We start from the raw sequence: 52081 nt of genomic DNA, 5'->3' as shown, positions 1-52081 counted from the left end.
CAACTATGATTGTGGGAAGTAATAACTTTAATAGTTCTCCGTAACTCTCTTGCATCTGTTCAATTAGTAAAATGCAAAGGTCTAAATTATTTTATCACCCCACAACTTTTAGGTTTGATCCGTTAATCGCAAATCTAATGTTTTTTTCGAATCACTCAATATACTAAGTAGAAATTAGAGAAATATTTTTGTTGTACCTATGTTGTACCAAACAAAAAAGGCAGTTTCGTTTTTACACGTAACTGCCTGATTATCAGTGTAGCGGGGAGCAGGATCGAACTGCCGACCTTAGGGTTATGAATCCTACGCTCTAACCATCTGAGCTACCCCGCCTTATCTTATAAAATAATATAAAAAATAACAGCACTATGTCCGCCTCCTTAATATTATGTTGCGAAATTAGAGAAAGTTTTCATACATTGCAAAAAATAAAATTCATACTCATGAATTTTAAGAAAAATTTATATAAATTCTTGGAAAAATCATTCATTCATACTAAATAGAATCGGGTATGAATGATTAACAAATTTTTGATATGGGAAAATTTAAGTTTACACGGGAGTACGAATTTAGGGCATCACCTAAAGTCTTATATCAATATATCAGCACTCCATCAGGATTGCAACAATGGTTTGCATCTAAAGTTAAATATGTAAACGATGGAAATTTTGATTTTGTATGGGATAACGAAAGCCACTTGGCGCGTCTTACATCTCAGAGAATGAACAAAGCCACTAAGTTTGATTTTCTGAATGATGAATATAAAGGAAATTATGTTGAGTTCAAATTAGAACAGAGTGAATTGACAAATGCAACTTTTTTTAAGATAATAGATTATTCTGATGTAAGTGACACCTCTGAATTGGAAGATTTGTGGGACGGAATGATTGATAAATTACGAGAGATAGTTGGTGGATAATTTGTTAAATATGCTTAATTGTGTTGTACAAACAAAATTCATTTAAGAATTTTGCATTGCCACGTGTTTATGTATTAAATGAAGAAAATTGATTTTTTAATCATAAAGTCTTTTATAGGACCATTTATATTAACTACCTGTGTGGTAGTTTTTATTTTTTTAATGCGATTCCTAATGCTTTACTTTAACGATTTTGTAGGTAAAGACTTAGGTTATGATGTATTTGCGAAACTCTTTGTTTATTTTTCTTTAATTACAGTTCCTATTTCTCTTCCATTAGCAACTTTGCTGGCTTCATTGATGTGCTTCGGGAATTTAGGTGAACATTCAGAGCTCACTGCCATTAAAGCTTCTGGTATCCCGATTTCAAGAGTTCTTTTACCCACGCTCATTTTTGCGTTTGGCGTAAGTATTTTTTCTTTCTGGTTTAACAATAAAGTTAGTCCTTGGGCCAATCTGAAAGGTTATAGCTTGCTTTATGACGTAAAAACAACTAAAGTTACGCTTAATATAAAAGAAGGAATATTTTACGGAGAATTACCCGGGTATAAAATAAAGGTACAAAAAAAATATCCTGATGGAAAAACCTTAAAGGGTGTTACTATTTATAATCACACAACAAATGAAGGCAATATTAATGTGACATTAGCTGATTCAGGGAAAATGTACACAATGATGGATAATAATTACCTTGTATTTGAGCTTTATAACGGTATCAATTATATGGATTATAAAAATTCCTCAGGTGGCAACTACAATGAAACTCAATTTGTAAAAAACTCTTTTAAAAAGAACCGATTAGTATTTGCATTAGAATCATTTGGTATGAAAAGAACCGATGAGTCACAATTCAAATATCACGAGTATATGAAAGATGTCCCGGCACTTGCACATCAGGTTGATTCGATTCACAAGGAAATTGCTTTGTCAAAAAAAGTTCAGCTGGGCTCTATGGATCAATTTTATACTCATCACTTAAAGAGAATTATCAAAGACACACTAAGCAAGAGAGTTATTCTACCCGGAAAGTGGATCGATGAAAGGATGAAACCTTTACATGAAGAGTCTAAAATGATGGAATCTTTTGAAACCGCTTTTACACAAGCCAAGAGTGTTCAAGACCACTACAAAACAAATGTTGAAATTCAAAAAAGTAAAATAAAGGACGCAAACCGAGCAGATGTCGAACGATGGCACAAGTTTACAATGGCTTTTGCTTGTTTTGTTATGTTCCTGATTGGCTCTTCTTTAGGATCAATTATAAAAAAAGGGGGGTTTGGTATGCCTGTTTTACTCTCTATCACTTTCTTTATATTGATGTATGTATTAATGCAATTAGGAGATAAATATGCCAAGGAAAGTATATGGTATGTGATAGTGGGTGTTTGGATGCCAGATGCAGTTTTATTAGCATTTGGTATCTATTTTTTATATAAAGCGACAAATGATGCCCGTTTATTTGACAGTGATATTTATGATGTTTATTTTGATAAATTAAAAATTTACTGGAATACGAAAATCAGAAAAAAGGGTCAATTCGAACCTACCTAAAGGATATAAGTTTGTTCAATAATTATTAATCACTAACTATAGTGGGTTTATCTCTAATTGAGTTCCGACATTAATATTTTTGTCTATTAACTCCACTATACTTTGAAAATCTTTTTCGTTTTCAGCGTAGTCAAGCTCATTGACATCTATTATCAGAAGTTTTCCGTGTGTATATAGGTTTACAAAGTCTTCATATAAGTTATTCAGGTTTACCAAGTAATCCGGGTCAATATTCCTTTCAAAATCACGGTTTCGTTTATTAATCTGTCTTTGTAATTTTGGCAAATCCGCTCTTAAATAAATCATTAAGTCAGGGTGTGAAATTGCCTGAGTAATTGTGTTAAACATACTTCGGTATGTCTGGTAATCTATTTCATTAAACTTACCCGTTTCATAGAGATTGCGTGCAAAAATATAAGCATCTTCATAAATTGAGCGATCCTGAATAATCGTTCTGTCTTCTGCCAGTTTTTTAATTTTGAGTACCTGCTCGAAACGGCTGTTCAGAAAATATATCTGAAGGTGGAATGCCCATTTTTCCATATCTTCATAGAAAGGAGGTAAATAAGGATTACCCTCTACAGCCTCGAATAATACTTCCCAACCATAATGCTCTGCTAATTTTGATGCTAATGTAGTTTTGCCTGCGCCTATATTCCCGGTAATCGCAATATGCATTTAATAATTATTTTTATTTGTAGATATTTTTCAAAATAAATGCTAAAATGACTAAAATCATAGAACATCAAAAATAACTTTTGTAATTTTGCGACATTCAAATCAAGTCTGCGCCTTGAAATATTGGATTTTATTATGAAAACAGAAGAAATAAAAACAAAAAACAACACTTCAAATCTATCATCACCGCAAAAAAGCGAATACTCTGTACTGCTTTATTATATATACTCACCTATCGAAAATGTAGTTGAGTATCGTGATGTTCATCATCAGTATTGTATTGATAATAATTTATTAGGAAGGATCATCATTGCACCAGAAGGGCTTAATGGGACAGTTTCAGGGTTAGTTGAAGACTGTAAAAAATATATGGATTGGGTGAAATCAGATCCAAGATTTTCAACTGTCGATTTCAAAATCGAAAATCACCAAACCCACACTTTTACCAAGTTATATGTACGAATAAAAAAGGAAATTGTGCATTCTGAGCTGCCGGTAAACCCATTAGAAAGAACGGGAAAGCATCTTGAACCTAAAGATTTCAAAGAAATTATTGAGAATGACCCTGATGTTGTATTGGTAGATATGCGGTCTAATTATGAACATTCTGTCGGGAAATTCAAGGGAGCTATAACTTTTGATATGGAAAATCTACGTGAATTACCTGATCACATGAAGGAGATTGAGCATTTGAAAGATAAAAAGGTTATTACTTATTGTACAGGGGGCATTAAATGTGAAAAAGCAAGTGCTTATTTACTTGCACAAGGATTTACAGATGTTTATCAGTTACATGGTGGAATTATTAAATATGGCCTGGAAGAAGGCGGTGAAAATTTCGACGGTAAATGCTATGTCTTTGATAATCGACTCACAACAGAAGTAAATAAGATAAATCCGGTAGTTATTTCTAAATGCCATGTTTGTGGAACAACCTGCGATAGAATGGTAAATTGTGCTAATCCTGATTGTAATGAGCATGTACCAATCTGTGAAAAGTGTGGCCAAGAATTAGAAGGAGCTTGCTCAGTTATGTGCAAAGAAAACCCAAGAAAACGCTTCTATGATGGAACTGGCTATTATGCCAAAACAACCGAGGGTTATAAACCTGAAATAGCATTCAGAACAAGAAAAAATACAAAAAATTTGCACATTATAGAGGATTTAGGTTTGTAAAATAAACTCATCCTTATTTACCTCAAATCAATTTAGATATTAGATTGATTTGAGGTATTTTTGTAAACTATTTTTTATTTAATACACAAATTTTATGAAAGCCAGGTTTTTCCCTCACCAATCTGATTTCCGTAAATGGTTAGAAGAAAATTATGCTATAGAAAAAGAATTAGTGGTTGGTTTTTATAAAGTAAATTCTGGTAAACCAAGTCTTACGTGGTCAGAATCGGTTGATCAGGCTCTATGTTTTGGCTGGATAGATGGAATCAGGAAATCAATTGACAATGAAAGTTATTGCATACGTTTTACACCTCGAAAACCCACAAGTATCTGGAGTACGGTTAATATAAATAAAATGGAGGAGATGATTCCTAAAGGGTTGGTTCAGGAAGCAGGACTATTAGCCTATGAGAAGAGGAAAGATGACAAATCCAGAATTTATACTTACGAACAAGTTGAAATTGAGCTTTCATCGATAATTGAGGAGAAATTTAAAGATGATCAAACCGCATGGGAATTTTTTCAAAAACAACCCCCATATTATCGTAAATTAATGACTGGTTGGATAGTAAGAGCCAAGCAAGAGAAAACTCGCTTTTCGAGATTAGAGAAATTAATAAATGCGTCCAGAGATGGAAAACGTTTATAATTTCTTACGCATTGCATAATCATTCATAAAATAATTGCCTATTGGTATGTCTTCCTCAGCAATTACTTCAAAACCCATTCTTTCATAAAAAAGCTTTGCTTTATTATACCGATTTACATTCAAATCAAGCCACTCCCCTCCTAAATTTCTAATCTGCCTTTCAATTTCGATTAAAAGTTTTTTTCCTAAACCTCCTCCTTGAAGGTCCGGATTTAAATAGAGTTTATTCAATTTGTAAATTTTCTCACTTTCGGTTTTTAAAGAATATGAAGCAAAAGCTATTTGTATTTCTTTCATTTCAGAATCTATACCCGATTGAAGCACAAATACCTGTCCTGCATTCATCTGTTCTTCCAATCCCTCCTCGCTATAAATTAAATCAAACATATACTGAGGCTGATGTGTTCCCAATATGGGTTCGTAAGTCGCAAACCAGGTTTTCCTGGCAATTTCCCGAATAACACTAATATCAGTAATTGTGGCGTATCGATATATCAAGTTCATTCAATAAAGAATTTTCTTCGCAAATATAAACTCTGCTAACATAACATTTTGTTAATTTGCATAAAAATTCTAATCATCCCTATTGTGTATTTTTATACAGACGTGAGTATGACATTTACTAAAAAATAAATATGAAAACACTTATCTTAGTAACAAATGACGATGGTATAACCTCAAAAGGAATTTCTGTTTTAATTGATATTGTGAGCAAATTAGGCGATGTTTTTGTTGTTGCCCCTGACAGCCCGAATTCAGGTATGGGGCACGCCATTACAGTTGATAGTACTATCCATATTAAAAAATCCAAGATTTTTAAGGATATTGAGGCATTTGAATGCTCAGGAACACCAGCAGATTGTGTAAAATTAGCAAAACATCATTTTTTAAAAGGCAGAAAAATTGACCTTGTTGTGAGCGGGATTAATCATGGGATGAATGCTTCTGTATCAGTGCTTTATTCGGGAACAATGTCAGCCGCAGTTGAAGCAGCTATTGAAGGGATTCCAGCTATTGGTTTTTCATTGAATGACTTCCGGTATGATGCTGATTTCAAGCATACAAAACGTTTTTTGAAGAAAATTATCGAAAAATCATTAAAAAATGGTATTCCCCCTCACACAGCGTTAAACGTAAATTTTCCTTCAAAAACTGATGAGCCAATCAAAGGGATAAAAATCTGTAGACAAACTAATGGTTACTGGAGAGAAGAATTTGATGCAAGAACCGACTTATATGGCCGACCTTACTTCTGGATGGGTGGTGATTTTGTCAATCGTGAACCCGAAAGCGAGGATACTGATATTTGGGCTATGGATAATAATTATGTAGCTATAGTTCCCGTGCAGATTGATAGAACGGCGTATCCAGAAATTAAAACATTAAAAAAGTGGAAACTATAAATTAAAAAAGTAGGATTTATCTGCTTTATTTAGCAATTTTAGTTGGTAGTCTTTCTATTTAAACTAAAACTATTTACACTTCACCTACTTAATATTTATCAGAATATGGCAGTTTTAGGAAGCTTATTAAAAGGAAGCATAAAGTTTACAAGCACAATTCAGAAGATAAGAAAAGTTAAACCATTAAAATGGCAAAAAAAGGCTTTTACAAAATTAATTGCGAAAGCCAGATACACCCAGTTTGGAGAAAAATACCAGTTTGACGAAATATTGAGTACAGCTATTTTTGAAAAAGGTACTGAGTTTTATACAAAATTTAAAGAATTGGTCCCTATTTATGATTATAATAAAATCTATGATGAATGGTGGTATAAAGCCCGCAATGGAGAAAAAAATGTTTGCTGGCCCGGGAAAATAAAATACTTTGCACTAAGTTCTGGGACTTCCGATGCGGCTTCAAAGGCGATTCCGGTTACGAAAGATATGATTAAGGCTATTCAAAGAACCAGTATCAATCAGATTATTTCTTTAGGTCATTACAATAGGTTGCCTTCAAATATTTATGAGACCGGTTATCTTATGTTGGGAGGAAGTACGGCTCTCAATGAAGTAGATTCTCACTATGAAGGAGATTTGAGTGGTATTACAACAGGTACTCTTCCATTCTGGTTTCAGAATTTTTATAAGCCAGGTCAAAAAATTGCAGCCGAACGTAATTGGGGAAATAAATTAGAAGAAATTACTGAAAATGCCAAAAACTGGGATATTGGCTTCCTTGCGGGAGTACCTGCGTGGCATACCATTCTGCTCGAAAAGATTATCAAACGATATAACTTGAAAAATATTCATGAGCTATGGCCAAATCTTACAGCTTTTGCTTGGGGCGGAGTTTCATTAGAACCTTACAAACACGGCCTGGAAAAATTATTTGGTAAACCTGTTATATATATTGAAACTTATATGGCTTCCGAAGGCTTTCTGGCCTATCAGGATAGGCCAGATGGGAATTTAAGATTGGTGCTTAATCAAGGACTCTTTTTTGAATTTATTCCATTCAACGAAAATAACTTTGATGAAGACGGAAATCTGGTTGAAAAACCGCAAGCCTTAATGGTTCATCAAGTGCAGGAAGATGTTGATTATGCCTTGTTGATTTCGACTTGCGCTGGAGCATGGCGTTATTTGATTGGTGATACGGTAAAATTTACTAATAAAATCAGAGCCGAGATAAAAATAACCGGAAGAACAAAGCATTTCTTAAGTTTATGTGGTGAACATTTATCTGTAGATAATATGAATAATGCTATAGAACTGGTTTCAAAAGATTTAGGGATTGATATAAGAGAATTTACTGTAAGCGGGATCAAACACCCTCCTTTATTTGCTCATCAATGGTATGTGGCAACGGATGACAAAGTAGATGAAAAGCTTCTATGTGAATTATTAGATAAAAAACTTTTTGAACTGAATGATGATTATGCTGTTGAAAGAGGGCACGCCTTGAAAAACGTATTTCTGAGGGTTCTGCCAACAACTGCATTTTACGATTGGATGAAATTAAAAGGAAAAGAAGGTGGACAACATAAATTTCCGAGAGTTTTAAAAGGAAAATTGGTTGATGAATGGGAAGATTTTATTAAGAAAAATTATGAAAAGGTTGGGGTTTAAACCCTCAACCTTTATTTTTTCTTATATACATCATCGCTGCTTTCATTTGGTTTTGCTTTCAAAAAATCAGCGATCTGTTGTTCGGTCATACCTAAATCAATTTTAACTCCAGGCAAACTTTTTTTCAGTTGTTCTGCACCAACAGTGGTGACATTAGTTTTCCATAAGTAAAGCTTTTTCAGATTTTTCAATGATGATAAATTATTGATGCCCTTATCCGAAATTGTAGTCCCTATAAGATTCAAATATTCCAAGTTTTTTAATGTACTCAATTCTTTTAATCCACTATCTGTAATTTTGGTTTGTTCTAAATGTAATCTTGTCAGATTTGTTAGTTTAGCTACTTCTATTAGAGTTTTATCGGTAATCTGAGTATCGTTTAATTTTAACCACAAGGTTTGTTCTGGTGCATTAGCAATGATATTAGCTTGGTTATCAGAAAATTTAGAATTATTAATATAACTGATTTCGATAAAATTATTATTTTGTGCAAACGGTAAAACCAAGGCGCCTGACTTTTTTAATTCAGCTAATATCTTTTGATCTATAGCTGAAACCGTAGTGGCAAGCAATTTTTCTTCTACTACAAATTTATCTTGAGGTATGCCATTAGCTGGTAAGTTGCTATCTGGACCCTCCCCTCCTAAACTGGCTAAAATCGGTTTTACTGATTCTGAGATTTGTATCTGAGATACTTTTTTATCAAAGGGCGCCCCTTGCTCAATCCACCATTTCATTAATGCCAGGTCATTTTCAGAAATTTGAATTTTACCTTTGGGTGGCATATGGTCATCATCAGACTCTGGTAAAAGAATTCTCTTGATAAATTCACTTTCATCAACTTTGTTTGCTACAAAAATCGCCCCATGCTTTCCCCCCTTTTTAAACAATTCTACCTCATCAATTCTCAGATCACCTTTCATTTTATTAGCATTATGGCATTGCTCGCATTTTTGTTTAAAAATGGGTCTGATTATATCCTGATAAATCATTGCTTCATTTATATTCTGAATCTTAGGTTTTTCTAACGAATTCTCAGAATCCTTCGTAGTTTTTTCAGACATCCCAAGCCAGGTCCTGAAAGGTTGTGGTGTATTTTCAGTTAAGTAGGTTTCTCCATGAGTTAAATTTCCACCATTGTGTCCTGCCAACATCAATAATATCAGAGATAAAACTAAAGAAGGGGCATAAAGTAACTTATTAATCCCGATTCTATCACTGAGCCAGGTATTTTTTGCCAGCAAAGCCATCCAGCAAAAAACTACCAGCCAGATTCCCTGCATCTTATGTTTCTCAAGCACATCATCGTTATAACCTCCTTCTAATGAAAGGAAATATCCGGCAATACAGGCTAAAGTAGCACTAATGGCCGAAATAATTAAAATAACTTTAATAATCTCCTGACTTATCGCTACTCGACCTGAGATTTTTAAAATCTCAAACACACCTGCAATAATCAGGAAGCCAATTGGCAGATGAACGAAGAGCGGATGAAAACGGCCAAAAAAAGATGTCCACTCCGAAATGGCAAGAATAGGCATTAAAATAGTTTAAGTTAATAGTTAAGGTTGATTTTTTTCAAAGATACTAACATTCAGAGGAAAATAAAATAGCCAAAGTCGATGACCTTGGCTATTTTAAAACTATTTAGATGATTTATTAGTAACCTGGGTTTTGTACTAAAACAGGCTTTCCATCTTTTTGACTATTCAGGATTTCGTCTTGTGGAAGCGGAAAATAGTTGTTTTTAGAAGCAAATACTTTACCAGCCATGTACCCACGTTTTGCGAAAGTTCTTCCTGAAGGTTCTTTACCTGCGACTGCTTCCTCAGCAGCATATTTATTTAGCACTTTCTCTGCAATTCCCCAACGCACTAAATCAAAGAAGCGATGGCCTTCCATGGCGAACTCTAACCTTGATTCCATGCGAACTGCATTTCTTGCGAAATCTGCTCCTTTCGAAGCAAATGTACCTGCAGGATAAGGCTCAACTTTATATGATACTGTTGCATCTTGCACAGAGCCGTTTTTTGCACGATTACGAATCATATTTATTAAATCTTCAGCAGTCGCCAGATTGCCTAATTCAACTTCGCACTCAGCCAGCCATAGAATCACACTTGAAAGTTTTAGCAGTCTGTAATTATTATTTACGTTACGTCTGCTGGTTGAATGCGTGGTGCTGTTTTCTTCAGCCAAATAATACATCCATTTTTTACCAGTAAACGGTCCTGCATAAACTTGGTCACGAATCCATGTTGAACCTGGCATTGGGCCCCAATCAAGAAAATTGACACCTCTTCGGCCAACGGTCCAGTCTAATCTTGGATCTACCGGGATTGATTTATCTAAAGTAAATGCAGTACCTGCACTTATACCTTGGTCATTTGGTAAATCTACCTGATTGTATGTATCTAAAGTTCCATCTGCTGCATTACCTATCATAGGCAAACCGCTAGCATCGGTCTTAAATGCATTAACCAAATTATGTGATGGTTGGTAGAAACCGCAACATCCTCTACCGGGTGCGGTTGATGAATAAGGCCAGTTAAGGTTATCTCCAGCATTCCCATTATTACCATTAGTACCATCGTTTACTGAAAACTGAACTTCAAAAATCGACTCTGAATTATTATTTCCTCCAGTTCTATAGTTGTCATGATAATTTGCAACTAATTTTTTACCTGAGTTTTTCAAGATGTCATCTAACAAAGCTTTTGCAGGCGCCCATTTTTTCTGAAAAACGTATGCTTTTGCCAGATAAGCTTTAGCCGCCCATTGTGTAGCTCTACCTTTTTGTGATTGAACTGCTGGTAGATTTTTGGCTGCAAAATCAAAGTCTGCCTCAATTTTTGACCAGATATCGTCACTATTTGGAATTTTGGTAGAATTGGGGTCAGCGGCTACATATGTTTTATCATCTATATATGGAACTTTATTCCACATTTTTTTTGCTTCGAAGTGGTAATGTCCTCTCAAAAATCTCGCTTCAGCTATTACCTGAGTTTTCTCAGCATCAGTCATATCCTTTACATCTGGACTTCCGACAATTTGGATAACTTCATTGGCACGGGCAACACCATCATAAGAATGCCACCATTTTCCAAGAAAATAGGTATTATCCGCTAACCAGTTGTATTGTTCAATAAACGACTGTTCAGGCTGGTCACCTGCGTCAGTACCTTTTACGGCATCGTCTGATGAAATTCCTCCGAATACATAGTTAGAAATTGTTGATTGACGACCGGTATTTCCTGCGCCAACGCCATCAAGTAGTGAATAGGCCCCGATTAATAGTGCTGAAACACCGTTCTTATTGGTTAATTGAGCCTGTGAAGCACGTCCCTGCGGTTTTAAATCAAAGAATTCATCTGAGCAGGCAAAGTTTGTTGCAACTAAGAGTGCTATTATAATTATTTTTTTCATTCTCTTTTAATGTTTTTAATATAAAATTAGAATCCTAAACGCAGACCAACCAGGTATGATTTTGCAACAGGGTAAGCACCTTCGTCAATACCCATATGGATATCCTGGTTATCATTACCTGATCTTCTTAAATTAATATCCGGATCCAGACCTGTATATTTGGTAAGCGTAAACATATTTTGGCCTTGTACGTAAACCTGTGCAGAGCCTAAACCAACTTTCTTAATCCAGCCTGATGGGATTGAGTAGGTCAACTGAATATTTTTCAAACGTAGGTAAGAACCATCTTCAATGAAATAAGTAGAGATTTGCTGACTTGTTGCATCACCAGAATTCAGACGAGGAAGTTTAGCTACATCTCCAGATTTTTTCCATGAATTATAAAGCATATCTTTTGATCTGTTACCTTGGAAAGTATTGAAGTCAGTCCAGTATCTAACATAATTGAAAATTTCGTTTCCTTGTGAACCTTGTGCAAACAATGTTAAATCCCAGTTTTTATAACCCAGGTTAACGTTGATACCATAAGTAAAATCTGGATGAGGATTACCAATAATTGTTCTGTCGGCTGCGGTGATTATACCATCTCCATTAACATCTCTGAATTTGAACGTTCCTGCTCTTGTATATGATCCGAATTTAGGTGCAGCAGCAGCCTCAGCATCATCTTTAATTACACCATCAACAATATAACCATAGTAGCTTGCAATTGGCAAACCTGCTTTTGTAGCAGAAATAGCAGGAAGACGGGTAGTGAAACCAAAAATAGTTGCATTAGGATCGTTGTTAAGCTTAATAACTTTGTTTTTGTAATGTGCAAAGTTCACACCTACCTGATAACGGAAGTTACCAATCTTGTCTCTGTAATTCAAGCCTACATCAATACCTTTATTTTGAACTTCTCCAATGTTAGTGTAAGGAATAGTTCCAGTACCTGCTGTTCTTGGAATTGCAATCTGAGTTAACATATCTGAAGTAACACGATTGTATAAGTCAACAACAACCTCTAATTTACTATTGAATAATACCGCATCTAAACCAATATTTGTAGAGGTAGTAGTCTCCCATTTACCGTTAGGGTTACCAAACTGAACAAGGTCAAAACCACCAACAATTGACGACCCAGTACCATTAATGTCATAGGCATTGTTTAACGGATCAGAAGCATATAAAGTATAGGCATTATAAACGTTTGGTATTAACTGGTTACCAGTTTTACCCCATCCAAAGCGAATTTTCATATCGTTTACAAATTTCAGGTCTTTCATGAATGCAAATTCAGACATCCGGACACCAACTGAAAATGCAGGAAATACCCCATATCTGTTGGCTGCAGAAAAACGAGAAGAACCATCGCGACGAAGAGTGAAGTCGGCTAAGTAAAGATCTTTGTAAGAGTAATTGACTTTACCAAATTGAGAAAACAATGCACTAATGGTTGCACCACCACCTGAGTTATTCAAACCAGAGGCAGAACCTGCATCAAGATAACGATACTCTAAATCATCAAAGGCAAAACCACTTCTGTTAGCTATAAAACCTACCGCATAGGTTGTTACGGCCTCTGTACCCACTAAAACGTTTAAGTTATGAGCACCAAACTCCTTGTTGTAATTCAAAGTGTTAAACCAGGTAACTGATCTATCATAGTTATTAATTACGTTCAAGCTATTTGAATTTCTTGCCTCAGCGGCTTCAATATCACGATGAAAATACTCAGATCTATTGTATTGGTTATATTCCAGACCTAAACTTGTTCTTGCTTTCAAACCCTGAATGATGTCTAATTCAGCAAAAACGTTTCCGAATATGTGAGTACCTTTTGTGATATTATCTTTTTCACGATACAATCTTGCTAATGGGTTAGGTGCATTACCAAGGTTTACACCCTTACTACCCGCAAAACCATTATACGGAGAACTATTTGTCCCCCCTAATTCAGCCGGACCACCTGTGATGTCAAATACTGGTATAATAGGATGGACACGAATAGCAAACATGATTGGATTTGACTCATCATTGTTAGTAATCCCTTGTCTTTCATCATAAGAAACTGTTAAGTTTTCGCCTAAGGTAAATTTACCCTTTTTAAACTCAGTATTTGCTCTTACAGAATATCTGTTATATTTAGTATATCTTAGAATACCATCTTGTTTGAAATAGTTAGCCGAAATAGCATATTTGGCATTTGCTGAACCACCAGTCGCTCCGATCTGATAATTTGAAATCGGCGCAGGATCAAAAATAACATCTTGCCAATCTGTACCTTCTTTGTTTGCCTTTGTAATATTAAATGCTGTTTTACCCAAATTAGGGTCAGCTATATCATTAGTGTAGGTATAATTGGAAGGCAATGTACCATACACGTTTGGATAGATATAATCTGCAATAGTTTGCTCGCCATTTGGTCCGAACTTATATTGAACTGAAGGAGATGTTACTGAAGGATTTTTTCCGGCACCAAGGTCCGCTTGATAAAGATACTCTCCTAATTCTTTTGTGTTTAGCAAATCAAGCATTTTACCAGGTCTTTGAGTTCCTGTGTAAAAATCAAATGAGAAACTTGGCTCACCTGGTTTACCTTTTTTTGTCGTAATGATTACAACGCCATTAGCAGCACGTGCACCATAAATAGAAGCTGCAGAAGCATCTTTCAATACCTGCATTGATTCAATATCATTCGGGTTAAGCTGGTTTAGTGTTCCTTGCGTCGGAACACCATCTATCACATATAGCGGACTGTTATTGTTAACAGAACCAAACCCACGGATACGCACCATTGTACCGCCACCTGGAGAGTTGTCATTTCCTACAACCACACCTGAGGCTCTACCTTGTAGCATCTGCGTAACACTGGCAGTCGGTGTTGCTGTCAATTCTTTTGCACCTACTACCGTTACAGCACCTGTAATGTCTTTTTTACGTTGTGAAGCATAACCTGTTACAACAACTTCGTTAAGTGCTTTGGTATCCGCATTCATCGAAATGTTAATTTCAGAGCGATTTCCAATAGCCTCTTCTCTTGTTTCATAACCAATTGATGAGAAAACAATTGTACCTCCATTCTGAGGCACATCTAATGAATAATTTCCGTTAGCATCTGTTGAGGTACCTTTAGTACCTCCTTTAATAAGGACGGTAACTCCCGGAAGGCCGATTTGAGCATCAGCATCAACAACTTTACCTGTTACTTTTCTTTGAGCGAAGGCTGTAGTCCCGAGAATAAAGAATAGCAGAATCAGAGCTCTCGCCCTAATTGGAATAGAGTAGGATTGTTTCATTGAAAAATATAAAATTAGGTTAATAAAAACAGTGAAATAATATTAAGATTCAAATGTTATGCTTTACTTTCTCTATTTCTACTTAATCTGGAGAGAAAAAACAGGGTAGTGCCAATCCTTAAAAACGCGAAATAGAATCGATTAAATCAATAAAGTTTGAGCCAAATATTAAAAACAATACAATAGTATTATATTAAGAGTAAATATAAAAATAGGTACATCGAGAAAAGTGCTCAAAAATCTATGCAAACGTTTTAAATTGATAAAAAGTAACAAAAAAATTATACATAATAAGTATCTTTTTTTACCTTGGAAATGCATGATAAGGAATTACCCTTTTATATAGTTCAGAATAAAATTTATTTCTTAAGTTTTTCTTAATTTGTGGAATCTTTCGCTTAATTTTTAACCTTGGGCAAAATATTATAATTTCGCAAAATGAATGAAAATAATAACCCTTGGAAAGTCCTCGACTCAGAGGTAAAATACGAGAATAATTGGATAAAAGTTTACCATCAGAATGTCCTGAATCCTAATGGAGGCAAAGGAATTTACGGTTCTGTCCATTTCAAAAATATTGCAATTGGAATAGTCCCTATTGACAAAGATGGTAATACCTGGTTAGTTGGTCAATATCGATTTCCACTCGAGGAATATTCCTGGGAAATACCTGAGGGAGGAAGTCCAGAAGGTGAAGATACATTGCAAAGTGCAAAGAGAGAGCTTTTAGAAGAAACCGGTTTGATTGCGCAAAAATGGACAATACTCTCCAAGCTTCACACATCAAATTCTGTTTGCAAAGAAGTGGCTTATATCTATTTGGCCGAAGACCTAACTCAAACGCAAAGCCAGCCTGAAGAAACCGAGCAATTACAAATCAGAAAAATACCAATTAAGGAGGCTTATCAAATGGTATTATCAGATAAGATTACAGATTCAATAAGTGTTGCCGGAATATTAAAAACCATGATATTAAGGTTCCAAAATCTTTTGTAATATTTAAAAACATTTCACACCAATATGCTTGAAGCGATTTCCTTAGGATTTTTTACAGGAGTGGTATTAAGTTTCGGATTTGGAAGTGTATTCTTTGCATTAATTCAGAATAGTATTGACTACGGCTATCTGGCTGGAGTAAAAATATCTCTGGGTGTTATCTTCGGAGATATTATAATGATAGTTATTGCTTATGTAGGCACTTCATTCTTACCAGATATTCCACATTTTGCTACTTACTCTCGTGTTTTCGGATCCTTATTATTAGTAGGCTTAGGTATAGCTCAATTCAGCAATACAAAGCCACCTACAACAATTCAGGATTTTAAACTTGCCCGTTTTTTTTATTTTTTTGGGAAAGGTTTTTTACTTAATGTTATTAACCCTGTCAACTTTATATCATGGATGGTAGTTTCTGCCACTTTAAAAGGATATAAATATGATATTTATGACGAAACTGCCTTTTTCACTACCTGTATAATTATGATATTTGTTATGGAATCAGCATTTGCGGTTTTTGCTGACAAAATAAAAAACAGGATGAACAATTTAACCATTCAACGAGTAAAATATATTTCGGGTATTGTATTTATTGGAATAGGCATGAAATTGATTTACGATATTTTCTAAAAATGGGTTAAACCCATTTTTAGAAAATATCGTAAATCATTATTTTTTTGATATAGTTTTAGCATTTGAATCAACTTGCTGCATTGCCATCATTTGCTTCATTGTTCTTTCCATTCCATCTACAGAGCCATCCAGGAAAATAACGTTGCCTTTACCCTCCTCAGCAAAATGTTTCAATGATTCCGTCCAAAGAGAAAACAGGATTAGTGAAGAATCTAAATTTGCTTTTTCCATTTCTTTTGCTGCAACAGCCATCCCTTTTGCTACCTCTTCTCTAAACTGAGCAAGACCTTGACCTCTCAGCCTTGATGCTTCACGTTCTGCTTCCGCTTGGATACGGATATAGTTACCTTCAGCTTCAGCGGCCTTGGTCTTAGTAATTAATAACGCCTGACCTTCATTTTCAGCTGCCGCTCTTGAATTACTGGAAGCAACAACTTTTGCCATTGAACGAATGATTTCCTCATCAAAAGTTATATCATTAATTTGCAAATCAATCAAATGGTAACCCCACCCCAAAAGAATATGGTCAAGATTTTCTTTTACATCCAGTACAATTTCTGTTCGTAAGCTTAAAATTTCGGCTTGTCTTTTTGTTGCTACAAAACTACGGATTGATCCTTCGATTGAACGTACCAAAGCTTGCATAAAATTTGCCTGGTCAATAAACTTAAAGGCAACATTTTTGATTGATTCTTCCTGTTGGTCAGTTACTGTATAAAGCAACATGGCTTTAAAGTACACATTAGCCTGATCATTTGTGATGGCTTGAAATTGTAATTCGGCAGAGCGGTTTTGAATTGAAATTGTACGAAAAACATATTCGATAAATGGAATTTTGAAATTAAGACCTGGTGTCATGATACGTTGGTATTTACCGAATACAGTAATAACAGCCACGTTTCCTTGCTGAACAATTACCACTGAGAGATAAAGAACAACTATTACTACAACAAGAATAATTATAGCATTCATAGGATTTGAAGGTTTAGTTAAAATAATGAACCAAATGTAGTTTGCTTGCCGAAACCTACGAACTTTTTTATGGATAAATGGTAATTCTGTAGGAAATATTTGTAGAAATTTTATTTGACATAAGTTAAAATTGAAATTAATCTTACATACTAATATAATAAATAAACTGGCCTTAAGAAGTTCAAAAAACTTCTCCAAGCCCAACCCAGATTTGTAAACATTAATACATAATTTTAAGAAACTGTTTGAGTTAATCTTATTAAATGAAAAAAGTCGATTTTTGTTCAATAAGATTAACTCAAACAGTTTTTAAGTCTTTAATAAATGCATCTCTTAAATACCCTTCTTCAAACAGAACATTTTATTTCAAACTTAAAATCTCTACTGGTTTATAAACAAACTTCTCAATTGGGTTTTTAATTGGTTTTACAGTTTTTAAATATTCATAGATTGAACCTAAATCGTTTTCAGTCATTCCGGCATACATCATCCAGGGCATAATGGTGTTAAACTCCCCTTTTCCAACTTTGTGTGCTTGATAAGTACTATCGGCATAAGTCTTAAATCTGGTAATAAATGCTTCTTTGCTATAATTGCCAATACCAGTCTGTTTATCGGGAGTTATGTTTGCGGAAGTTACAGTTTTGCCGTCACCTATATTAAACGACCAGCCACCCGCAAAATCCATTCCCTCTATTTTCTTTCCTTTATCGTCAGGTTTAGTATGACACTCAAAACACCCTGCACTAAATACCAGATATTTACCATATTCCACTTCGTTTTTCGTATCTGGGATTTTCCCATGATTCGCTTCTACCGGAATAGTATTCAAAATAAAATTCATTGGAAAATCTGCCTTTGGTTCTTCTGTTATATTTTCTATTGGCCTCAAAGTCCGCAAAAATGCAATAATAGAGTAAATATCCTCTCTATCCATCTTTCCGTAATATGCATATGGCATGACTGGAAAAATTGGTGTACCATCTTTTTTAACTCCAGAAGTGATTGCACGATAGATTTCTCCATCGGACCATTCTTTCAGATTGAATGGGGTAATATTTTTTGCAATAAATTTCCCCGGAAAACCAAATCGCTGATCAAAAACTTCACCACCCTTTCCGTCTGACCCTTCAATCAAAGGAGCTGAAAAAAGGCTGTAATCTCTGGCACTATGACAATCCATACAAACAGTCACATGATAGGCAAGATACTTACCTCTTTCAATTCTTTCATGGGTGGCTTCTACATGGAGGTCTTTAGGAATATCAATATCAGGTAGTGCAAATTTCACATAGGATAATAAAATCCCAACGGCTACCACAACAAAAAGAAGGATGTAGCCAACGATTCGTAAAGTTTTTTTCATGATACTAAGGAAGTAAATAACTGGCAGTAAATAAGTTAGAATATGACAGCAATCTAAAAAATGTTTTTTTCTACTCCAAATTATTCTACCCTCTATTTATCGAGCGGCCATATTTCTTTAAAATGGCAACAATTAAAGACTTAAAACTTTAAGGAATTCATTCTTTTTTTCTTCTTCTCTGAATACCCCACCATAAAAAGCTGTAATTGTAGAGCTTGTCTGATCGCTTACACCTCTCGATGAAACACATTGATGATCGGCATCTACGATCACTGCAACATCTTCGGTCATTAAAGCAGATTTAAGCGCAATCCCTATTTGCATTGTCATACGCTCTTGTACTTGCGGACGGCGCGCATAATAATTCACTACCCTATGAAGTTTAGAAAGACCAATTACTTTACCACTTGATATATACGCAACATGAACCTTACCAATTATCGGAACAAAATGATGCTCACAGTTAGAGTAAAACTGAATATTCTTTTCTACTAACATCTCATTGTAATGATAATCATTAGTAAAAAGCGTCATAGTAGGCTTATTTTCAGGATTTAGACCTGAAAAGGTTTCTTTTACATACATTTTTGCAACCCTGTTTGGTGTACCTCTCAAACTTTCATCTAAAAGGTCAAGACCTAAAATGTACATAATTTCCCTGAAATGGGCTTCAATCATTTCAATCTTTGTTTCGTCATCTAATTCGAAGGCGTCTTCGCGAATAGGTGTTTCCAGATTAGTTGAAAAATGATTTTCTCCTATTTCATCAATAGACAAATGCTTATAGTCCGGTTTTTTATTTTTATCAATCATCAAATTTTATCTATGATTTATAAACAAAAATAAGAGATTGCGATAGGAATAAAATAATATTTATACTCTAAACTTTTGAAATTGTGTAATAAGTCTATTTTTTTGTAAAAAATCTTTCTTAACCATACTATGAATAGACGCGACTTTATTTCTGCAAGCTTGGCTACATCAAGCATTCCATTTATTGCAAAAAAGAACCCTAATGAAGATAAGAAGGTGAGATTAGGCTTTATTGGAGTAGGTCTTCGGGGCAGAACCCATCTTCAACAGGTGATGTATCGTCCGGACGTAGAAGTACCTGCTATATGCGACATTGATAAAAATTCAATTGCCGAGGCTAATAAAATTTTTCAGAAATTCAATAAAACTAACCCTGTAGCATACACCAATGGCGAAAGAGATTTTGAGAACATGGTGAAAAGAGATGATTTAGATGGTATTGTGATTGCCACCCCGTGGGAATGGCACGTACCAATGGCGGTTGCAAGCATGAAAGCAGGAAAATATGCAGGAGTTGAGGTTTCTGCTACCGTTACTTTACAAGAATCATGGGATTTAGTTGATACCTTTGAGCAGACTGGCTCGCATTGCATGATATTAGAAAATGTTTGCTATCGAAGAGACATTATGGCTGTCCTGAATATGGTAAGAAAAGGTATGTTTGGCGAAATGCTTTATGGACATTGTGGCTATCAGCATGATTTACGTTTCGTAAAACTGAACGATGGTAAAACGGCGTATGGAAAAGGAGTTGAATTTGGAGAAAAAGGATTTAGTGAGGCACGATGGAGAACACAACATTCAGTAGACAGAAATGGAGATCTATACCCAACACATGGCTTAGGGCCAGTGGCACATTGGATGGATATTAATTATGGAAACCAGTTTTTGTATTTGACTTCAATGGCCACCAAATCTCGTGGAATGCATAATTATATCGTACAAAATGGTGGAGAGAATCACCCGAATGCAAAAGTAAAATTCAAATTAGGTGATATCGTTACCACCACCATTCAATGCGCCAATGGTGAGAATATTGTGATCATTCATGATACAAATAGCCCTCGCCCATACTCCTTGGGTTTTAGAGCTCAAGGCACTAAAGGAATCTGGATGAATGATGGAAACCAGATTTATTTAGAAGGTACTTCTAAAAAGCACGACACATGGGAACCTTTTGCAGAATACGCAAAAGAATATGACCACCCATTATGGAAACGTTTTGAACAGGATGCTGTAAATGCCGGGCACGGTGGGATGGACTTTTTTGTTATCAGAGCCTTTATTGAATCAATTAAACGAAAAGTTGCTCCGCCAATTGATGTTTATGATGCAGCTGCCTGGAGTGCAATTAGCCCACTTTCTGAATTATCTATTGCCAGAGGCAGTTCTCCAGTCGAAATACCTGACTTTACAAGAGGCAAGTGGCGCACAAGAAAAAGAACATTCGGATTAAACGACGATTATTAAAAATAAGTACAACCTAAACATATTTAACTTATAAATCAGCAAACTGATTTCTTAACCCTATCAATATGGAACAAAATAACAAAAGCTACCTTGGTCCCCTTTTTCTGATTGGCATTCTATTTTTTGTATTTGGATTTGTCACTTGGGTAAACGGAACACTCATTTCTTTTTTCAAACAGGCATTTGGGTTAAGCAATACCAGTTCATACCTCGTTACATTTGCTTTTTTCATCTCTTATACTATTATGGCTATTCCCTCATCTTTTGTATTAAAAAAAGTTGGCTTTAAAAAAGGAATGTCATTAGGCTTGGGGATAATGGCGATTGGTACTCTGATTTTTGTTCCGGCAGCCAAGTCAGAATCATATCCCTTATTCTTAGTTGGCTTATTTACTATTGGTATTGGTCTCACACTCCTTCAGACTGCTTCTAACCCATATGCAACAATCCTTGGCCCAAGAGAAAGCGCTGCTCAAAGAATAAGTTTTATGGGAATTGCTAATAAAACAGCGGGAATTATCAGTCAGAAGGTTTTTGGAGGTATTTTGTTAGCTGGAGGGGCCGTGGCAGCATCAGCTGCCGATCACTTAGATAAAGTTGTGGTTCCATATTTAATTTTAACTGGAGTCCTCATTATTCTGGCAGTATTAATTCAATTGTCCAAAGGCTTACCTGAAGTAAGTGAGGAACAGGAGGGAATTGATGAAAAATCTTTCAGTAGCAAAACAAGTGTATTCGACTTCCCTAATCTCGTTTTAGGGCTTATTACCTTATTTTGTTATGTAGGTGTAGAAGTAATTGCAGGTGATACAATTATTAGTTACGGTATTTCATTAGGTTTTCCTCAAGAAGAGGCAAGTCAGTTTGGTACTTATACCTTATGGCTAATGATGTTAGGCTATGTTTTAGGTATTTTCTTGATTCCAAAGTATGTTTCTCAGCAAACCTGGCTAAAATTGTCTGCTATTTTGGGCGTAGTAGTTACTGTTTTGGCATTATTTACAAGCGGTTTCACGTCTGTAATTTGCATTGCAATTTTAGGCTTAGCCAATGCTATTATGTGGCCGGCTATCTGGCCTCTGGCTATAGATGGTTTAGGTAAATTTACTAAGATAGCTTCGGCATGGTTAATCATGATGATTGCTGGTGGGGCCATCCTTCCATTAGTTTATGGGGCGGTAGCGGATGCGATCAAGAGCCCTCAACAAGCCTATTCGGTAATGATTCCGCTTTATTTGTTTATTTTGTATTACGCCATCAGTGGTCACAAGAAGAAAAGTTGGTGAAATTAAGTTTAAAGATATTTTGTTTGACTGTTACAGGGTATCCTGTAACAGTTTTATTTTAATTCACATCAAATGGAAAAGGCTTATATCATTTCTGCTGTAAGAACCCCAATTGGTAGTTTCGGAGGTTCATTATCTACTGTTCCTGCTCCGCAATTAGGTGCAACAGCCATCAAGGCAGCAATAAAAAAGGCTAATGTTGACCCAAATCAAATTGATGAATTGTTTTTTGGTAATGTTTGTCAGGCTAATATTGGTCAGGCACCAGCTCGCCAGGCAGCCATTCACGGTGGTTTATCTGTAAACACCAATACAACTACAATTAATAAAGTTTGTGCTTCCGGCCTGAAAGCTATAATTTTTGGTAGCCAATCAATTGAATTAGGTGAAAATCAATTGGTAGTTGCTGGTGGAATGGAAAATATGTCTATGATTCCCTTCTATCTTGAAAAGGCTCGCTATGGTTACGGCTATGGCAATAGCGTGTTGATTGATGGTTTAGCCAAAGACGGTTTAACCGATGCTTATCAACCACAAGCCATGGGATGCTTCGGTGATTCTACCGCTGTAAAATATAATATCAGCCGTCAGGAGCAGGACGAATATGCTATACAATCGTATAAAAGGTCAGCAGACGCATGGGAAAAAGGATACTTTGAAAGAGAAGTAACTCCGGTTGAGGTCGTAGATAAAAAAGGGAATATAAAAGTAGTGAATCAGGATGAGGAATATAAAAATGTGATTTTTGAGAAGATTCCTACCTTAAAACCAGTTTTCACTAAAGATGGTACAGTAACTGCTGCGAATGCTTCAACCATTAATGATGGAGCGGCCGCCTTAGTACTAAGTTCCTCAGATGCTATTCAATTATCTGAGTTAAATCCTATTGCCCGAATCATTGCTTATGCTGATGCAGAGCAGGAGCCTGAATGGTTTACCACCTCTCCGGTATTTGCCGCTCAGAAAGCGTTGAGAAGAGCAGGATTAAATATAAGCGATATAGATTTTTTTGAAGTAAATGAGGCTTTTTCTGTAGTGCCAATGGTATTTTGCAAAGAGTTAGGATTGTCTTATGCTAATGTAAATATTTTTGGAGGAGCCGTCTCAATTGGTCACCCGTTAGGTTGTTCAGGTGCAAGAATTGTAACAACTTTAATTAATGTACTCCATCATAAAAATGGCAAATACGGCCTGGCTGCTATCTGTAATGGGGGGGGTGGAGCCAGTGCAATCATTATCGAAAAATTATAATAGAACTTATACATTCTCAAGAGATGCCACAAAAAGCATCTCTTTTATTTTGGCACTTTTCTATGGAAATTAATTCTAATAGTTCAAATGAATTAAGAAATTTTTTTGGCGAAAATCAGAATTTGATTCAGGCAAGTTCCACCGGTCGTTTAGATGTAATGGGAGGCATTGCTGATTACTCTGGATCAATGGTATTACAGATGCCAATTAAAGAGAAAGCAACCGTTACAATTGGACATAGAAATTATAACCAGCTACGCGTTAAAAGTCTTGATATAATTCAAAACAATGAGGTATTTTTAGATTTAGAAGAATTACCAAAGGATTACAAAGAGGCAAATCAGTATCTGAGAAAAATAGATGAAGGTGATTGGGTTTCCTACATTGCAGGTTGTTTTTTGGTTTTAACGAATGAAAAGCAGGTAAAATTAGGGGGCTTAGACATTTTAGTTAAATCAGAAGTGCCATTTGGCAAGGGAGTTTCTTCCTCAGCCGCCATTGAAGTGGCCACATTAAAAGCAATCGGAGAATTATTTTCTATTGAATTTTCCGGTACAGAATTACCAGTTTTAGCACAAAAAGCTGAAAACCTGATAGTGGGTGCTCCTTGTGGATTAATGGATCAGTTAGCTTCGTACTTTGGTAAAGAAAAATATTTACTTCCTATTTTATGCCAGCCAGATAAAATATACCAAAGGATCAGAATACCGGATAACTTATATTTTGTTGGGATAGATAGTGGCGTGCGCCATGCTGTTAGTGGTGCTTCTTATGGAGAGGTTCGTACTGCTGCCTCAATGGGTTTTTCAATTATAGCCCAAAAACAGGGAGTGTCAAAATATGATTTAATAAGTACTCAAAATCACCTTCTCCCTTATTCTGGTTACCTTAGCAATATTTCTCCTTCACAATATGAAGCTAAATACGCAAAAAGTCTTGATTCTATGTATGGTAGAGACTTTCTGAATAATTTTGGAGTCGTAACTGATACCTTAGCAGTTATTAAACCAGATACTTATTACAACATCAAAGCAAGTACTGAGCACCCGATTTATGAGAATCATAGGGTAAGATTTTTCATTGAAATGCTGAAAAGCCTCACTGAAAAAAACTACCTGGAACTTTTGCCATTAATGGGAGAGTTAATGTATCAATCTCATCAAAGTTATAATCAATGTGGCTTAGGAAATGAATATACTGATTTGATTGTTGAAATGGCTCATTCAAAAGGAGTAAATTCTGGTGTGTATGGGGCTAAAATAACAGGTGGAGGTAGCGGAGGTACCGTTTGCTTAATGGTCTACGGGAAAAATGGACTCCTAACTGCCAAAGGAATCATGAACACTTTTAAAAAACAGACAAATCAGGACTCTTTAGTGTTTTTCCAATAATTTTTCGTTCAATTACTTTTTCAATATTACGATGAAATTCTTATATCCGATATTATTTATTTTAGTTGTAGCTTGTCATCCCGTTCCTCAAAAATCTTATATCCCTACACCTAAGCAAGGCTTAATCAATTTCTTAAAATACACTCCTAACTTTAAGCCTATGGTTTCATCTCACAGAGGTGGTGGTGACATCCCGGGTTACCCTGAGAATTGTATTGAATCTTTCGCGTTTCTATCCGAAAGAATTCCTAATATCATTGAATGTGATATTGAAATAACAAAAGACAGTATGCTAATGATGATGCATGATAATACTTTAGACAGAACCACTACAGGAAGAGGAAAAATTATTGAGAAAAACTGGGATGAAATAAAAGATTTGAGGTTGAGAGATAATGCCGGAACTCTCACAACTTTTAAGATACCAACCCTTGAAGAAGTGTTGAGATGGGGCAAAAATAAAGTGATTTTTGGTTTAGATGTAAAGCGGAATACTCCTTATGAGAAAGTGGTAGCAATGGTAAAAAAAACACATGCAGAAGACTATTGTATGATTATCGTATATGATGCCAATCAAGCAAAAAAAGTATATGATTTAGATCCCAATCTAATGATTTCTGTTACTGTCAGAGATATAAAAGAATATGAAAGGCATCAACAGGCTGGAATACCTGATAAAAATATGGTTGCTTTTATCGGAACAAGAGAACCCAACAAAGAATTTAATCATTTCTTGCATCAAAAAGGTATTTGTACAATCTTAGGTACTTTAGGTAACCTCGATAAAATGGCAATTACTAAAGGAGACTATGTTTACAAAGGTTTTGTCAATAATGGTGTAGATATTTTATCAACTGATCGGATGATGGAAGTTTATGAGGCAATCAAATAGCTTGGATTTATAAATTTCTATCCTTAATTTAGTCTCTCCGACCACCTTAAATTAATTAAAATACCTAAATTAAATTTCATCAATGCGAAATCTATTGTTTAGTCTTCTTACCATTTCCTGTGGTTTAGCTACAGCACAGTCATCTCTAAAGCCTAAAATTAATGCCGGAGCAGATGCCATAGAAAAGAAAGTTGTAATGTGGCGTCGTGATTTTCATGAAAACCCTGAATTGGGGAATCTTGAATTCAGAACTTCTAAAATTGTTGCAGATCATCTTCGTTCATTAGGAATTGAGGTGCAGGAAAAAGTAGGTGTTACAGGTGTTGTGGGCATACTAAAAGGTGGTAAACCCGGACCAGTAGTAGCACTTCGCGCAGATATGGATGGTCTGCCAGTAACCGAACGCGTTGATGTGCCATTTAAGTCAAAAGTAATGACAGAGTACAATGGTCAGAAAACCGGCGTGATGCATGCCTGTGGCCATGATTCACACGTGGCAATGCTTATGGGTGTTGCTGAAATACTCTCATCTTTAAAAAATGAATTGGCCGGAACTGTAAAATTTATTTTTCAGCCTGCTGAAGAAGGTGTATATGATGCTAAATTATTAAAAGATGGCAAATCTGGTGCTGAACTAATGGTTTTGGAAGGCGTAATGGAAAATCCTAAAGTAGACGCTATTTTTGGTTTACATATTAGTTCAGTAACCGAAGTAGGGAAAATCGGTTATCGCCCTGGTGCTACAATGGCAGCTGTAGATCAATTAGGGATTAAATTGAAAGGGAAGCAAACCCATGGCGCTAATCCATGGTCTGGTATTGATCCAATCGTAACCGCATCACAAATTGTGATGGGTTTGCAGACAATCGTAAGCCGAAATGTAAATATTACTGAAAATCCTGCTATAGTAACAGTCGGGGCAATTCACGGAGGTATCCGTCAGAATATTATTCCCGAATCCCTCGAAATGATTGGAACTATCCGCACATTTGGCACAGAACAGCGTCAACTGGTTCATCGCCGTATAAACGAAGTTGCTATAAATATTGCCGAAAGTGCCGGGGCTACTGCAGAAGTAAAAATTGACACTGGTTATCCGGTCACTTATAATGATCCTGTTTTAACTGATAAAATGATTGGAACCTTGGAAACAATAGCAGGTAAAGAGAATGTTAATGTTCAACCTGTGCAAACTGGTGCTGAAGACTTTAGTTTCTTCCAGCAAAAAGTACCTGGCCTGTTTTTCTTCTTGGGCGGTAAACCTAAAGGTCAGACAAGCCCTGCGCCTCATCATACACCTGATTTTTTTATAGATGAATCAGGATTTACCTTAGGTATGAAATCACTGGCAAGTTTGACGGTTGATTATTTTGAAATGAATGCCATAAAATCTGTTGATGCCCAAGCGTCAAAAAATAAGAAGGATAAAAAAAGTAAGTAATTGAAACTACCCAATTAAAAAATGAGAAGGTTCAGGTGTAAACTTTACACTGAACCTTTTTGTTTTATTGGAATGGTAAGTTAAATTGCCTACAGAATAATAAATAAAATGTCTGCTGAAATTATAGAAATATTTCCGGCCAATCCTGATGATCGTAAGATCAGGAAGGTTGTCGAATGTCTGAAAAGTGGTGGGATTATAATTTATCCTACAGATACTGTTTATGCGATGGGATGTGACATATTCAGTACAAAAGGCGTTGAAAGGCTATGCAAAATTAAAGGTATTAAACCTCAGCACAATAACTTTTCTATTGTCTGCCATGATTTAAGTAATATTTCAACTTATGCTAAAGTATCAAATTCGGCATTTCGATTATTAAAAAGAGCCTTACCAGGGCCTTTCACTTTCATTCTTCCTGCTACTGCCGATCTACCTAAAATCATGCAAACCAATCGCAAAACAATTGGTGTCAGAGTACCTGACCATGAAATCCCTCAGCGACTTATCGAAAGATTAGGTAATCCGATTATTACTACCTCTTTGAAAGATGATATTGACGATATTATTGAGTATCCGAATGAAATAGAAGTAATATACGACCAAAATAAAGACAAAGCAGATATTATTATTGATGGTGGATGGTGCGGAATTGTGCCATCAACTGTCGTATTAGCGATTGATGATGACTTTGAAGTAATCAGAGAAGGCCTTGGAGATTTTGATGAAATTAACAGATAATTCATCTTTTATAATAGTCATATTGATACAGGTTATCGTACCGTAGTAAGCTTAACAATTTTTTTTACTATCCCGTCTTGTTATTTAAATATATATGCGAAACGAAACTACTATAAAAATCTTCCTGAAAAAGATCATTTTCTTCCTATGCCTTTTACTTACTATTCAAAATGCAGAAGCACAAAATCTTAAAGAATTAAGAACACTTGTCGTATTTTTTGATGGGTTAAGACCCGACTATATTACACCTGAGAATATGCCAAACCTATATGCCTTCAGTAAAAAGGGAGCTTATGGCAAAAATCATCATAGTGTATTTCCAACAGTAACACGGGTTAATTCCTCTTCTTATTCAACTGGTAGTTACCCCAAAACTCATGGACTAATGGGCAATACAGTATATTTTCCAAAAGTTGATCAAAAACAAGGACTTAATACCGGAGAAGCAGAAAATCTGAATAAGGTCAATGAATCAGAAAATGGCAACCTTTTGACCGCCATTTCTTTAGGGGAAATACTGGCTAAAGCAGGAAAAAAAATGATAGTATTCAGCTCCGGTTCTACTGGGTCTGCGTTATTGCAAAATCACAAAGTAGGTTTGGGTGCTGTAATTAATACGAGTATGATATTGCCGGAATCATTAAAAGAGAAAGTTTTGAAAGAAATTGGCCCCGTTCCGGAAAGTGTCAAGCCTAAACCTAATATGCTGCAACATAAATGGATTACAGATGCTATATTGAAATATGGAATTACAATGGATGGGCCATTGGTAAGTTCAGTCTGGTTTTCTGACCCGGATGGAGCGGCACATACATATGGCATTGGTTCTGAATTTGCCATGGAATCAATCAGGATTGTTGATGAACAGTTTGGACGCATATTGAGAGATATTGAACAGAAAGGTTTAACAAATAATTTCAATATTATTATTTCTGCTGATCATGGATTTGCTACTTTTATCGGGAAAACAAACGTGGCAGATTTTCTTATTAAAGAAGGGTTAAAGCAAAATAAAGAAAGTGAAGATGTAGTAGTCTCAGAGGGAGCAATCTATGTTCAAAACCATGATAAAACCAAAATACAACAAATAGTAAGTAAATTACAGGCCCAGGAATGGGTAGGTGGCATTTATACAAGGGCTTTGAATACAGGAGATAGTAAAGGGTCTGTTGATGGCACACTTTCTTTTGAGGTAATTCATTGGAATCATGCTGATAGGGCTTCAGATATTCTTGTTGACTACAACTGGAACGATAATGAGAATGATAAAGGTTACATCGGAACCAGCTTTGCTAAGGGCGTAGCAGGTCATGGAAGTTTAAGTCCTTATGAAGTCCATATTGCCTTAATTGCGTCAGGACCAAGTTTTAAAAAGGCATATGAAAGTAATCTACCTACTTCAAATATTGATCTTGTTCCTACAATTTTGCATTTACATAATTTGCCGATTCCTGCTTCTATGAATGGTCGTATTTTTTTTGAATTATTGAATGAGAAAAACACTCCTGAATTACCGGAATTGAAAGTTGAAAAAATCACAACAAAATCAGATTATGCCGGAGGTTCGTATGAACTGACTTTGCAGCAAAGTCTATTAGGGAAATACAGATATCTGGATTTTTCAAAAGTAGTAAGAGTAAGTAAATAGGAATTGATAAAAATCTTCTATTTTTACCGTACTCAAGGCTTTTAAAGTCCTGAGTACGGTATTTTTCTTACCGCTTGAATAAAAACCTATTTAAATTGATTATCTGTTATATTTAACCTCTCAACCATGATATATAGAATTCTTTTTTTTCTATCAGTTTCATTAATTTCTAATCTCATTCAAGCGCAGAGTTCTTTCTATATTTCTAATAAAGCACCGCTTGCCCCACTTAAATATATAGAACTGCCTTTGGGAACAATTAAGCCTAAAGGCTGGCTCCATAATCAATTAACGATTATGCGGAATGGTACTACAGGTCATTTGGACGAGTACTATCCAAAAATCATGAACGACAACGGATGGTTAGGTGGAGAGGGAGATGCCTGGGAAGAAACACCATATTGGCTCGATGGCGCTTTACCACTGGCCTATTTATTAGATGATAAGGAACTTAAAATTAAAGTACAAAAATACGTTAACTGGGTAATTGAAAATCAAAGACCTAATGGTTATATAGGTGGAATTACCAAGGAGGAAAGGAGCGGTAAAACACTTACGAACTGCCAGCAAGGAGAGGATTGGTGGCCTAAAATGGTAATGATTAAGGTTTTACAGCAGTACTATACTGCTACTAATGACAAAAGAGTAATTAAATGTCTTACTAATTATTTCAAATATCAGTACCAGAATCTAAAAACCTGCCCATTAGTAAAATGGACCGAGTGGGCACAAGCACGTGGCGGTGATAATCTGATGTCAGTTTATTGGCTGTATAATATTACTGAAGATAAGTTTTTGCTGGAATTAGGAGATATTATTTATCAACAAACCACTCCGTGGACACAACTTTTAGGAAACCGGAACTGGGTTATGCAAGCTGCAGCGAATCAGACAAACGAAAAGTGGATGGAAAGACATGCAGTTAACGTCGGAATGGGTATCAAACTTCCTGCAATTTATTTCCAGGCCAAAAAAAATCCGGAATTATTAAAAAGCCTGAAAACTGGCTGGACCGATTTAATGACATTGCATGGTTTACCTCATGGAATGTATTCTGGTGATGAAGATTTACATGGTAACGATCCTACGCAGGGAATTGAACTTTGTTCGATAGTAGAAACCATGTTTTCCTTAGAACAAATGATTGGCATTAGCGGAGACCAAACTTATATGGAAGCCATTGAAAGAATGACATACAATGCTTTGCCCACACAAACCACAGACGATTATAATTCAAGGCAATATTTTCAGATAGCTAATCAGGTGCAGGTAAGCCGAGGGATATTTGATTTTTCTCTGCCATTCTGGAGAGGAATGTGCAATGTTTTCGGACCTTATGCAGGTTATACTTGCTGTACTGCAAATATGCATCAAGGTTGGACAAAATTTACTTCTCATCTTTGGTACGCCACGCCTGATAAAGGCTTGGCAGCGTTATTATTTGCACCAAGTACTATCACAGCAAAGGTAGGTAGTGGAACTGTGGTAACTATTGACGAAGAAACGAATTATCCATTTGAAGATCAGATTAACTTTACCATAACCACACCAAAATCTATTGATTTTCCATTAGAAGTCCGTATCCCGGCTTGGTGTAAAGAAGCTATAGTATGGCTAAACGGAAAAAAGTTTCAGACTGAGAAAGGTGGGAAAATTATTAAGATCAAAAGATTCTGGACAAACGGAGATAAATTAACTTTACAATTACCTATGGAAGTAATTACTACCAATTGGGCTAAAAACTCTCGTGCAATTGAAAGAGGTCCTTTAGTGTATGCGTTAAAAATAAAAGAAGAATGGACAAAAAAAGAAATTAAAGAAGAAGGCATTTATTACGACATTCAACCTAAAAGTGATTGGAATTATGGTTTGCCCCTTTCTGTTATTCAAAAAACTCCTGAAAATGTAACTGTAACCATAAAGCCAAAAACAGACGCTTTTGTATGGAATAGTGAGAATGCACCAATTGAAATAAAGACAGTGGGCAAGAAAATTCCAAGCTGGAAAATTGTTGAAGGGGTAGCAAGGCAACCTGTTACAGCACGCGATGGTGTATATTTAGGAGAGGTAAATGAAGATGCAGAAACTATTACTTTAATTCCTTATGGTTGCAGTAAACTAAGAATTGTGGCGTTTCCAGTAGTCAAATAATAGCAGTTACTTTTATTGAAACTAAATGTCAGTTTTTAATTGTAGCATTGATTTAAGTATCTACATTTCGGGGACAGAGAAGTCAACTCAAAATTCCTCTTTTTTATTGAAATAGAAATTTTCTCTTTTGAGGTAATCTGACTCTGTTTTGATTTTGTTCTCAAAAAAATAATTCAGACATTGTCATTTGTTGAATAATTTCTGAAAATACCTGTTACTCTAATCTTACTACTATATGAAACGAATTAATTCCATTGATTTTACTCGTGGATTAGTGATGGTTATTATGGCACTTGACCACTGCCGAGATTTACTACACATTGGCATAAATCCTACTAATTTAGCAGTTACAACTCCATTGTTATTTTTTACAAGATGGGTTACACATTTGTGTGCGCCAACATTTGTATTTTTATCAGGCACATCAGCTTATTTATCTTACAAAAATCAGAATGCAGGTTTGAAAGAAAGTCAAAGATTTCTTTTAGGCCGCGGTCTATGGCTAATTTTCTTAGAATTTACCGTGATTGGTTTTGCACTGTGGTTTGATTTCAGATTCCGAATGTTCTTCTTTCAGGTAATTGCAGCTATCGGTCTGGGATTAGTTATTCTTTCTTTTTTAATGAGATTATCTACTAAAACTATTCTGACCATTGGATTAATTATAATTTTTTGCCATAATATAATTGGTTTACTTCCAATTAATAATACTCCGTTTTCACTTCTTTCTCCATTATTCAGTTTTTCACTTTTTCAGATTACACCAAATACGACTTTCGCAATTGGCTACCCTCCTATTCCCTGGTTAGGAATTATGCTTGCCGGATATGGTTTTGGAGGAATAGTTTTTGATAAGCCCCAGAAACAGAGAAAAGTTGCCCTGTTAAAAATAGGGATAGGTTCTTTAATATTATTCGTCGTTTTGCGCTTCTTTAATTTCTACGGGGACCCATTACCTTGGACACCTCAAAAAGATGCAGTTTATACATTTCTATCTTTTATGAATTTAAACAAATATCCCCCTTCACTTTTATATACACTGGCTACTTTGGGGATTAGTTTCATTATTCTATCAATTAGTGATGGAATGAAAAATAAATTTATTGATATAATATCTGTTTATGGAAAAGTACCTCTTTTTTATTATATCATTCATTGGTACATAATTCACACAATTATGTTTATTATGCTTTATATTCAAGGATTCCGTACCGAGGATTTTGTTTTTGGACCATTTCAGTTTGGACGCCCTCTGCAGCCTTCCGGTTTAGAATTAATTGGAGTTTATTTAGTTTGGTTACTTGTTGTTGTAAGCCTGTATCCTTTATGCAAATGGTACAGCAATTATAAAGCTGCTCACCGCGATAATAAATGGCTAAGGTATTTGTGATTTTTTGATGCAAAACAATCAAATTTAAGATTTATCAAAGGCTTAAAGTATTAAGCCTTTGATTTGACTACTATTACACCAAGGCTTTCATACTTTCTGATAAGTGTTTCATCAGCGCCATTATCCGTAATGAGGTAATTAGCCATATCAATTGGTGCAAAGGGCAGATACCTGTCTCTTTCAAATTTGCTCGAATCACATAAAAGAAAAGTTTCTTTGGCATATTTCGCAAGGATTGTAGAAATTTCAGCTTCTTTTTCGCTTGAAGCACTTAACCCGTTATTAACCGAAATACCATCAACACCCAAAAAAGCTTTATCGGCTCTATATCTTGCAAAATGCTCAATAGCAATATTGCCATGACTTGCCTGACGCTCTTGATCAATTTCTCCTCCAGCAAAATTCAAACTGACTGATGAATTGAGCAAAGTATTTACAATCGGAATAGAGTTTGTAACTACCTTAATTTTCATATTGCGAATAAATGGACATATTCTATAAACCGTGCTTCCACAATCTAAAAATACTACATCTCCTTCATTGATATAAGAGGCAGCTATCTGGCAGATATAATCTTTTTGTTCGCCTCGCACAGCGGATTTATTGACAAAGTCAATAGTGTCATAGCTTAGGCTGAGTTTCATTGCTCCTCCATGAGTTCTGAAAATTAAACCCTTTTCAGCCAGAATTGCCAAATCTCTTCGTACAGTTATTTCAGAAGTATTGAGCAAAGCTGCCAATTCTTTAACATCAACATTACCATTTGTCTCAACTTTTTCTATAATTATCTGCTTACGTTCTTGGAAGTTCATAAATATTTCATAAATTTGATCAAAAATAATCAAAATAACTCAAAAACAATCAAAATGAATACTAAGGTTAGAAATTTAAATATCGAAATTTTATCTGACAATTGGTATGTGCTTCGTAAAGTTACGTTTGAATGGCAAAAGAAAAATGGAGAATGGCAAAAACAAAGCAGAGAAGCATATGATAGAGGTAATGGAGCCACCATCCTACTTTATAATAACACAAGCAAAACTGTAATACTAACGAATCAATTCAGAATGCCGACCTATGTTAACGGAAACGAAACAGGTATGTTGATTGAAGCCTGCGCAGGGCTTTTAGATAAAGATAATGCCGAAAACTGTATTAAGAGAGAAACAGAGGAAGAAACAGGATATAAAATCAGCCATGTTCAAAAGGTCTTTGAGGCTTATATGTCTCCGGGTTCGGTTACAGAAATTCTACACTTTTTTGTAGCAGAATATACTAAAGAACAAAAAGTTAACGATGGTGGTGGTGTAATTGATGAAGAAGATATTGAAGTTTTAGAAATTGACTTCGCAAAAGCCAATCAAATGATAGAAACTGGCAAAATAAAAGATGGTAAAACTATTATGCTCCTACAATATGCTCAAATTCATCAATTAATTACTTATAATTAACCATTGGGTATATATAAGAATTTTAACCTGATTCTATTTAATATCATTAAGTACCAGATCATTCATACATTTAAAATGACCTTTTGGACATTTTTCGTATCCGATTTTTGAGCAAGGACGACACGAAAGGTTTTTATTTTCAATAATACTGAATTCTGTCTGATAAGGATACATCCCAAATTCGGGTACAGTATTCCCCCAAATAGAAACAATCCTTTTTTTTAGTGCTGAGGCAATGTGCATAAGACCGGTATCGTGGCTAATTACATACTGAGCTTGTTTCAGGATGGATGCTGATTGATTCAGATTATATTTGCCACAGGCATTATATATTCTGTTACCCAATGTATGTTGCACTATTTCACCTGTTGATTCATCTTCTTTACCTCCTAAAAGGATAATTTTTTCATTAATTTTACTGCAAAGTTCTATTATTCTTTCAGTAGGTAGTTTTTTAGTAAAATGCTGCCCCCCGATTGCATAAGCTACAAACGTTTGATTATCTTCTAAAATATCTACAAGATTTACTTCCTGGTCCGATGGAATGAAATAATCTAATCCTTGATTATCGTTTCTTATGCGTAGTTTTTCGATAGTCTCCAGATTTCTGTCAACAATGTGTATATCTGGCAATCGATTAATTTTGAGATTAACTAATAGCCATTTTTCAAAGTTAAGTTTATTATAACGGAAGGATTGCTTACCCAATCTATATTTAATAATGGAGGTACGCAGATTATTATGCAAATCAATCACATAATTATAATTTTCAGCCTGAAGATTCCTAATAAAAGAATTAAGTGTTCCATCTAACAGAAAAAACTTGTCAATGTAAGGATTATTTTCAACCAGGACCCTGAATTGTTTTTTGGTAGCAAAATGGACTTCGGCGTCAGGGTATTGAAGTTTAAGACATCGAACCACAGGAGTTGTTAGAATAATATCCCCAATAGACGAAAAACGTAAGATTAAAAACTTTGTTTTCATTCCTTATAATTTACATCTATGTATTCACCATTGATTTTCTTGTATTTCCAGCGTTTATGTGACCACATCCAAGGTGTTGGGTCTTGTCGAATATCTCTTTCTAATTTCTTTGCGTGTTCTTCCAGAATTTTCCCCTTCGGAAGTTCTCTGGGTCTGGTACTTATTATATCAAATACCGCTCTATACTTCCCTCTGCCGATGCGTTTAATACAGCCATATACAACTGGTATATTATAACGATGGGCAAATATCTCAGTTCCGGCAAAAAAAGAAGTTTCTTGATTAAGAAATGTAGTCCAGAAGGCCTTGTCAGGTGGTGCTGACTGATCATTTGCCAAAAGTAATAAAAAAGGCTTAGAATCTTTTGTATTGATTTTTCGATACGATTCATTCATCGAAATCATTTCAACGCCATATCTTGAGCGGAAATCCAGAAACAATTGGTTAAAATAAGTATTGTGCTGAATACGATACACTGTTTTAATTTGAAAAGGTAACATGAACGGTAAAACCTGATTGATCCATTCATGGTTTCCATAATGCCCTGTTGAAACAATGACATTTTGTCCGCTATTAAATAATTCTTCTACAACCTCAGGATTTTCAATACTCACCCTTTTGAGTAATTCCTCTTTCGAGATTGTCAGACATTTCAACATTTCTAAGAAAAAATCGACTATATACTTAAAAAAAGCTTTTTCTATCTTAATCAGTTCTTCTTCACTTTTTTCAGGGAAACTATTCTTTAGATTAGTTCTTACTACTGATTTTCTATACCCTATCAGGTAATAAATAATAATGTATAAAAAGTCAGAAAGTAAATAAAGTAATGGAAAAGGTAAGATAGAAATAAAATATAAAAAGGGCAATGCTATATAATAACCAACTGCTTGCATTAGTTCTGATTGTAATTAGACAAAAAATTTCTATACTCATCAATTGTATCTAAATCGGTTTTTCCTTCAGGAAAGTCGATAGTTACAGTTTTTTGCTTATTAGCTAAAATAATCTTCTTAGCTCCATTATCACCGCGTAATTCTAGCAAATCGTTAAACAGACATCGCTTAAACAATACTGGCACTCCTATTTGTCCATCATATTTACACGCGACAATTTCTGGTGACTCCAGCATAGCTGCTGATTTCTCTATAGCTTTTGCAATCATTTTCTGTACCAGATCTACAGAAACAAATGGCATATCAACTGTTAAAAAAATAACCGCCTCAAGATCTTTAAAAGTCATGTATGCCCCGACTAATCCCATTTTAATTGAACTTGACATACCTGACTCCCACTGAGGATTGTCAATAATAGTAATAGGCATCCGTTCTAATTCCTTTCGAATCATGCTGCGGTTAGCACCCAGAACTACAACAACTGGGTAGCATGGGGTATCCATAGCCATTTCAGTAATACGTTTAATCAATGACTGCCCATCTATATGCAGTAATTGTTTAGGAACACCCATTCGGGAAGACTCACCAGCAGCTAAAATAACAATTCCAACTTTCATATATTTATCTGTCTTCCATGTCTTTAAATCTATTTGACAACAAGTAATAGAAAAAACGGTTAAATCAGCAGCATAATAGTTAATGTGCTTCTAACCAATTTTTACCAACTCCCATTCCTGTTTCCATCTTAACAGGTAACGGTATTGCTGTACACATTAGTTCGTCAACCTTTTGCTTAAGGAATTCAATTTCGCTTTGGTGTGCATCAAAGACCAATTCATCATGTACCTGCAAAATCATTTTCGACTTCAATTTTTCTTTCTTCAAAAAGTCGTGTATGTTAATCATGGCCACTTTTATCATATCTGCAGCAGACCCTTGAATAGGGGCATTAATGGCATTTCTTTCTGCAAAACCTCTATCCACAAGATTTTGAGAATTTATATCTCTTAAGTATCTTCTTCTGCCCAGGATAGTCTCTACATATTTGGTTTCTCTGGCTTTGTTGATTGCCGAATCCATAAAAATTTTGATTTTAGGAAATTCGGCCCAATAAGAATCAATGATTTCCTTTGCCTCCCCTCGCGGAATGCTTAGACGTTGTGCCAGGCCAAAAGCAGAAATACCATAAATAATACCAAAGTTAACCATCTTTGCTTTTCTTCGCATATCAGAGGTAACCTGATCTAAAGATACTTTAAATACTTTTGAAGCAGTGGTTGCATGAATATCAATTCCTTTATTAAATGCATTAAGCATACTATCATCTTCGCTAAAAGCTGCCATAATCCGCAATTCTATTTGAGAATAGTCAGCTGAAAGTATCGCAAAATTCTCGTCACGAGGAATAAATGCCTTACGGATTTCTCGACCTCGAACCGTACGAATCGGAATATTTTGCAAGTTTGGGTTTGTGGAGCTTAAGCGACCGGTAGCTGCAACCGCTTGATTATACGAAGTATGTATTCTACCTGTCTTTTTTGAAATCAAGGCAGGTAAGGCATCTACATATGTACTTTTAAGTTTTATTAACTCCCTGAAATCTAAAATTTTTCTTACTATTTCGTGTTCACTCTCCAATTTTGATAAAACATCTTCTCCGGTGGCATATTGCCCGGTCTTGGTTTTTTTTGCATTTTTATCCAGACGCAGCCTTTCAAAAAGAATTTCGCCTAATTGTTTAGGAGAAGAAACATTAAATTCTCCACCTGCCAGACTGTAAATACTTCGTTGTATTTCCTGAATATCCGTATCCAGTACTTTTGACATCTCATGAAGAGTATCAACACTGACACGCACCCCGGACATTTCCATATCAGCAAGAACACATACTAATGGCATTTCGACATCGGCCAATAATTTTTCTTGTTGAACACTGGTACTCAATCTCGGTTGAAGCACATTCTTTAATTGTAAAGTAATATCAGCATCTTCTGCAGCATATTCCTTTACTTTCTCCAAATCGGCTTCACGCATGGTAAGTTGACTTTTACCTTTTTTACCTATCAGAGTTTCAATAGAAACCGGATCATAATTCAGATAGACGTTTGCCATGTAATCCATACCATGTCTTTGCTCTGGCTCAATAATATAGTGCGCCAGCATAGTATCATACATTTTACCTTTGACATCAACATTATAGTTTTGAAGAATCATCAGGTCATATTTAATGTTCTGGCCAATTTTTGTAATTTCTTCATTTTCAAAAACCTCTTTAAACTCCTGTACAATCTGATACGCCTCTTGTTGATTTTCCGGGAAAGGTATATAATAAGCTTCACCTTTTCGATAAGCGAATGACATACCCACAATTTCGGCATCTACTGCATCGACTGAAGTGGTTTCAGTATCAAAGCAGAATTCATCTTGTTGAGATAAATAGTAGATCAGACTCTTTCTTAATTCTGGCGTATCTATCAGATGATATTCATGAACGACTGTATCAATTGTATCTTTAGAAGTAGAATTATAACCACTCAAAACATCATCTTCTGAATTATCAGTAAAGACTATATTGGTCGAAGTATCAGCTTCAAACATAGAGATTTGCTGCCCCGATTTTGCACCAATCGCTGATTTTTTCTCTCCTGCCGTTACTGATTTGATTACGGATGTTGGTTGTATCGTAGTAGGTGTTTCATCAGGAAGCAGTCTTTTTCTTAATGTTCTGAACTCCAGTTCATCTAATAACGATGATAATATATCTACATGAGGAGGCATTATTTTTAATTTGTCTCCATCAAAATCTATCGGCACATTCAATTCTATTTTTGCCAACTCTTTTGACAACAAGGCAATTTCTTTATTATTCCTCACTGAGTCCCCTAATTTGCCTGTTAGTTTTTCACTATTCGCTAATAGGTTTTCAACTGTATCATATTCTGCAATCAATTTAGCTGCTGTTTTCTCTCCTACTCCTTGTATTCCAGGAATATTATCTACAGCATCACCCATTAAACCCAGAATATCAACCACTTGATCTACTCTTTTAATCCCCCATCTGCTACAAACTTCATTTATACCCATTACTTCAACATCTTTGCCACCAATGGCAGGCTTATATAAATAAATATGTTCCTCCACCAATTGCCCGTAATCTTTATCAGGTGTCATCATATAAACCTCAAATCCTTCAAGAGCCGCTTTTTTTGCCAATGTTCCAATAACATCGTCCGCTTCATAACCTTGCAGACTTAGACATGGAATATCCATTGCTTCAACCAATTTTTTTACATAAGGGATCGCAATTGTAATATCTTCGGGTTGTTCCTGACGATTGGCTTTATATTCAGGGAACATATTATTCCTGAAAGTACCTCCAGGGAGGTCAAATGCCACGCCTAAATGGGTCGGTTTTTCTTTTTGAATCACCTCTAATAAAGCGTTGGCAAATCCGAAAACACAACTTGTATTTAACCCTTTTGAGGTGATCCGAGGAGCTTTGAGGAATGCAAAATGCGCTCTGTAAATAAGCGCCATGGCATCAAGAAGAAATAGTTTTTTGTCGGGCATTGTGTAATTTATCAATATAAATGTTGCAAAATCCTTTTCTAAATCTGATTTTTGTTTGGGATAGAACCCCGGCTCAAATATTCGACTTTTTATTAAATTAATCTCTCAACTATGAAGAAATCTTTTTTATGCTGTATAGTAATTTTTCTTTATTGTGGATTTGGAGTATTTGCTCAGCAAAAGACTCCGGTTAAAGCAGTACCCAAAAGTAAACCTACTACTACTCCCAAAAAAATAACTACAACAAAATCTTCTGCAAAGGTAACTCAACCATCTGTAAATTCACAAGAAGATACTGTAATTGAGGAGGTAAATAATGAAACCACACAGCAAATAGGTAATCCTACATTTATTAAAATTGAGCCTGAAAGAAAATACAATTATGACTCATCTGATTTGGTGGTGAGGTGGCACGAGCTGATTTTTGATTTAATTGAACAAACGCAAGGATATAGCCCAAATGTTTCGGCACGAAATATGGCCTATATAAATTTAGCTGCTTATGAGGCGATGCTTCCTGCGTATCCTGATAACTTATCTTTGGCAGGTCAATTACAAGATTTGAAAAAACCAGATAGTCTTTTCGCTGATATTACTGATTTCAATGCCTCTGTAGCTGTTTCAAGCGCATTATTTGCAATGGTTGATAAACTTTTTATTTCATCACCATTTATTTGGATGGAAAAAGTTTATGCACTCAATGATTCTATAAATATTTACTTTGCAAAGAAACTTACAAAAGAAGTAGTTGAGAAATCAAGAAAGTATGGAGAAAAAATTGCAGACTGGATATATGGGTATTCCATGACTGATGGCGGTCATAATACTTTTTTACGTACTTATGATATGAATTATAAATTACCGGTTTGTACATCCTGCTTTGAAATCAACAGAGTAGCAGACTTAGAAAATACAGGGCCCTTGCACCCGAACTGGGGAAAGAACAGGGCTTTTCTCAAAGAAAATCAAGGTGGTATTGATATTAAACCTAAAGTAGAATTTTCTATTTATCCAAACTCGCCATTCTACAAAATGGCAATGGAAGTGTATAACATTTCGAAAGAGGTAAAACCCAATAGTGAAAAACTACAAATTGCCAATTTCTGGGACGATGCCGCTTCCTTCACATATTCGGCTCCTGGCCACTCAGTTTCGATTTTAACACAAGTACTTAAGCAAAATCCTAAAAGATTGGACGAAGCCACAGAATTATATAGTAATCTTACAATCGGATTGAATGACACATTTATAGCCACCTGGCGGATAAAATATGAGCAAAACTTTATCCGCCCGATCGCATACATTAAGAGATATATTGACAGTAAATGGGAAGCAGCTTTGTTGACACCCCCATTCCCGGAATTTCCCTCTGGTCACTCAGCGCAATCTGCAGCAATGGCAACAATTCTTACAGAAAAAATGGGTGATACGTTAAGTTATATAGATTACTCAAAGTATTTTGTAGGGCCTCCAAAAAAATTTGATTCATTCTGGGCTGCTGCAAACGAGTGTAGTATCTCAAGAGTCTATGGTGGAATTCATTTCAGGGATGGAATTGATCAAGGTATGGAAGTAGGGAAAATTGTCGGTAAAAATTCATTAAATTTGCACTACAAAAAGTGAGTTTTAAATTAGATTCCCATGTATGATGCCATTATTATAGGAGGAGGACTTGGCGGCTTAACAGTAGCTATTGAGTTAGCCAGAAAAGGGTTTTCTGTAATAGTAATAGAAAAGCATACTTATCCTTTCCATAAAGTATGCGGCGAATATATTTCTAACGAAGTCAGATCTTATGTAGAACATATAGGATTAGACCTCAATAGATTGGGAGCTTCAAATATAGATAAGTTTCAACTGACATCCATTACGGGCAAAAGCTTGCATTCTCCATTAGAAATGGGTGGCTTTGGCATCAGCCGTTTTACGCTGGATTTTGAACTCTACAAAATTGCCTTAGGCCTTGGCGTGAGCTTTGAGCTCAATGCCAGTGTTGAAGACACCCAGCGCATCAATGAAGCATTTTTTGTTGATACTAATACGAATAAAACTTTTCATGCAAAAATACTTATTGGCTCGTATGGAAAGCGAGCTAAAGTAGATAAAATCATCAAAAGGCCCATACCAAAACAACAAACCAGCTATTTAGGAGTCAAATACCATATATCTATTGATTATCCTAAAGATTTAATCTCCTTACACAATTTTGAAGGTGGATATTGTGGAATTTCTGCCATTGAAAATAACAAGTATTGTCTTTGTTATCTGACCGCCACTGCTAATCTGAAAAATAAAAGTAATATCAAACAAATGGAGGAGGAAGTGCTCTACAAAAATCCTTTTCTGAAAGAAATCTTCATAAAGGCTGATTTTCTTTTTACAAAACCGGAAGTAATTAATGAAGTGGTATTTGTTTCAAAAAGCCAGGTTCATGAAAATGTCATTATGGTTGGTGATTCAGCCGGATTGATTACTCCACTTGCAGGCAATGGAATGTCTATTGCTATTAGATCAGGCTTTTTTGCCGCACAACTGATACAGGATTTTTTGCTTGGAAATCTAACAAGAACCGAATTAGAAAAGTTATATATAACAATCTGGAATACTAATTTCAAGAATCAACTTTGGCGAGGAAGGCAGTTGCAAAGGTTATTCGGTAAAGAAAAAACTTCAGAATTCGCAATTAATTTTTTGAAAAGAATACCGGTTTTAATGCCTTTTGTCATTAGAAGTACTCATGGCAAAGTTTTAGAATTTTAAAATAACGCACATTAAACTATGGAAAAAAGCATAGAAACAATTAAAATAAAGAATTTCACATTAAAGAGTAACAATCTTAAAGGTCAGGCAACCGCTAAAGAATTTTTTAACAGTTTTGGTTGTACAGGACAAAACACCTCACCTCATCTCTCATGGACCGATGCTCCTGAGGAGACAGAAAGTTTTGCTGTAACAATTTATGATAAAGATGCCCCTACAGGAAGTGGCTGGTGGCACTGGTTAATTTTTAATATTCCTGCAGAGGTAACCGAGCTAAAACCAGAAGCAGGAGACATTACCAAAACCATTGCCCCGGTAGAATGTACTCAAAGTATTAATGATTATGGAACTTTTGGATATGGTGGCCCATGTCCGCCACCTGGTGAGCTTCATCAATATCTGATTACGGTGTTTGCACTTAAAACAAAATTAGATCTGGATAAAAGCACAATGCCCGCAGTTATTGGCTTTAACCTTAATGCAAATGCCATCGCTAAAGCATCGATTACTTTTTTTGGCAAGAGATAATTTACAGGATTACCTATCTAAGGAATATCCATAAACTTATGAGTTTGCAAACTTACTCTCCATTTTGGATTTTCTTTAACATAGTCAATTATCACGGGCAACATCTGGCTTTGCTTGCTCCATTCAGGCTGAAGAAGCAAAATGCAGTCTTCTCTCACAACATTTGCATACTTTTCAGCGAAAGCAAAGTCAGATTTATTATATACAATTACTTTTAATTCGTTTGCTATCGAGTAAATACTTTTGTGAGGTACTTTAAATTTCTTAGGTGAAAAACAAACCCAATCCCACACACCAGACATGGCATAGACACCTGATGTTTCGATATTTGTTTGAAATCCGGCTTGTTTTAAAGCCAATGTTAACGCATTTAAATTATACATTAAAGGCTCTCCACCTGTAATAACTGCCATCCTACCAGCATATTTATTAGCTTGATGAACAATTTCTTCTATTGAAAATTCCGTATGTAACGATGCATCCCATGACTCTTTTACGTCACACCAAACACAACCAACATCGCAGCCACCTAAACGTATAAAATATGCCGCCTTGCCTGCATGGAAGCCTTCTCCTTGAAGCGTATAAAAAGATTCCATTACGGGCAATTTTACTTCATCTGTAACCATTCTACTATTTTTTTACAAAATTATCAATATTCTTGCATTTTTTTATCCTGCCACTACTTCACAATTAATTTTCATGGAAAATTGACATTTCCCATAATAATATCACAATTGAAAGACTTACTTTGTATTTTCCAATAACCATAAAACCATTTATTGAATTTATATTAAATTTTTCAACCATTTTTTCATAAAAGACGTTATATTCATGTTTAGATTTGCGTGAAATAAACAATAAAATTGAATGTCAGAGTCTGAAAAAAAATACTGTGATTCTTTAACAGAATACTCTCGAAGAAAAACGAATCAGGTGCAGGTTGGGGAGGTTTGGATTGGTTCAGATTATCCGATCAGGGTTCAATCTATGACCACTATCGATACTATGGATACTGCTGGTTCGGTTGAACAAACTATCCGGATGATTGAAAGTGGTTGTGAAATAATCAGAATCACAGCCCCCAGTGTAAAAGAAGCACAAAATCTGGAAAATATCAGGAAAGAACTTCGTTACAGAGGTTATAATACTCCGTTAGTTGCAGATATACACTTTACGCCAAATGCCGCAGAGTTAGCAGCCAGAATAGTTGAAAAGGTACGAATTAATCCGGGCAATTATGCCGATAAAAAACGATTTGAGATCATTGATTATTCAGAAGAAAACTATAAAGCCGAATTAGAAAGAATCAGAAACAGATTTTTACCACTAATAAAAATATGTAAAGAATATGGTACGGCTATGCGAATCGGAACAAACCATGGTTCTCTTTCTGACAGAATTCTAAGCAGATACGGAGATACTCCTTTGGGAATGGTTGAATCAGCATTAGAATTTCTTAGGATTTGTGAAGATGAGAATTATTTCAATATTGTCATTTCAATGAAATCTTCAAATCCACAGGTAATGGTTCAGGCCTACCGCTTATTAGTCCAAAGACTTGAAGCAGAGCAATTAAAACCATATCCATTGCATTTGGGAGTCACAGAAGCCGGTGAAGGTGAAGATGGTAGAATAAAATCATCTATGGGTATAGGCACGCTTTTAGAGGATGGTCTGGGTGATACTGTTCGGGTAAGTTTAACAGAAGACCCTGAATTTGAAGCACCTGTTGCTAAATCATTGGTAGACCGATACACTAACCGAGACACAAAAACAACTTTTATTCCTCCAATTTCGAATATCCCTATCAATCCTTATCAGTATCATCGTAGAGATACATTTGAGGTTGAAAATTTCGGAGCATTGAATGTACCAAGAGTAATTGCAGATTTCTCGGACATTTCCGTCGAAAAACACGAAGATTTAAAACCAATAGGCCATTTTTATCTACCCTTACCCGATAAATGGCGCATGAATGATATTGGTGCTGATTATATTTATAGCGGCAAAATGCCTATTCCATTTATGTTGCCTAATGGTCTGAAAGAAATTTTAGATGCTGAGATTTGGGAAATCCAAGAAGATAAAGTCAATAAAATTCCTTTATATAGTGCTGAAACTTTTGTTGAAGGAAGTCTACGGAATTCACTTCACAAATCTATCAATTTTGTAAAAATCAAAATTAATAATTTAGGTCCTGACTTTATTGAAACTCTTAAACGATATACGAATGTTGTACTAATTGTGGAGACAGATAATGAAGCGGCAATGCCCGAATTAAGAAAACTGTATTTTAATTTGATTGATTCAGAAATTAAAAATCCAGTAGTTTTAAAAAGAGATTATAGAAATATATCAGAAGTTAAAGGTCAATTATATGCAGCAACCGATTGCGGTGGATTATTGGTAGATGGTTTTGGAGATGGAATTTTAATATCTTTTGATAATTTATCTATTGCCAACAGTACTTCTTTTGGAATTTTACAGGCAGCACGAACCAGAATGAGTAAAACTGAATATATCAGTTGCCCTTCTTGCGGAAGAACTCTTTTTGACCTACAGGAAACAACCGCCATGATACGCAAATATACAGATCACCTGAAAGGTGTTAAAATCGGTATTATGGGCTGTATTGTAAATGGACCAGGTGAAATGGCTGATGCGGATTATGGTTATGTAGGTATTGGTAAGGATAAAATTGCGTTATATAGAGGGCAGAATGTAGTAAAGAAGTCTGTTCATGCTGATAATGCAGTCAATGAGTTGATAGAATTAATTAAAGAAGATGGCAGATGGTCAGAGCCTGAAATAGTAGAGTATGATCTCATTAACGCCTAATAAAAATAAAAAGATGTTCCAAAAATTAAAGCACTTTCTTTCTGTTGGACCAGTATTTGCGTATTTTATAAGAGTATTTCGTAAAGATACCGAAGGCAAATATCCTCATAGTTTCAATTTAAAAATGATGCATGGAATTAATAAGATTTCGATAATCATGTTTTTGACTTGTATAATTGTGATGGTAACCCGATGCGCAACCAGATAAGTTTATGAATATAGAATCGTTCAGAGATTTTTGTTTAATAAAAAATGGTGTTACAGAAGAATTACCTTTTGGACCTGATACTTTGGTCTATAAAGTAATGGGAAAAATGTTTGCGCTGACAGGTCTTAATTCAGAACAATTTAAAATAAGTTTGAAAAATACGCCGGAAAAGAATGAAGAATTAAGAGCCGAATATAGTTGTGTCACAGGTGCATATCACATGAATAAGCGACACTGGAGTACTATCTTAATTGATGGTTCGGTAAAAGACCATTTAATAAAGGAATGGATAAATGAGTCTTATGATATTGTAGTAAATAATTTACCAAAGAAAATTCAAGGAGAACTTAATAAATAATAAAATCATGGAGGCATTGCTGATAGGCATACCATTTTTGATTTATATATTTCTGAGAATCAGATTGGGAAATGACATTTCTCCTCAGGAATATGATGAAATTATTTTTAAAGAGGGAATAGAAGCATTTAAATCAGCTGATTATGTTACTGCTTTCCGATACTTCGATGGAGAAGTACATGAATTTCCTAAGTCTTCAACTGCTTATTTATATAGAGGTAAATGCCATTATTATTTTGAAAATTGGGATGCTGCATTAGCTGATTTTGAAAAATCAATACGATTAGATAACGCCTTAGCCGAGACTTTTTATTGGAAAGGTATGTGCTATTATCAGTTAGAGGAATATACCCTATCACTTTTCGAACTTAAGCGTTCTTCAAGAATGTATTTAGATAAAAATGCAACGGTAATACGTTTAATTGGAGAATTAGAATTTAGAAAAGCTGATTTTGAAAGTGCGGAAAAAAGTTTTAAAATAGCTGCTGAATTAGGAGATAATAAATCCTGTTTATTATTAAAAACGCTTTTCTATGGAAATATTAGAAAGGCATCAAGTTAAATCAAAGAAATGACTGAAAACGAATATTTATTTGTTTACGGTACTCTTTTAAGTGAGTACGGTAATATTGAATCGCACGATTGGGTAAACAGGTTTGCAGAACCAATGGGTAAGGCTATTATGGAAGGGAAAATGTACATGGTAGATTATTATCCCGGAATAATACCTTGCCAAAGTGGAGAAAAGTATTTTGTTAAGGGCGAATTATACCGATTAAAAGAGCCAGACAAATTGTTCTCTCTATTAGATAAATATGAAGAATATAACCCTATGGATCCGGCGCATTCTGAATATGTCAGAAAGAAGGCGACAGTAATTCTTAAAAGTGATGGGCAAGAGTATGAAGCTTGGGTTTATTATTTTAATCAGTCGGTTGAAGATTTGGAATTTATGCCTAAGGGAGATTTTATCAATGAATATCACAAGTAGAAATTTTTATTCAAATCAGATCAATCATTTACAAATTTCTATTAATCATTTTACTTAGTTCCTTATATCGATACGGAGACTTTTTTGTATTTTTCAAACAATATCTATCATATTAATGCGTATTTCATAAAATGAAGCAACCAATCGTTGGGGATACTCGTTTTATCATTTAGATTAGAGTATTGAAAAATTGTGAAATGAAGCAACTATATTTTTTAATTATATATTTATCCTCAACTTTAGTTTCCGCACAAAATACTTATACAATAAAAGGAAAAGTCACTGATTTTGTTACACACGATCCTATTCCTTTTGCCTCTGTCAGTATTAAAAACTCAACAATAGGAAAAAACACCGACTTCGAAGGCAATTTTGTTTTTCAACTACCAGGTCTTATTTCTGACTCTCTTTTTATAAGCTGTATGGGTTATACTCCAAAGACAGTTTTTATTAGACGAGACTCCCTTTCTCAAACTCTTAATATTCAACTAAGACCTGCCGATATTATGTTACATGAAATAACTGTGCATGCGGGAGAAAATCCTGCCTGGGGCATCATCAGAAAAGCAGTATCGGCAAAATCGGAAAATAATTATAAGAAAATCAGTGGTTTTGATTATATAAGTTATAATAAAATTGAGGTTGACATCAATAACATCAGTGAAAAACTAAGAAAACGAAAAATTGCAGAAAAAGTCAATAAAGCCTTAGAAGATATGGGTACGTTAACTGATGATGAAGGAAATGTTTTAGTACCCACTTTTATATCAGAATCTATTTCTCATTATTATTTCAGAAATGACCCCCGTTTATCCAAAGAAATCATTGAAAAAACAAATATTAAAGGGATTGGTGTTACTGACGGAAGCCTCACAGCACAATTAATTGGTTCTACTTTTCAGCAATATAATTTCTACGTGAATCAGGTAGATGTTCTGAACAAGAATTTCGCTTCACCAATTGCTGATGACTGGCGGCTGATTTATGATTATTATTTAGCAGACAGTAGCTATATCGGAGAAGACTTCTGCTATCGAATTGAGTTTACACCCAAGCGAAAGCAGGACTTAGCGTTTGCAGGAACTATATGGATTAATAAGGGTTCATGGGCGATTGCACAAATAGACGCCACTATTACAAAAGATGCAAACCTGAACTTTGTTGAACGCATCAAGATTCAACAAGAATTAGAACCTGTTGATAGTATATGGATGCCTGTAAAGAACCGTATTGTAGTAGATGTTTCAGAAATTACAAAGGGATCTGCCGGTATGCTATTGAAGTTCACCAATTATAATGAAGATATAATTGTAAACAAGCCCAAAGACGTGAGATTCTATGATAGAGGTATTGAAATTTTACCTGATTATAGAGAGACTAATAAGAAATACTGGCAATCTGTCAGACCTGAACCTTTTACAGATAAAGAGCAATTAGCTTATAGCATGATTGATACAATCAAGACTATTCCGGCTATTAAAACCTATACTGAAATTGCTAAAATATTGTCAAGTGGTTATACGCGTTTGTTTACTGGTATAGAGTTAGGGCCATTAGTATATTCAGGAGCCTATAATAATATTGAGGGTCTAAGACTAAGGTTAGGATTAAGAACTAATTATGAATTCAGCAGAAAATGGGTTTTAGAGGGGTATCTGGCCTATGGGACAAAAGATGAAGCCTGGAAAATGGGGGGTGAAATTACGAAGATTTTCTCAAGAAAGCCCTGGACTACCTTAAATCTAAAGTTTTCAAGAGATATTGAACAAGTAGGCCTACGAAAGGAGGATTTAGGGTTAGGAGCTGTTTACTCGGCATATATGCGTTTCTTTACCTTGATGCGCCCCTTTTATGAGAATGAGAATAAAATTCAATTTCAGCGTGAAGTTTCCAAAGGAATTTTTACTTCTTTCGGTTTTAGAACCAGAAGTTTTGACCCTCTATATCCATTCGAATATAGAATTCGGCCTGAATTAGGCAATGACTCCCCAATGACTACCAGATTCAATACATCAGAATTTTTGTCTGAAGTTACTTTTGCAAGAGATGAACTGGCAGTTATTAATGATAATGAACGTTTAAGCTTTGGTACGGTAAAATCTCCGACTATTACCGTTAAATACGTTTTAGGGGCTAAAAATCTATTAAATAGTGATTTTACCTACCATAATATCTCCGCTAAGTATAGTCATACATTGAATTTAGGTTATTTTGGCAAGACTTATTATAGGGCAGAAGCAGGCGCTATTTTAGGAACGGTTCCTTATCCACTATTAAAAAGCCATTTAGGTAATGAAACTATTTTTATAGTTGGGAATTCATTTAACCTGATGAATAACTTTGAATTCGTAAGTGACCGTTATTTTTCACTTAGATACACGCATGATTTTGAGGGATTACTTTTTAACCGATTCCCACTTGTAAAAAAATGGAAATGGCGTACATTTACAACAGGCAAGTTCTTATGGGGAACTTTAACTGACAAAAATTATGACATGACCCCTCAGAGATCAGAAACAAATTTCAGAAACTTTTCAAGTCTTGATAAAACCCCTTATATTGAATTAGGCTACGGTGTAAGTAATATTCTTAAATTTTTGAGGATAGAAGCCATGCATCGCTTGACTTATTTAGATAAACCGGATATTAAAAAATTTGGAGTTAAATTTTCGGCAGAAATATCATTATAACTATTGATAGATTTTCTTCATAATATCCCTGGCAACATTTGGTTTATAATGGTAAATTTCATAATAATTTGTCTTATCGTTGGTATATTCATTCTGGCCTGAGAAATCATAAATATGCTCTTCACCAAAGAAACCTTTCAAAGTTTTCAAATCGTCATCATTAAAATATTTCTGGTCATAGGTTGGGCCTAAAACAATTTTAAAATTTGTATGATTTCTTTCAAGTACCTCTTTTATTCTTTTCAAGTATTGGTTCTGATAAGGCTTAATAACTTTGGCAACAATTTGTCGTTCTGCACTTCTGGTGTAAAAGAAATTAGGTTGGTTATAATATCTGACTGAATCGCTTTTAATTTCATTTATATAGCTCGTAAAAATAAAATCATTTACTACAGGTGTATAATTAATTTTCCTGAACTCAAGAAATGTCTTCATATAATTACGGAAACTCTTAAAAATCATGTAATCGTAAAAAGCTGCGAAAAAACCTTGCGAGAAATAAGAATTCAGGAAAATTGTATGGTATTTTAACCAAGGTAAATTACTAACACGATAATCTTGTATAAATACACAACCTGAAGTATCTTGTTCATATTCAAAAATACTTCTGTCCCAAACTAATAAAGCATTGTCTATTTTATTACCTTGCTTCTCAATAAACTCTAATTTTGTTGCAATACCATATACTGTTTCACAAGAAGCATCAAAATGATACGGAGTTTTATCATTAATATGCTTTCCCCAATCATTCGTGTAAAAAACGCTTGAGCGAGAACTGCCAAAGATAAAAGACCTATAATTATATTTAGTATTATTGTTCAGAAAAACCTGGGTGCTAATGCGATCCCTGTTCAGGCTTTTTGCATAATTATCAGGATATGATTCGTATGCATGTAAAATTTGGAATGGATCAAAAATAAAATAGCCAATACCCAACAATAGTACTGGTGACAGAAAAATAAGTATCTTTTTGAAAAACTTTAAAAACATCGGTAAAAAAATTAAAACACAGATTAATCAATAATAAGCTTTTTAGTAATTTTCTGATTATCAGTTGTTATTCCCTCTATCAAATAAATACCAGGGTTAAGTTTTGATGTTGGAAATACCACACTTCTACCAATTACAGGGATTTTCAGGATAGTGCTCCCTTGATTGTTTGACAATCTCAACTCTGAAACAGAGGCGCGAATATTAATATTTATATCAGACCCTTTAGAAGCAGGGTTCGGAAATATCAATACGTCATTTTCAGTCTCAGTAAAGCCAATAGGGTTGAGAGGTAAGGTGGCCATCACATTATTACTAAAAACTTCATCATCTATGCTAACTCGGTAATAATACGCTACCCCTTTTTTTACTTTCAGGTCTAAATAACTTCCTGAAGTTTGAGACAAGAGTATTGTTGCGATTTTTACAAAGTTATTAGGAGATCCGACAGACTTTTCAACTGAGTAAACAAGGTTATTTTGCCCACTCCAGAATAAGGAAAAGCCATTATGCGGCCCAGAATTCAAACTGACATCTAAAACAGGTTTAGGTGTATTAACATGCAAACTTATCGGGAAATTCTTAAATGTAAAGGCTCTCAATCCTCGGGAATTTTTAA

Annotated in this window: 44 protein-coding genes and 1 tRNA gene (1 of these 45 cut by a window edge); 28 read left to right on the top strand and 17 right to left on the bottom strand. The window is 35.1% G+C overall.

Going from position 1 to position 52081, the window contains the following annotated elements; genetic code table 11:
- Positions 1-259: 259 nt before the first annotated feature.
- A tRNA-Met gene (locus H1R81_RS24805) sits at positions 260-333 on the bottom strand.
- 202 nt (positions 334-535) lie between these two features.
- Between H1R81_RS24805 and H1R81_RS24800 the strand changes: the two genes are divergently transcribed.
- Together H1R81_RS24800 and H1R81_RS24795 are read left to right on the top strand one after the other, a co-directional pair.
- The gene (locus H1R81_RS24800; protein WP_181843448.1) at positions 536-919 is read left to right on the top strand and encodes an START-like domain-containing protein; all 384 of its coding nucleotides are present in this window, start codon (positions 536-538) and stop codon (positions 917-919) included.
- A 78-nt stretch (positions 920-997) separates the two neighbouring features.
- Positions 998-2470: an LptF/LptG family permease gene (locus H1R81_RS24795; RefSeq protein WP_181843447.1), complete on the top strand. Its 1473-nt coding sequence runs from the start codon at positions 998-1000 to the stop codon at positions 2468-2470.
- A 36-nt stretch (positions 2471-2506) separates the two neighbouring features.
- On the opposite strand, the gene H1R81_RS24790 is transcribed toward H1R81_RS24795, so the two are convergent.
- Complete coding sequence (locus H1R81_RS24790) at positions 2507-3148, bottom strand: deoxynucleoside kinase (RefSeq protein WP_181843446.1); 642 nt, start codon at positions 3146-3148, stop codon at positions 2507-2509.
- Between the two features lie 135 nt (positions 3149-3283).
- Between H1R81_RS24790 and H1R81_RS24785 the strand changes: the two genes are divergently transcribed.
- Together H1R81_RS24785 and H1R81_RS24780 are read left to right on the top strand one after the other, a co-directional pair.
- Positions 3284-4324 carry a rhodanese-related sulfurtransferase gene (locus H1R81_RS24785; protein ID WP_181843445.1) on the top strand — a complete coding sequence of 347 codons (1041 nt, stop codon included), beginning with the start codon at positions 3284-3286 and terminating at the stop codon, positions 4322-4324.
- 94 nt (positions 4325-4418) lie between these two features.
- Positions 4419-4973, top strand: coding sequence for a YdeI family protein (locus H1R81_RS24780; RefSeq protein WP_181843444.1), 555 nt, complete (start codon positions 4419-4421; stop codon positions 4971-4973).
- Here H1R81_RS24780 and H1R81_RS24775 read toward each other — a convergent pair.
- Positions 4968-5477, bottom strand: coding sequence for a GNAT family N-acetyltransferase (locus H1R81_RS24775; RefSeq protein WP_181843443.1), 510 nt, complete (start codon positions 5475-5477; stop codon positions 4968-4970). The genes H1R81_RS24780 and H1R81_RS24775 overlap by 6 nt on opposite strands.
- Positions 5478-5608: 131 nt before the next feature.
- Here H1R81_RS24775 and surE point away from each other — a divergent pair, with 131 nt between their 5' ends.
- Both surE and H1R81_RS24765 read left to right on the top strand, forming a co-directional pair.
- Positions 5609-6376 carry a 5'/3'-nucleotidase SurE gene (gene surE, locus H1R81_RS24770; protein WP_181843442.1) on the top strand — a complete coding sequence of 256 codons (768 nt, stop codon included), beginning with the start codon at positions 5609-5611 and terminating at the stop codon, positions 6374-6376.
- Positions 6377-6481: 105 nt separating this feature from the next.
- Positions 6482-8044, top strand: coding sequence for a GH3 auxin-responsive promoter family protein (locus H1R81_RS24765; RefSeq protein WP_181843441.1), 1563 nt, complete (start codon positions 6482-6484; stop codon positions 8042-8044).
- 11 nt (positions 8045-8055) lie between these two features.
- Here the strand turns inward: H1R81_RS24765 and H1R81_RS24760 are convergent, their stop codons facing one another.
- The 3 genes from H1R81_RS24760 to H1R81_RS24750 form a co-directional block, all read right to left on the bottom strand.
- Complete coding sequence (locus H1R81_RS24760; protein ID WP_181843440.1) at positions 8056-9585, bottom strand: c-type cytochrome domain-containing protein; 1530 nt, start codon at positions 9583-9585, stop codon at positions 8056-8058.
- Positions 9586-9703: 118 nt separating this feature from the next.
- Positions 9704-11470, bottom strand: a complete 1767-nt coding sequence (locus tag H1R81_RS24755) for a RagB/SusD family nutrient uptake outer membrane protein (RefSeq protein ID WP_181843439.1) — start codon at positions 11468-11470, stop codon at positions 9704-9706.
- Positions 11471-11496: 26 nt separating this feature from the next.
- Positions 11497-14751, bottom strand: a complete 3255-nt coding sequence (locus tag H1R81_RS24750) for a TonB-dependent receptor (protein WP_181843438.1) — start codon at positions 14749-14751, stop codon at positions 11497-11499.
- 438 nt (positions 14752-15189) lie between these two features.
- Between H1R81_RS24750 and H1R81_RS24745 the strand changes: the two genes are divergently transcribed.
- The gene (locus H1R81_RS24745) at positions 15190-15747 is read left to right on the top strand and encodes an NUDIX hydrolase (protein WP_181843437.1); all 558 of its coding nucleotides are present in this window, start codon (positions 15190-15192) and stop codon (positions 15745-15747) included.
- Between the two features lie 24 nt (positions 15748-15771).
- Positions 15772-16377 carry a LysE family translocator gene (locus H1R81_RS24740; protein ID WP_181843436.1) on the top strand — a complete coding sequence of 202 codons (606 nt, stop codon included), beginning with the start codon at positions 15772-15774 and terminating at the stop codon, positions 16375-16377.
- A 39-nt stretch (positions 16378-16416) separates the two neighbouring features.
- Here the strand turns inward: H1R81_RS24740 and H1R81_RS24735 are convergent, their stop codons facing one another.
- The 3 genes from H1R81_RS24735 to folE all read right to left on the bottom strand — a co-directional run bounded on the left by H1R81_RS24735 (position 16417) and on the right by folE (position 19531).
- Positions 16417-17352, bottom strand: coding sequence for an SPFH domain-containing protein (locus H1R81_RS24735; protein ID WP_181843435.1), 936 nt, complete (start codon positions 17350-17352; stop codon positions 16417-16419).
- 361 nt (positions 17353-17713) lie between these two features.
- The gene (locus tag H1R81_RS24730) at positions 17714-18718 is read right to left on the bottom strand and encodes a c-type cytochrome (protein WP_181843434.1); all 1005 of its coding nucleotides are present in this window, start codon (positions 18716-18718) and stop codon (positions 17714-17716) included.
- 132 nt (positions 18719-18850) lie between these two features.
- Positions 18851-19531, bottom strand: a complete 681-nt coding sequence (gene folE / locus H1R81_RS24725) for a GTP cyclohydrolase I FolE (RefSeq protein ID WP_181843433.1) — start codon at positions 19529-19531, stop codon at positions 18851-18853.
- Positions 19532-19660: 129 nt separating this feature from the next.
- Here folE and H1R81_RS24720 point away from each other — a divergent pair, with 129 nt between their 5' ends.
- The 10 genes from H1R81_RS24720 (at position 19661) to H1R81_RS24675 (ending at position 33192) form a co-directional block, all read left to right on the top strand.
- Positions 19661-21001, top strand: coding sequence for a Gfo/Idh/MocA family protein (locus H1R81_RS24720; protein ID WP_181843432.1), 1341 nt, complete (start codon positions 19661-19663; stop codon positions 20999-21001).
- Between the two features lie 65 nt (positions 21002-21066).
- Positions 21067-22287 carry a sugar MFS transporter gene (locus tag H1R81_RS24715; protein ID WP_181843431.1) on the top strand — a complete coding sequence of 407 codons (1221 nt, stop codon included), beginning with the start codon at positions 21067-21069 and terminating at the stop codon, positions 22285-22287.
- Positions 22288-22359: 72 nt separating this feature from the next.
- Positions 22360-23538, top strand: a complete 1179-nt coding sequence (locus H1R81_RS24710) for a thiolase family protein (RefSeq protein WP_181843430.1) — start codon at positions 22360-22362, stop codon at positions 23536-23538.
- A gap of 62 nt (positions 23539-23600) precedes the next feature.
- Positions 23601-24929 (top strand): GHMP kinase, encoded by a 1329-nt coding sequence (locus H1R81_RS24705; protein ID WP_181843429.1) that lies wholly within the window; start codon positions 23601-23603, stop codon positions 24927-24929.
- A gap of 31 nt (positions 24930-24960) precedes the next feature.
- Entirely contained in the window at positions 24961-25821 is an 861-nt protein-coding gene (locus H1R81_RS24700; protein ID WP_181843428.1) for a glycerophosphodiester phosphodiesterase family protein, read from the top strand.
- An 82-nt stretch (positions 25822-25903) separates the two neighbouring features.
- Positions 25904-27262 (top strand): amidohydrolase, encoded by a 1359-nt coding sequence (locus tag H1R81_RS24695; RefSeq protein ID WP_181843427.1) that lies wholly within the window; start codon positions 25904-25906, stop codon positions 27260-27262.
- A gap of 108 nt (positions 27263-27370) precedes the next feature.
- On the top strand, positions 27371-28003 hold the full coding sequence (locus tag H1R81_RS24690) for an L-threonylcarbamoyladenylate synthase (RefSeq protein WP_181843426.1): 633 nt from the start codon (positions 27371-27373) through the stop codon (positions 28001-28003).
- Positions 28004-28097: 94 nt separating this feature from the next.
- Positions 28098-29651, top strand: coding sequence for an alkaline phosphatase family protein (locus tag H1R81_RS24685; protein ID WP_181843425.1), 1554 nt, complete (start codon positions 28098-28100; stop codon positions 29649-29651).
- A gap of 126 nt (positions 29652-29777) precedes the next feature.
- On the top strand, positions 29778-31802 hold the full coding sequence (locus tag H1R81_RS24680) for a beta-L-arabinofuranosidase domain-containing protein (protein WP_181843424.1): 2025 nt from the start codon (positions 29778-29780) through the stop codon (positions 31800-31802).
- Between the two features lie 235 nt (positions 31803-32037).
- Positions 32038-33192: a DUF1624 domain-containing protein gene (locus tag H1R81_RS24675; RefSeq protein WP_181843423.1), complete on the top strand. Its 1155-nt coding sequence runs from the start codon at positions 32038-32040 to the stop codon at positions 33190-33192.
- Between the two features lie 50 nt (positions 33193-33242).
- Here H1R81_RS24675 and H1R81_RS24670 read toward each other — a convergent pair whose 3' ends face one another.
- On the bottom strand, positions 33243-34004 hold the full coding sequence (locus H1R81_RS24670; protein ID WP_181843422.1) for a DeoR/GlpR family DNA-binding transcription regulator: 762 nt from the start codon (positions 34002-34004) through the stop codon (positions 33243-33245).
- A gap of 54 nt (positions 34005-34058) precedes the next feature.
- Here H1R81_RS24670 and nudK point away from each other — a divergent pair, with 54 nt between their 5' ends.
- A complete protein-coding gene (gene nudK, locus H1R81_RS24665) occupies positions 34059-34643 on the top strand; it encodes a GDP-mannose pyrophosphatase NudK (RefSeq protein ID WP_181843421.1) in 585 nt (194 codons plus the stop codon).
- 33 nt (positions 34644-34676) lie between these two features.
- On the opposite strand, the gene H1R81_RS24660 is transcribed toward nudK, so the two are convergent.
- From H1R81_RS24660 to polA, 4 genes are all read right to left on the bottom strand, one after another.
- On the bottom strand, positions 34677-35630 hold the full coding sequence (locus H1R81_RS24660; protein ID WP_181843420.1) for a glycosyltransferase family 9 protein: 954 nt from the start codon (positions 35628-35630) through the stop codon (positions 34677-34679).
- Entirely contained in the window at positions 35627-36526 is a 900-nt protein-coding gene (locus H1R81_RS24655; RefSeq protein ID WP_181843419.1) for a lysophospholipid acyltransferase family protein, read from the bottom strand. The genes H1R81_RS24660 and H1R81_RS24655 overlap by 4 nt, the downstream gene beginning before the upstream one ends.
- Entirely contained in the window at positions 36526-37143 is a 618-nt protein-coding gene (locus H1R81_RS24650) for an NTP transferase domain-containing protein (protein WP_181843418.1), read from the bottom strand. Before H1R81_RS24650 ends, H1R81_RS24655 begins: the two co-directional genes overlap by 1 nt.
- A gap of 79 nt (positions 37144-37222) precedes the next feature.
- Positions 37223-40096, bottom strand: a complete 2874-nt coding sequence (gene polA, locus H1R81_RS24645; RefSeq protein WP_181843417.1) for a DNA polymerase I — start codon at positions 40094-40096, stop codon at positions 37223-37225.
- Between the two features lie 111 nt (positions 40097-40207).
- Here polA and H1R81_RS24640 point away from each other — a divergent pair, with 111 nt between their 5' ends.
- Genes H1R81_RS24640 through H1R81_RS24630 form a run of 3 tightly spaced genes read left to right on the top strand, consistent with a single transcriptional unit; the run spans position 40208 to position 43384 of the window.
- The gene (locus H1R81_RS24640; RefSeq protein ID WP_181843416.1) at positions 40208-41719 is read left to right on the top strand and encodes a vanadium-dependent haloperoxidase; all 1512 of its coding nucleotides are present in this window, start codon (positions 40208-40210) and stop codon (positions 41717-41719) included.
- Positions 41720-41737: 18 nt separating this feature from the next.
- On the top strand, positions 41738-42856 hold the full coding sequence (locus H1R81_RS24635) for an NAD(P)/FAD-dependent oxidoreductase (RefSeq protein ID WP_181843415.1): 1119 nt from the start codon (positions 41738-41740) through the stop codon (positions 42854-42856).
- Between the two features lie 18 nt (positions 42857-42874).
- Positions 42875-43384, top strand: coding sequence for a YbhB/YbcL family Raf kinase inhibitor-like protein (locus H1R81_RS24630; RefSeq protein WP_181843414.1), 510 nt, complete (start codon positions 42875-42877; stop codon positions 43382-43384).
- A gap of 17 nt (positions 43385-43401) precedes the next feature.
- Here H1R81_RS24630 and H1R81_RS24625 read toward each other — a convergent pair whose 3' ends face one another.
- Positions 43402-44013, bottom strand: coding sequence for a 7-carboxy-7-deazaguanine synthase QueE (locus H1R81_RS24625; protein WP_229251214.1), 612 nt, complete (start codon positions 44011-44013; stop codon positions 43402-43404).
- 241 nt (positions 44014-44254) lie between these two features.
- Between H1R81_RS24625 and ispG the strand changes: the two genes are divergently transcribed.
- From ispG to H1R81_RS24600, 6 genes are all read left to right on the top strand, one after another.
- Entirely contained in the window at positions 44255-46225 is a 1971-nt protein-coding gene (gene ispG, locus H1R81_RS24620) for a (E)-4-hydroxy-3-methylbut-2-enyl-diphosphate synthase (RefSeq protein WP_181843413.1), read from the top strand.
- Positions 46206-46433 carry a DUF6728 family protein gene (locus tag H1R81_RS27530; protein WP_310588112.1) on the top strand — a complete coding sequence of 76 codons (228 nt, stop codon included), beginning with the start codon at positions 46206-46208 and terminating at the stop codon, positions 46431-46433. The genes ispG and H1R81_RS27530 overlap by 20 nt, the downstream gene beginning before the upstream one ends.
- Positions 46434-46437: 4 nt before the next feature.
- On the top strand, positions 46438-46791 hold the full coding sequence (locus H1R81_RS24615) for an MmcQ/YjbR family DNA-binding protein (protein ID WP_181843412.1): 354 nt from the start codon (positions 46438-46440) through the stop codon (positions 46789-46791).
- Positions 46792-46855: 64 nt separating this feature from the next.
- Positions 46856-47353: a M48 family metallopeptidase gene (locus tag H1R81_RS24610; protein ID WP_181843411.1), complete on the top strand. Its 498-nt coding sequence runs from the start codon at positions 46856-46858 to the stop codon at positions 47351-47353.
- Positions 47354-47362: 9 nt separating this feature from the next.
- Complete coding sequence (locus H1R81_RS24605; RefSeq protein WP_181843410.1) at positions 47363-47782, top strand: gamma-glutamylcyclotransferase; 420 nt, start codon at positions 47363-47365, stop codon at positions 47780-47782.
- Positions 47783-47979: 197 nt separating this feature from the next.
- Positions 47980-50472 carry a DUF5686 and carboxypeptidase-like regulatory domain-containing protein gene (locus H1R81_RS24600; RefSeq protein WP_181843409.1) on the top strand — a complete coding sequence of 831 codons (2493 nt, stop codon included), beginning with the start codon at positions 47980-47982 and terminating at the stop codon, positions 50470-50472.
- Here the strand turns inward: H1R81_RS24600 and H1R81_RS24595 are convergent, their stop codons facing one another.
- Together H1R81_RS24595 and H1R81_RS24590 are read right to left on the bottom strand one after the other, a co-directional pair.
- Positions 50473-51462 carry a hypothetical protein gene (locus H1R81_RS24595; protein WP_181843408.1) on the bottom strand — a complete coding sequence of 330 codons (990 nt, stop codon included), beginning with the start codon at positions 51460-51462 and terminating at the stop codon, positions 50473-50475. It lies immediately after the preceding gene.
- Positions 51463-51485: 23 nt separating this feature from the next.
- Positions 51486-52081, bottom strand: partial view of a sialate O-acetylesterase gene (locus H1R81_RS24590; RefSeq protein ID WP_181843407.1) — the 3' portion only. The gene runs 1447 nt beyond the window's last position; only the last 596 of its 2043 coding nucleotides appear in the window; the start codon falls outside the window, past its right edge; it ends in the stop codon at positions 51486-51488.

The sequence above is a fragment of the Emticicia sp. BO119 genome (assembly GCF_013912375.1).
Classification (GTDB): Bacteria; Bacteroidota; Bacteroidia; order Cytophagales; family Spirosomataceae; genus Emticicia.
Note: the sequence above shows the minus strand (reverse complement) of the source record. Positions and strands in the feature narration are given on the sequence as shown.

Excerpts from the sequence above, each read along its gene's own strand:
- H1R81_RS24800 (WP_181843448.1), top strand. The coding sequence starts at position 536 with ATGGGAAAATTTAAGTTTACACGGGAGTACGAATTTAGGGCATCACCT.
- H1R81_RS24795 (WP_181843447.1), top strand. The coding sequence starts at position 998 with ATGAAGAAAATTGATTTTTTAATCATAAAGTCTTTTATAGGACCATTT.
- H1R81_RS24790 (WP_181843446.1), bottom strand. The coding sequence starts at position 3,148 with ATGCATATTGCGATTACCGGGAATATAGGCGCAGGCAAAACTACATTA.
- H1R81_RS24785 (WP_181843445.1), top strand. The coding sequence starts at position 3,284 with ATGAAAACAGAAGAAATAAAAACAAAAAACAACACTTCAAATCTATCA.
- H1R81_RS24780 (WP_181843444.1), top strand. The coding sequence starts at position 4,419 with ATGAAAGCCAGGTTTTTCCCTCACCAATCTGATTTCCGTAAATGGTTA.
- H1R81_RS24775 (WP_181843443.1), bottom strand. The coding sequence starts at position 5,477 with ATGAACTTGATATATCGATACGCCACAATTACTGATATTAGTGTTATT.
- surE (WP_181843442.1), top strand. The coding sequence starts at position 5,609 with ATGAAAACACTTATCTTAGTAACAAATGACGATGGTATAACCTCAAAA.
- H1R81_RS24765 (WP_181843441.1), top strand. The coding sequence starts at position 6,482 with ATGGCAGTTTTAGGAAGCTTATTAAAAGGAAGCATAAAGTTTACAAGC.
- H1R81_RS24760 (WP_181843440.1), bottom strand. The coding sequence starts at position 9,585 with ATGCCTATTCTTGCCATTTCGGAGTGGACATCTTTTTTTGGCCGTTTT.
- H1R81_RS24755 (WP_181843439.1), bottom strand. The coding sequence starts at position 11,470 with ATGAAAAAAATAATTATAATAGCACTCTTAGTTGCAACAAACTTTGCC.
- H1R81_RS24750 (WP_181843438.1), bottom strand. The coding sequence starts at position 14,751 with ATGAAACAATCCTACTCTATTCCAATTAGGGCGAGAGCTCTGATTCTG.
- H1R81_RS24745 (WP_181843437.1), top strand. The coding sequence starts at position 15,190 with ATGAATGAAAATAATAACCCTTGGAAAGTCCTCGACTCAGAGGTAAAA.
- H1R81_RS24740 (WP_181843436.1), top strand. The coding sequence starts at position 15,772 with ATGCTTGAAGCGATTTCCTTAGGATTTTTTACAGGAGTGGTATTAAGT.
- H1R81_RS24735 (WP_181843435.1), bottom strand. The coding sequence starts at position 17,352 with ATGAATGCTATAATTATTCTTGTTGTAGTAATAGTTGTTCTTTATCTC.
- H1R81_RS24730 (WP_181843434.1), bottom strand. The coding sequence starts at position 18,718 with ATGAAAAAAACTTTACGAATCGTTGGCTACATCCTTCTTTTTGTTGTG.
- folE (WP_181843433.1), bottom strand. The coding sequence starts at position 19,531 with ATGATTGATAAAAATAAAAAACCGGACTATAAGCATTTGTCTATTGAT.
- H1R81_RS24720 (WP_181843432.1), top strand. The coding sequence starts at position 19,661 with ATGAATAGACGCGACTTTATTTCTGCAAGCTTGGCTACATCAAGCATT.
- H1R81_RS24715 (WP_181843431.1), top strand. The coding sequence starts at position 21,067 with ATGGAACAAAATAACAAAAGCTACCTTGGTCCCCTTTTTCTGATTGGC.
- H1R81_RS24710 (WP_181843430.1), top strand. The coding sequence starts at position 22,360 with ATGGAAAAGGCTTATATCATTTCTGCTGTAAGAACCCCAATTGGTAGT.
- H1R81_RS24705 (WP_181843429.1), top strand. The coding sequence starts at position 23,601 with ATGGAAATTAATTCTAATAGTTCAAATGAATTAAGAAATTTTTTTGGC.
- H1R81_RS24700 (WP_181843428.1), top strand. The coding sequence starts at position 24,961 with ATGAAATTCTTATATCCGATATTATTTATTTTAGTTGTAGCTTGTCAT.
- H1R81_RS24695 (WP_181843427.1), top strand. The coding sequence starts at position 25,904 with ATGCGAAATCTATTGTTTAGTCTTCTTACCATTTCCTGTGGTTTAGCT.
- H1R81_RS24690 (WP_181843426.1), top strand. The coding sequence starts at position 27,371 with ATGTCTGCTGAAATTATAGAAATATTTCCGGCCAATCCTGATGATCGT.
- H1R81_RS24685 (WP_181843425.1), top strand. The coding sequence starts at position 28,098 with ATGCGAAACGAAACTACTATAAAAATCTTCCTGAAAAAGATCATTTTC.
- H1R81_RS24680 (WP_181843424.1), top strand. The coding sequence starts at position 29,778 with ATGATATATAGAATTCTTTTTTTTCTATCAGTTTCATTAATTTCTAAT.
- H1R81_RS24675 (WP_181843423.1), top strand. The coding sequence starts at position 32,038 with ATGAAACGAATTAATTCCATTGATTTTACTCGTGGATTAGTGATGGTT.
- H1R81_RS24670 (WP_181843422.1), bottom strand. The coding sequence starts at position 34,004 with ATGAACTTCCAAGAACGTAAGCAGATAATTATAGAAAAAGTTGAGACA.
- nudK (WP_181843421.1), top strand. The coding sequence starts at position 34,059 with ATGAATACTAAGGTTAGAAATTTAAATATCGAAATTTTATCTGACAAT.
- H1R81_RS24660 (WP_181843420.1), bottom strand. The coding sequence starts at position 35,630 with ATGAAAACAAAGTTTTTAATCTTACGTTTTTCGTCTATTGGGGATATT.
- H1R81_RS24655 (WP_181843419.1), bottom strand. The coding sequence starts at position 36,526 with ATGCAAGCAGTTGGTTATTATATAGCATTGCCCTTTTTATATTTTATT.
- H1R81_RS24650 (WP_181843418.1), bottom strand. The coding sequence starts at position 37,143 with ATGAAAGTTGGAATTGTTATTTTAGCTGCTGGTGAGTCTTCCCGAATG.
- polA (WP_181843417.1), bottom strand. The coding sequence starts at position 40,096 with ATGCCCGACAAAAAACTATTTCTTCTTGATGCCATGGCGCTTATTTAC.
- H1R81_RS24640 (WP_181843416.1), top strand. The coding sequence starts at position 40,208 with ATGAAGAAATCTTTTTTATGCTGTATAGTAATTTTTCTTTATTGTGGA.
- H1R81_RS24635 (WP_181843415.1), top strand. The coding sequence starts at position 41,738 with ATGTATGATGCCATTATTATAGGAGGAGGACTTGGCGGCTTAACAGTA.
- H1R81_RS24630 (WP_181843414.1), top strand. The coding sequence starts at position 42,875 with ATGGAAAAAAGCATAGAAACAATTAAAATAAAGAATTTCACATTAAAG.
- H1R81_RS24625 (WP_229251214.1), bottom strand. The coding sequence starts at position 44,013 with ATGGTTACAGATGAAGTAAAATTGCCCGTAATGGAATCTTTTTATACG.
- ispG (WP_181843413.1), top strand. The coding sequence starts at position 44,255 with ATGTCAGAGTCTGAAAAAAAATACTGTGATTCTTTAACAGAATACTCT.
- H1R81_RS27530 (WP_310588112.1), top strand. The coding sequence starts at position 46,206 with ATGATCTCATTAACGCCTAATAAAAATAAAAAGATGTTCCAAAAATTA.
- H1R81_RS24615 (WP_181843412.1), top strand. The coding sequence starts at position 46,438 with ATGAATATAGAATCGTTCAGAGATTTTTGTTTAATAAAAAATGGTGTT.
- H1R81_RS24605 (WP_181843410.1), top strand. The coding sequence starts at position 47,363 with ATGACTGAAAACGAATATTTATTTGTTTACGGTACTCTTTTAAGTGAG.
- H1R81_RS24600 (WP_181843409.1), top strand. The coding sequence starts at position 47,980 with ATGAAGCAACTATATTTTTTAATTATATATTTATCCTCAACTTTAGTT.
- H1R81_RS24595 (WP_181843408.1), bottom strand. The coding sequence starts at position 51,462 with ATGTTTTTAAAGTTTTTCAAAAAGATACTTATTTTTCTGTCACCAGTA.